39 protein-coding genes and 2 pseudogenes (1 of these 41 running past the window's edge) are annotated in these 57671 nt (G+C 69.7%); 30 read left to right on the top strand and 11 right to left on the bottom strand.

Translation table 11 applies throughout. The features are described from left to right. The 11 genes from dop to A5691_RS21695 form a co-directional block, all read left to right on the top strand. Window positions 1-779 carry the 3' portion of a pup deamidase/depupylase gene (gene dop, locus A5691_RS21745; protein WP_067887532.1) on the top strand. It extends 730 nt beyond the left edge of the window, so only the last 779 of its 1509 coding nucleotides appear in the window; its start codon lies beyond the left edge, outside the window; its stop codon occupies window positions 777-779. A gap of 116 nt (window positions 780-895) precedes the next feature. After that, entirely contained in the window at window positions 896-1090 is a 195-nt protein-coding gene (locus A5691_RS21740) for a ubiquitin-like protein Pup (protein WP_067753803.1), read from the top strand. Further along, complete coding sequence (prcB, locus tag A5691_RS21735) at window positions 1087-1965, top strand: proteasome subunit beta (protein WP_067753800.1); 879 nt, start codon at window positions 1087-1089, stop codon at window positions 1963-1965. Before A5691_RS21740 ends, prcB begins: the two co-directional genes overlap by 4 nt. Further along, window positions 1962-2735 (top strand): proteasome subunit alpha, encoded by a 774-nt coding sequence (gene prcA, locus A5691_RS21730; RefSeq protein WP_067753797.1) that lies wholly within the window; start codon window positions 1962-1964, stop codon window positions 2733-2735. Before prcB ends, prcA begins: the two co-directional genes overlap by 4 nt. A gap of 179 nt (window positions 2736-2914) precedes the next feature. Next, window positions 2915-4273 (top strand): Pup--protein ligase, encoded by a 1359-nt coding sequence (pafA, locus tag A5691_RS21725; RefSeq protein ID WP_156675628.1) that lies wholly within the window; start codon window positions 2915-2917, stop codon window positions 4271-4273. Between the two features lie 188 nt (window positions 4274-4461). Continuing rightward, on the top strand, window positions 4462-5457 hold the full coding sequence (locus A5691_RS21720) for a YafY family protein (RefSeq protein ID WP_068017090.1): 996 nt from the start codon (window positions 4462-4464) through the stop codon (window positions 5455-5457). Then, a complete protein-coding gene (locus tag A5691_RS21715) occupies window positions 5454-6425 on the top strand; it encodes a YafY family protein (protein WP_068017087.1) in 972 nt (323 codons plus the stop codon). The genes A5691_RS21720 and A5691_RS21715 overlap by 4 nt, the downstream gene beginning before the upstream one ends. Window positions 6426-6497: 72 nt before the next feature. Further along, window positions 6498-6785 (top strand): Sec-independent protein translocase subunit TatA, encoded by a 288-nt coding sequence (gene tatA / locus A5691_RS21710; protein ID WP_067754997.1) that lies wholly within the window; start codon window positions 6498-6500, stop codon window positions 6783-6785. A gap of 45 nt (window positions 6786-6830) precedes the next feature. After that, entirely contained in the window at window positions 6831-7799 is a 969-nt protein-coding gene (gene tatC, locus A5691_RS21705) for a twin-arginine translocase subunit TatC (RefSeq protein WP_156675627.1), read from the top strand. Next, entirely contained in the window at window positions 7789-10593 is a 2805-nt protein-coding gene (locus A5691_RS21700) for an RNA helicase (RefSeq protein WP_068017108.1), read from the top strand. Before tatC ends, A5691_RS21700 begins: the two co-directional genes overlap by 11 nt. Before the next feature lie 81 nt (window positions 10594-10674). Next, window positions 10675-11415: a DUF4333 domain-containing protein gene (locus A5691_RS21695; RefSeq protein WP_067755000.1), complete on the top strand. Its 741-nt coding sequence runs from the start codon at window positions 10675-10677 to the stop codon at window positions 11413-11415. Between the two features lie 4 nt (window positions 11416-11419). On the opposite strand, the gene A5691_RS21690 is transcribed toward A5691_RS21695, so the two are convergent. Continuing rightward, a complete protein-coding gene (locus A5691_RS21690) occupies window positions 11420-12400 on the bottom strand; it encodes a 5'-3' exonuclease (protein ID WP_067755004.1) in 981 nt (326 codons plus the stop codon). A gap of 102 nt (window positions 12401-12502) precedes the next feature. On the opposite strand from A5691_RS21690, the gene A5691_RS21685 reads away from it, so the two are divergent. The 4 genes from A5691_RS21685 to A5691_RS28810 all read left to right on the top strand — a co-directional run bounded on the left by A5691_RS21685 (window position 12503) and on the right by A5691_RS28810 (window position 18879). Further along, the gene (locus A5691_RS21685) at window positions 12503-13630 is read left to right on the top strand and encodes a Xaa-Pro peptidase family protein (RefSeq protein ID WP_068017084.1); all 1128 of its coding nucleotides are present in this window, start codon (window positions 12503-12505) and stop codon (window positions 13628-13630) included. Window positions 13631-13665: 35 nt separating this feature from the next. Continuing rightward, window positions 13666-15933 carry an alpha/beta hydrolase-fold protein gene (locus A5691_RS21680; RefSeq protein WP_068017081.1) on the top strand — a complete coding sequence of 756 codons (2268 nt, stop codon included), beginning with the start codon at window positions 13666-13668 and terminating at the stop codon, window positions 15931-15933. Window positions 15934-16021: 88 nt separating this feature from the next. Further along, on the top strand, window positions 16022-18619 hold the full coding sequence (locus A5691_RS21675) for a hypothetical protein (protein ID WP_068017078.1): 2598 nt from the start codon (window positions 16022-16024) through the stop codon (window positions 18617-18619). After that, on the top strand, window positions 18616-18879 hold the full coding sequence (locus A5691_RS28810) for a hypothetical protein (protein WP_082950447.1): 264 nt from the start codon (window positions 18616-18618) through the stop codon (window positions 18877-18879). Before A5691_RS21675 ends, A5691_RS28810 begins: the two co-directional genes overlap by 4 nt. A gap of 79 nt (window positions 18880-18958) precedes the next feature. On the opposite strand, the gene A5691_RS21665 is transcribed toward A5691_RS28810, so the two are convergent. Beyond that, complete coding sequence (locus tag A5691_RS21665; protein WP_068017075.1) at window positions 18959-19372, bottom strand: F420-dependent biliverdin reductase; 414 nt, start codon at window positions 19370-19372, stop codon at window positions 18959-18961. Between the two features lie 35 nt (window positions 19373-19407). On the opposite strand from A5691_RS21665, the gene A5691_RS21660 reads away from it, so the two are divergent. Genes A5691_RS21660 through A5691_RS21645 form a run of 4 tightly spaced genes read left to right on the top strand, consistent with a single transcriptional unit; the run spans window position 19408 to window position 22803 of the window. After that, complete coding sequence (locus A5691_RS21660; RefSeq protein ID WP_067890445.1) at window positions 19408-20157, top strand: SDR family NAD(P)-dependent oxidoreductase; 750 nt, start codon at window positions 19408-19410, stop codon at window positions 20155-20157. After that, complete coding sequence (locus A5691_RS21655; RefSeq protein ID WP_067890449.1) at window positions 20154-21326, top strand: bifunctional cobalt-precorrin-7 (C(5))-methyltransferase/cobalt-precorrin-6B (C(15))-methyltransferase; 1173 nt, start codon at window positions 20154-20156, stop codon at window positions 21324-21326. The genes A5691_RS21660 and A5691_RS21655 overlap by 4 nt, the downstream gene beginning before the upstream one ends. Further along, entirely contained in the window at window positions 21323-22078 is a 756-nt protein-coding gene (gene cobM, locus A5691_RS21650) for a precorrin-4 C(11)-methyltransferase (RefSeq protein ID WP_067890476.1), read from the top strand. The genes A5691_RS21655 and cobM overlap by 4 nt, the downstream gene beginning before the upstream one ends. Continuing rightward, on the top strand, window positions 22078-22803 hold the full coding sequence (locus A5691_RS21645; protein ID WP_067755047.1) for a cobalt-precorrin-6A reductase: 726 nt from the start codon (window positions 22078-22080) through the stop codon (window positions 22801-22803). The genes cobM and A5691_RS21645 overlap by 1 nt, the downstream gene beginning before the upstream one ends. Here A5691_RS21645 and sigC read toward each other — a convergent pair. Then, window positions 22800-23357 carry an RNA polymerase sigma factor SigC gene (sigC, locus tag A5691_RS28805; RefSeq protein ID WP_231969178.1) on the bottom strand — a complete coding sequence of 186 codons (558 nt, stop codon included), beginning with the start codon at window positions 23355-23357 and terminating at the stop codon, window positions 22800-22802. The two genes, A5691_RS21645 and sigC, sit on opposite strands and share 4 nt — an antisense overlap. 147 nt (window positions 23358-23504) lie before the next feature. Further along, window positions 23505-24155: pseudogene (locus A5691_RS28800) on the bottom strand (DUF2275 domain-containing protein); the annotation flags it as partial. A gap of 149 nt (window positions 24156-24304) precedes the next feature. Here A5691_RS28800 and A5691_RS21635 point away from each other — a divergent pair. After that, window positions 24305-25885, top strand: a complete 1581-nt coding sequence (locus tag A5691_RS21635; protein ID WP_068017072.1) for a PPE family protein — start codon at window positions 24305-24307, stop codon at window positions 25883-25885. On the opposite strand, the gene A5691_RS21630 is transcribed toward A5691_RS21635, so the two are convergent. From A5691_RS21630 to cobG, 3 genes are read right to left on the bottom strand one after another with little or no spacing between them, the layout of a single operon-like run. Further along, window positions 25882-27363, bottom strand: a complete 1482-nt coding sequence (locus A5691_RS21630; RefSeq protein WP_067760907.1) for a precorrin-2 C(20)-methyltransferase — start codon at window positions 27361-27363, stop codon at window positions 25882-25884. The genes A5691_RS21635 and A5691_RS21630 overlap by 4 nt on opposite strands. Beyond that, window positions 27360-27986 (bottom strand): precorrin-8X methylmutase, encoded by a 627-nt coding sequence (locus tag A5691_RS21625; RefSeq protein ID WP_067782262.1) that lies wholly within the window; start codon window positions 27984-27986, stop codon window positions 27360-27362. The genes A5691_RS21630 and A5691_RS21625 overlap by 4 nt, the downstream gene beginning before the upstream one ends. A gap of 9 nt (window positions 27987-27995) precedes the next feature. After that, a complete protein-coding gene (gene cobG / locus A5691_RS21620) occupies window positions 27996-29144 on the bottom strand; it encodes a precorrin-3B synthase (protein WP_067782265.1) in 1149 nt (382 codons plus the stop codon). Window positions 29145-29211: 67 nt separating this feature from the next. Here cobG and A5691_RS21615 point away from each other — a divergent pair, with 67 nt between their 5' ends. The 4 genes from A5691_RS21615 to A5691_RS21600 all read left to right on the top strand — a co-directional run bounded on the left by A5691_RS21615 (window position 29212) and on the right by A5691_RS21600 (window position 34804). After that, a complete protein-coding gene (locus tag A5691_RS21615) occupies window positions 29212-29880 on the top strand; it encodes an alpha/beta hydrolase (RefSeq protein WP_067782268.1) in 669 nt (222 codons plus the stop codon). Window positions 29881-29883: 3 nt separating this feature from the next. Beyond that, the gene (gene cobN, locus A5691_RS21610; RefSeq protein ID WP_067782271.1) at window positions 29884-33459 is read left to right on the top strand and encodes a cobaltochelatase subunit CobN; all 3576 of its coding nucleotides are present in this window, start codon (window positions 29884-29886) and stop codon (window positions 33457-33459) included. Between the two features lie 98 nt (window positions 33460-33557). After that, window positions 33558-33944 carry a PPOX class F420-dependent oxidoreductase gene (locus A5691_RS21605; protein WP_068017069.1) on the top strand — a complete coding sequence of 129 codons (387 nt, stop codon included), beginning with the start codon at window positions 33558-33560 and terminating at the stop codon, window positions 33942-33944. 5 nt (window positions 33945-33949) lie between these two features. After that, on the top strand, window positions 33950-34804 hold the full coding sequence (locus tag A5691_RS21600; RefSeq protein ID WP_068017067.1) for a type 1 glutamine amidotransferase domain-containing protein: 855 nt from the start codon (window positions 33950-33952) through the stop codon (window positions 34802-34804). Between the two features lie 5 nt (window positions 34805-34809). Here the strand turns inward: A5691_RS21600 and A5691_RS21595 are convergent, their stop codons facing one another. Further along, a complete protein-coding gene (locus A5691_RS21595; RefSeq protein WP_067760893.1) occupies window positions 34810-35517 on the bottom strand; it encodes a dienelactone hydrolase family protein in 708 nt (235 codons plus the stop codon). Window positions 35518-35590: 73 nt separating this feature from the next. Here A5691_RS21595 and A5691_RS21590 point away from each other — a divergent pair, with 73 nt between their 5' ends. From A5691_RS21590 to lnt, 3 genes and pseudogenes are all read left to right on the top strand, one after another. Then, entirely contained in the window at window positions 35591-36127 is a 537-nt protein-coding gene (locus tag A5691_RS21590) for an FxsA family protein (protein WP_067890464.1), read from the top strand. A gap of 106 nt (window positions 36128-36233) precedes the next feature. After that, window positions 36234-37766 carry an amidohydrolase gene (locus A5691_RS21585; protein WP_156675630.1) on the top strand — a complete coding sequence of 511 codons (1533 nt, stop codon included), beginning with the start codon at window positions 36234-36236 and terminating at the stop codon, window positions 37764-37766. Window positions 37767-38034: 268 nt separating this feature from the next. Then, a pseudogene (gene lnt, locus A5691_RS21580) lies at window positions 38035-40619 on the top strand (apolipoprotein N-acyltransferase). Between the two features lie 12 nt (window positions 40620-40631). Here lnt and A5691_RS21570 read toward each other — a convergent pair. After that, window positions 40632-40967, bottom strand: coding sequence for an RNA polymerase-binding protein RbpA (locus tag A5691_RS21570; RefSeq protein ID WP_067760885.1), 336 nt, complete (start codon window positions 40965-40967; stop codon window positions 40632-40634). Between the two features lie 169 nt (window positions 40968-41136). On the opposite strand from A5691_RS21570, the gene A5691_RS21565 reads away from it, so the two are divergent. From A5691_RS21565 to A5691_RS21555, 3 genes are all read left to right on the top strand, one after another. Further along, on the top strand, window positions 41137-41496 hold the full coding sequence (locus tag A5691_RS21565) for a hypothetical protein (RefSeq protein WP_082950444.1): 360 nt from the start codon (window positions 41137-41139) through the stop codon (window positions 41494-41496). A 338-nt stretch (window positions 41497-41834) separates the two neighbouring features. Continuing rightward, window positions 41835-54350 (top strand): type I polyketide synthase, encoded by a 12516-nt coding sequence (locus A5691_RS21560; RefSeq protein WP_068266788.1) that lies wholly within the window; start codon window positions 41835-41837, stop codon window positions 54348-54350. 25 nt (window positions 54351-54375) lie between these two features. After that, window positions 54376-56973, top strand: coding sequence for a sugar epimerase family protein (locus tag A5691_RS21555; RefSeq protein ID WP_067891005.1), 2598 nt, complete (start codon window positions 54376-54378; stop codon window positions 56971-56973). Here A5691_RS21555 and A5691_RS28155 read toward each other — a convergent pair. Together A5691_RS28155 and A5691_RS21550 are read right to left on the bottom strand one after the other, a co-directional pair. Then, on the bottom strand, window positions 56970-57137 hold the full coding sequence (locus tag A5691_RS28155) for a hypothetical protein (RefSeq protein ID WP_156670268.1): 168 nt from the start codon (window positions 57135-57137) through the stop codon (window positions 56970-56972). The genes A5691_RS21555 and A5691_RS28155 overlap by 4 nt on opposite strands. Further along, a complete protein-coding gene (locus A5691_RS21550; protein WP_067891002.1) occupies window positions 57134-57559 on the bottom strand; it encodes a hypothetical protein in 426 nt (141 codons plus the stop codon). Before A5691_RS21550 ends, A5691_RS28155 begins: the two co-directional genes overlap by 4 nt. Between the last annotated feature and the right edge of the window lie 112 nt (window positions 57560-57671).

The following is a 57671-nucleotide window of genomic DNA, read 5'->3' as shown; positions in this document are numbered from 1 at the left end:
TCATCGGCGACGCCAACCTCGCCGAGACGTCGACCTACCTCAAGCTGGGCACGACGGCGCTGGTGCTGGACTTGATCGAGGTCGGCCCGGAACACGGGATCGACCTGAGCGACCTGGTGCTGGCCCGGCCGGTGCACGCGGTCCATGCGATCAGCCGCGATCCGTCGCTGCGGGTCGCCGTGGCCCTTGCCGACGGGCGGGAATTGACCGGCCTTGCGTTGCAACGGATTTACCTGGATCGGGTGGCGAAGCTCGTCGACAGCCGCGACCCCGATCCCCGCGCGGCCGACATCGTGGAGACCTGGGCGCAGGTGCTCGACCAACTCGAGCGGGACCCGATGGAGTGCGCCGAGCTGCTCGACTGGCCCGCCAAGCTGCGCCTGCTCGAGGGTTTCCGTCAGCGAGAGAACCTGAGCTGGTCGGCGCCAAGGCTGCACCTCGTCGACCTGCAATATTCCGACGTCCGGCTGGACAAGGGCCTGTACAACCGGCTCGTCGCCCGCGGCTCGATGAAGCGGTTGGTCACCGAGCACCAGGTGCTGGAGGCGGTGGACAACCCGCCGACCGACACGCGCGCGTACTTCCGCGGTGAGTGCCTGCGCAGGTTCGGTGCCGACATCGCCGCGGCCAGCTGGGACTCGGTCATCTTCGACCTCGGCGGTGACTCGTTGGTGCGCATACCGACGCTGGAGCCGCTGCGGGGCAGCAAGGCGCACGTCGGGGCGCTGCTGGACTCGGTGGATAGCGCCGCCGAACTGGTCGAACAACTCACCAGCTAAGCCGGTTAAACCGGGGAACGTCGGGGTTGACCGGTAGGGTAGAGATACCAGCGAGCAGTGTGGCTTAAAAGGCAAGCGAGCCGCTGAACAAGTTCAGATGAAGCAGGAGGCCGGCGATGGCTCAAGAGCAGACCAAGCGTGGCGGTGGTGGTGGCGACGACGACGATCTCGCCGACAGCACGGCCGCGGGCCAGGAGCGCCGCGAGAAGCTAGCCGAGGACACCGACGATCTGCTCGACGAGATCGACGACGTGCTCGAAGAGAACGCCGAAGATTTCGTCCGGGCATACGTCCAAAAGGGCGGACAGTGACCTGGCCCTTCTCCGATCGCCTGTCCACTAACTCCGCATTCCCGGGAACCCCCGCCGTAGACCTGTCGTCGTTTGCTGACTTCCTGCGCCGCCAAGCGCCGGAGCTGCTGCCGGCGAGCCTCGGTGGCGGTGCCCACGCCGATGGGGTGGGCTCGCAGCTGCCGCACGGCACCACCATCGTCGCCCTGAAGTTTCCCGGTGGCGTCGTCATCGCCGGGGACCGTCGCTCGACCCAGGGCAACATGATCGCCGGGCGCGACGTGAAAAAGGTCTATGTGACCGACGACTACACGGCGACCGGCATCGCGGGCACCGCGGCCATCGCCGTGGAGTTCGCCCGCCTCTACGCCGTCGAACTCGAGCACTACGAGAAGCTCGAAGGCGTGCCGCTCACGTTTGCCGGCAAGGTGAACCGACTGGCGATCATGGTGCGCGGAAACCTGGCCGCGGCGATGCAGGGCCTGGTGGCTCTGCCGCTGCTGGCGGGGTACGACATCGACGCGCCCGACCCCGAAGGCGCCGGCCGGATCGTCTCGTTCGACGCCGCCGGCGGCTGGAACCTGGAGGAAGAGGGTTATCAGTCGGTGGGGTCGGGCTCGATCTTCGCCAAGTCCTCCATAAAGAAGTTGTATTCGCGGGTCGTCGATGCCGATTCGGCGGTGCGGGTGGCCGTCGAGGCGCTCTACGACGCCGCCGATGACGACTCCGCCACCGGCGGGCCTGACTTGGTTCGGGGCATCTACCCGACGGCGGTCACCATCGGCGCCGAGGGGGCGGCCGAGGTGCCCGAGAGCCGGATCGCCGAGCTCGCCCGCGAGGTGATCGAAAGCCGCTCACGCGCAGACACTTTCGGCCCCGACGGTGGTGAGAAGTGAGCTTCCCGTATTTCATATCGCCCGAGCAGGCGATGCGCGAGCGCAGCGAGCTCGCGCGCAAAGGCATCGCGCGCGGCAAGAGCGTGGTGGCGCTGGTCTACGCCGGTGGTGTGCTGTTCGTGGCGGAGAACCCGTCGCGGTCCCTGCAGAAGATCAGTGAGCTCTACGATCGCGTCGGCTTCGCGGCCGCCGGCAAGTTCAACGAATTCGACAACCTGCGCCGCGGCGGAATCCAGTTCGCCGACACCCGGGGCTACGCCTACGACCGCCGCGACGTCACGGGACGCCAGCTGGCCAACGTCTACGCGCAGACCCTGGGCACCATTTTCACCGAGCAGGCTAAGCCGTACGAGGTGGAATTGTGCGTCGCCGAGGTGGCGCACTACGGCGAGACGAAACCGCCTGAGCTGTATCGCATCACCTACGACGGGTCGATCGCCGACGAGCCGCACTTCGTGGTGATGGGCGGCACCACCGAGCCGATCACGACCGCGCTCAAGGAGTCCTACGCGGAGAACGCCGACTTGCGCGAGGCGACCAAAATCGCCGTGAAGGCGCTGCGGGCCGGCAGCACCGACGGTTCAGGCGGGGACCAGCCCTCCCCGGACGTGGGCAGCCTGGAGGTCGCCATCCTGGACGTCAACCGGCCACGCCGGGCGTTCCGGCGCATCAACCGGGCCACGTTGGAAGGTCTGCTGCAAGAGGGCGATTCGAGGCAGTCGGAAACCAACGGCGAAGCGCCGGAATCCAACGGCGACGCCGCCGGCTGACTCGGGCCCGCCGCGTGCGGTGTTCGCTACGGGCTGAACACCGCGCCCGCGGGTGTCCGAGTTGTCGACGTCCCGTTGCGGTCCCCAGGCGGTGCCCTGGCGGGCTTCGCGAAACTCGTCCGGATCCGTAGGCGCGGCTTCCGCACCGTCCCGGTCAGACAACCAGTACGCTCGATTACGTGCAGCGACGAATTATGGGCATCGAGACCGAGTTCGGTGTCACCTGCACGTTCCACGGCCATCGCCGGCTGTCGCCGGACGAGGTCGCCCGATACCTGTTCCGGCGCGTCGTGTCGTGGGGGCGCAGCTCGAACGTTTTTCTTCGCAACGGCGCCCGCCTGTACCTCGACGTGGGCAGCCACCCCGAGTACGCGACGGCCGAGTGCGACAGCCTGGTGCAGCTGGTCACCCACGACCGGGCCGGCGAATGGGTGCTGGAAGACCTGCTGATCGACGCCGAGCAGCGGCTGGCCGACGAGGGCATCGGTGGCGACATCTACCTGTTCAAGAACAACACCGACTCGGCGGGCAACTCGTATGGCTGCCACGAGAACTACCTGATCGTGCGGGCCGGCGAGTTCTCCCGGATCTCCGATGTGCTGCTGCCGTTCCTGGTCACGCGCCAGCTGATCTGCGGGGCCGGCAAGGTGCTGCAGACCCCGAAGGCGGCGACGTTCTGCCTGTCGCAACGCGCCGAGCACATCTGGGAGGGCGTCTCCTCGGCTACCACCCGCAGCCGTCCGATCATCAACACCCGAGACGAGCCGCACGCTGACGCCGAGAAGTACCGGCGGCTGCACGTGATCGTCGGCGACTCCAACATGTGCGAGACCACCACCATGCTCAAGGTGGGCACCGCCGCGCTGGTGCTGGAGATGATCGAGGCCGGCGTCCCCTTCCGTGACTTCTCGCTGGACAACCCGATCCGCGCCATCCGCGAGGTCAGCCACGACATCACCGGGCGGCGGCCCGTGCGGCTGGCCGGCGGCCGGCAGGCCAGCGCCCTGGACATCCAGCGCGAGTACTACAGCCGCGCCGTCGAACACCTGCAGACCCGCGAGCCCAACGCCCAGATCGAGCAGGTCGTCGACCTGTGGGGGCGTCAGCTAGACGCCGTCGAGAGCCAGGACTTCGCCAAGGTGGACACCGAGATCGACTGGGTGATCAAGCGCAAGCTGTTCCAGCGCTACCAGGACCGCTACAGCATGGAGCTGTCCGACCCCAAGATCGCCCAGCTGGACCTGGCCTATCACGACATCAAGCGTGGGCGCGGCGTGTTCGACCTGCTGCAGCGCAAGGGCCTGGCGGCGCGCGTCACCACCGACGAGGAGATAGCGGAGGCCGTCGACCACCCGCCGCAGACCACCCGGGCGCGGCTGCGCGGCGAATTCATCAGCGCCGCTCAGGCTGCGGGCCGCGACTTCACCGTCGACTGGGTGCACCTCAAGCTCAACGACCAGGCCCAGCGGACCGTGTTGTGCAAGGACCCCTTCCGGGCGGTCGACGAGCGGGTCAAGCGGCTGATCGCCAGCATGTAGTTTCTGGTCACAGCTGCCACACCCGTCGCTCGTACCCACCGATGCGCGCCACGACTGATATCGCGGGCGCTATCAAATCCGTCGAGCCGGTGGTCCCGGCGAACTAGTGACTGATGTGCCAATTGTGAAAACTGCGACTCGCAGGCCGGTGCAGGCGCACCACGGGCGACGGTTATAACCTGGTGCGAATGGCGACCTCGAAAGTCGAGCGGTTGGTCAATCTCGTCATCGCCCTGCTGTCCACCCGCGGCTACATCAGCGCGGAGAAGATCAGGTCCAGCGTGGCCGGTTACGCGGACAGCCCGAGCGCCGAGGCCTTCTCCCGCATGTTCGAGCGGGACAAGAACGAGCTGCGCGACCTGGGCATCCCGCTCGAGGTGGGCAGGGCGTCGGCCATGGAGCCCACCGAGGGGTACCGGATCAACCGGGACGCCTACGCGCTGCCGGCGGTCGAGCTGACTCCCGACGAGGCGGCCGCGGTAGCCGTCGCGACCCAATTGTGGGAGTCGCCCGAATTGATCACCGCCACCCAGGGTGCGCTGCTCAAGCTGCGCGCCGCGGGCGTGGACGTCGACCCCGATGCGCCGGTGGCGATCGCCTCACCGGCCGGGGTGCCCGGGCTGCGCGGTTCGGAAGAGGTTCTCGGAATCCTGCTGTCGGCCATCGATTCCCGGCAGGCGGTGCAGTTCCCGCACCGGCCCTCGCGCGCCGAGCCGTACAGCGTGCGCACCGTGGAGCCGTGGGGCGTCGTCACCCAGAAGGGCCGCTGGTACCTGGTGGGTCATGATCGCGACCGCGACGCCACCCGGACCTTCCGGCTGTCGCGGATCGGCGCCGAGGTCCGGCCGATCGGCCCGGCCGGGGCGGTGGTGGTGCCCGCGGATGTGGATTTGCGCCATATCGTGGCCCGGACGATCGCCGAGACGCCGACCGGTGGGCAGGCGCGGGTATGGGTCGCCGACGGGCGGGCCACCGCGCTGCGGCGCGCTGGGCGGTCCACCGGCGCGCGGCAACTGGGCGGCCGCGACGGGGAGGTGATCGAACTGGACATCGGGTCCAGCGACCGGCTGGCGGGCGACATCGCCGGCTATGGGGCCGACGCGGTCGTGCTCGAACCGCAGCAGCTGCGCGACGACGTCCTGGCGCGGCTTGGCTCCCACCTGGACGGCGGGGGGCCGTCGTGACCGCCATATCCACACGCCTGGTCCGGCTGCTCAACATGGTGCCGTACTTCCAGGCCAACCCGCGGGTCACCCGCGCCAAGGCCGCCGCCGACCTCGGGGTGTCCGCCAAGCAGCTGGAAGAGGACCTCAACCAGCTCTGGATGTGCGGGCTGCCCGGCTACTACCCGGGAGACCTGATCGACTTCCAATTCGCCGGCGACACCATCGAGGTCACCTTCTCCGCGGGCATCGACCGGCCCCTCAAACTCACCTCGCCCGAGGCCACCGGTCTGCTCGTGGCCCTGCGCGCGCTCGCCGACATTCCGGGCGTCGTGGATCCGGAGGCGGCGCGCAGCGCGATCGCCAAGATCGAGGCCGCGGCGGGTGCCGTCGGGCAGGACGCCACCGGGTCGGCGGCAGCGGTCGACGAGCAGGCACCCGCGGAGAGCCACGCCGCGGCCGCGGTGCGCACCGCGGTGCAGTCCAAACACGCGCTGGCCATCGACTATTACTCCGCGTCGCACGACACCCTGACCAGCCGGATCGTCGACCCCATCCGCGTGCTGCTGATCGGCGGCCACAGCTACCTGGAGGCCTGGTCACGCGAGGCCGAAGGGGTGCGGCTGTTCCGCTTCGACCGCATCGTCGACGCCACCGAGTTGGACGAGCCGGCGGCCCCGCCCGAACTGGCGCTACAGGCGCCGCCGGACACCTCCCTGTTCGACGGCGACCCGTCGCTGCCGTCGGCCAGGCTGCGGATCGCGCCGTCGGCGTCGTGGATGTTCGAGTACTACCCGATGCGCGACGTGCGGGAGCTGCCGGACGGGTCCTGCGAGGCGGTGATGACCTACGCCTCCGAGGACTGGATGACCCGCCTCGTGCTGGGCTTCGGGTCGGCCGTGCGGGTGCTTGAACCGGAGTCGCTGGCGGTACGTGTCCGGGATGCGGCGGCGGCGGCCCTCGAGTCCTACCGGGCGCTTGCCCCCTGAGGCCACGGCGCGGGCGGTCCGGTGTATCGCCGCGCTGCGGTAGCATCGGGTAGACGTCTGGAGGTAATCAAAGTGGGCAGTCTTAGTCCGTGGCACTGGGCGATCCTCGCCGTGGTGGTGATCCTGCTCTTCGGTGCCAAGAAGCTCCCCGATGCAGCACGTTCGCTGGGCAAGTCGATGCGCATCTTCAAGTCTGAGCTGCGCGAAATGCAGACCGAGAACAAAGCGGAGTCGTCGGCTTTGGAGACCAACAGCGCGACCAACAGCGCCCCCTCCGCGGCGAACCCCACTCCCGTGCAGTCGCAGCGTGTCGACGCTCCGGCGGCCGAGCAGGGGCACACCGAAGCACGCCCGGCGTAGCCCGCCGTCATCGTCGCGGGGCCCGAGCGCTACTGAACGAGCGTCGTGAAAGTTTTCAAGGTTTCAGCGCGCACTGCCGGCGTGCTGAAGCGTCTCAATCCGCGTAACAGGCGCAGCCGCACCAACCCCGACGCGACGATGTCGCTCGTCGATCACCTGACCGAGCTGCGCACCCGGTTGCTGCTGTCGCTGGCCGCCATCTTGATCACCACGATCTTCGGGTTCTTCTGGTATTCGCACTCGATCTTCGGGCTGGAAAGCCTCGGCGAGTGGCTGCGCCACCCGTACTGTTCCCTGCCTCAGTCGGCGCGCGCCAGCATCAGCGCCGACGGTCAATGCCGGCTGCTGGCCACGGCGCCGTTCGACCAGTTCATGTTGCGGCTCAAGGTCGGGCTGACCGCCGGGGTCGTGCTGGCCTGCCCGGTGTGGTTCTACGAACTCTGGGCGTTCATCACGCCGGGGCTGTACCAAAAGGAGCGCCGCTTCGCGGTCGGATTCGTGATCCCCGCGGCGGCGCTGTTCGTCACGGGCGCGATCCTGGCCTACTTCGTGCTGTCCAAAGCGCTGGGCTTCCTGCTGACGGTCGGCAGCGACGTGCAGGTGACCGCGCTGTCCGGGGACCGGTACTTCGGGTTTCTGATCAACCTGCTGGTGGTGTTCGGGGTCAGCTTCGAGTTCCCGTTGCTCATCGTGATGCTCAACATGACGGGCGTGCTGACCTACGAGCGGCTCAAGTCCTGGCGGCGCGGCCTGATCTTCGGGATGTTCGTGTTCGCCGCGGTTTTCACGCCCGGGTCCGATCCGTTCTCGATGACCGCGTTGGGCGTGGCGCTGTCGGTGCTGCTGGAGTTCGCCATCCAGATCGCCCGCCTGCATGACAGGCGGAAGGCAAAGCGCGAAGCGCAGACCGCGATCCCGGACGACGAGGCCTCGGTCATCGAGGCGCCCGCACCGATACACGAGCCGGCGCGGGAGCCGTCGTTCACCGCCGGCCAGCATGACGATGTCACCTAAACCGTCGGTGCCGAAGGACGCAACGGAGCTCGTCGAGCTGACCCGGTTCACCGCCGAATTGCCCTTCGCGCTCGACGGTTTCCAGCAGCGCGCATGCGCGGCGCTGGAACGAGGCCACGGCGTGCTGGTGTGCGCCCCGACCGGCGCCGGCAAGACGGTGGTGGGGGAGTTCGCCGTGCACCTGGCGCTGGCCGCCGGCGGCAAGTGCTTCTACACCACGCCACTCAAGGCGCTGAGCAACCAGAAGCACACCGATCTGATCGCGCGCTACGGCCGCGACCGGATCGGCCTGCTGACCGGTGATATGTCGGTGAACGCCGACGCCCCCGTGGTGGTGATGACCACCGAGGTGCTGCGCAACATGCTTTACGCCGATTCGCCTGCGCTGCAAGGGCTTTCCTACGTCGTGATGGATGAGGTGCATTTCCTGGCCGACCGGATGCGCGGCCCGGTGTGGGAGGAAGTGATCCTGCACCTGCCCGACGAGGTGCGGGTGGTCAGCCTGTCGGCGACGGTGAGCAACGCCGAGGAATTCGGCGGCTGGATCCAGACGGTGCGGGGCGATACCACCGTGGTGGTCGACGAGCACCGGCCGGTGCCGTTGTGGCAGCACGTGTTGGTGGGCAAGCGGCTCTTCGACCTTTTCGACTACCGCAGCTCGGAAGCCGGCGGGCAGCCGGTCGCCGGCCACGAGGCGCGCGTCAGCCCGGACCTGGTGCGCCACATCGCGCATCGCCGGGAGGCCGACCGGATGTCGGACTGGCAGCCGCGGCGCGGGCGCGGTGGACGCGGCGCGCCCGGCCGGCCGCGGTTCTACCGGCCACCGGGGCGGGCGGACGTGATCGCGACGCTGGACTCCGAGGGGCTGCTGCCGGCGATCACGTTCGTGTTCTCTCGAGCCGGCTGCGACGCCGCCGTCCAGCAGTGTCTGCGCTCGCCGCTCCGGTTGACCACCGAGGAGGAACGGGCGCAGGTCGCCGAGGTGATCGACCACCGCTGCGGCGATCTCGCCGACGCCGACCTGGCGGTGCTCGGTTACTACGAGTGGCGGGAGGGGCTGCTGCGCGGCCTGGCGGCCCACCACGCCGGGATGCTGCCGGTGTTCCGGCACACCGTCGAGGAGCTGTTCACCGCCGGTCTGGTCAAGGCGGTGTTTGCGACCGAGACGCTGGCGCTCGGCATCAACATGCCCGCCCGCACGGTGGTGCTCGAGCGGCTGGTCAAGTTCAACGGCGAGCAGCACATGCCGCTGACACCGGGGGAGTACACGCAGCTGACGGGCCGCGCCGGGCGGCGCGGCATCGACGTCGAGGGTCACGCGGTGGTCCTGTGGAATCCCACGGACGAGAACACCGAGCCGTCCGCCGTGGCGGGCCTCGCCTCCACCCGCACCTTCCCGCTGCGCAGCTCGTTCGCCCCGTCGTACAACATGACGATCAACCTGGTGCAGCAGATGGGGCCCGAGCAGGCGCACCGGCTGCTGGAGCAGTCGTTCGCCCAGTATCAGGCCGACCGCTCCGTCGTCGGCCTGGTCCGCGGAATCGAGCGCGGCAACGCGATGCTCGCCGAGATCGCCGCCGAGCTGGGCGGCCCGCAGGCCCCGATCCTCGACTACGCGCGGCTGCGCGCTCGCATTTCGGAGATGGAGCGCGCGCAGTCCCGCGCGTCGCGTCTGCAGCGCCGTCAGGCGGCCAGCGACGCCCTGGCCGCACTGCGGCGCGGCGACATCATCAACATCACCCATGGCAGGCGCGGCGGGCTGGCGGTGGTGCTGGAATCGGCCCGCGACGGCGATGACCCGCGCCCGTTGGTGCTCACGGAAAACCGCTGGGCGGGAAGGATTTCCACGGCCGACTACTCGGGCGCGTCGGCTCCGGTCGGCTCGATGCCATTGCCCAAGCGGGTCGAGCACCGCCAGCCGCGGGTCCGGCGTGACCTGGCGTCAGCGCTGCGGTCGGCGGCGGCCGGGCTGGCCGTTCCGGCCAGGCGCCGCGGCGGCCGTGGCGACCACGACGGGGCGTTCCACGACCCGGAGCTGGCCTCGTTGCGGGAGGAGCTGCGCCGGCACCCGTCGCACAACAGCGCCGGGCTGGAGTCGCGAGTCCGGCAGGCCGAGCGGTATCTGCGCATCGAACGGGACAACGCGCAGCTGGAGAAAAAGGTTGCCGCCGCGACCAATTCGCTGGCGCGGACCTTCGACCGGATCGTCGGCCTGCTCACCGAGCGCGGCTTCATCCAGGGCCCGGAGACCGATCCCCACGTCACCGACGACGGCCGGCTGCTGGCCCGCATCTACAGCGAGAGCGATCTGCTGGTCGCCGAGTGCCTGCGGACCGGCGCGTGGGCCGATCTGAAACCGCCCGAGTTGGCGGCGGTGGTCTCGGCGGTCCTGTACGAGAGCCGCGGTGGTGAAGGCCCGCGCGCGGCGTTCGCCGCCGAGGCGCCCACTCAGCGGGTGCGACAGGCGTTGCAGCAAACGTCGCGGCTGTCGTACGCGTTGCGCTCCGACGAGCAGACCCATCGGATCGCGCCGAGCCGGGAACCCGACGACGGCTTCGTCAACGTCATCTATCGCTGGGCCAAGACCGGTGACCTGGCCGCGGCCCTGGCGGCCGTCGACCCGGCCGGCGCCGGCTCGCCGCTGCTGGCGGGTGATTTCGTCCGCTGGTGCCGCCAGGTGCTGGATCTGTTGGACCAGGTCCGCAACGCCGCCCCCGATCCCGAGTTGCGGGCCACGGCCAAGCGCGCCATCAATGACGTTCGGCGCGGCGTCGTCGCTGTTGACGCCGGGTAGGCTGTGCCGAAGCTACCGTAGATCCAATCAATCACAACGCCGAGAGTGCGTGCCAAGACACTAAGGGGCTGAGGAGAGACGATGAGCGGACCGCAGGGACCGGAGCAGCAGTGGCAACCGCCCGGCCAAGGTAGCGATCAGTCGTCCGAACCGACCCAGGTCGGTTCGCCGTGGCAGCAGCAGCCGGGCCAGGAGGCGACGTGGCAGGCCCCGGCATACACGCCGCCCGCCGAGTACCCGCAGTACCAGCAGCCGGCCGAACAGGCGTATCCGCAGCAATACCCCCAGCAGCCCGGCTACGCGCAGCCCGGCCAGTACGCGCAGCCCGGCCAGTACGGCCAGCCGGGTCAGTACGGCCAGCCGGGTCAGTACGGGCAGCCGGGCCAGTATGGCCAGCCCGGCCAGTATGGCCAGCCCGGGCAGTACGGGCAGCCGGGCCAGTACCCGCAGCAGTACGCGCCATATGAGCAGCAGCCGCCCAAGAAGCGGTCGGTCGCCGTGATCGCCGGCGTGGGCGGGGTGATCGCCTTCCTGCTCATCGCCGTCGTGCTGGTGCTCGGCTTCTGGCAGCCCGGGTTCTTCGTCACCACCAAGCTGGACGTGAATAAGGCGCAGGCGGGTGTGCAGCAGGTCCTTTCCGACGAAACCAACGGTTACGGCGCCAAGAACGTCCAAAACGTCAAGTGCAACCACGGCCAGAACCCGACCGTCAAAAAGGGCGCCACGTTCGACTGCGACGTCAGCATCGACGGAGCCCCCAAGCACGTGACGGTGACCTTCCAGGACAACAAGGGCACCTACGAAGTGGGCCGCCCGCAGTAGTCGGTCAGTCCGGCAGCGCGTCGAGCGCTTTCTGCAACCGCCCTATCGACGACCCGACGCCCAGTCGGGTCGCCAGCTCCGCGGTGCGGTGCGGGTCGTCGGCCGCCAGCGGCAGGGCGTCGGTCGGGGTCGACAGGCTGACGGGTGCGTCGGTGGCCACCCGGACCACTTGTTCCGCGGCGTCGATGTAGTCCGTCGCGCCCAGCAGTTTCGAGCGCAGACCCTTGGCCATCTTCGATTTCGGATCGTGGGCGGCCGCCAGGATCTGTTCGAGCGAGCCGTGCTGGGCCAGCAGGGTCGCGGCCGTCTTCTCCCCGACACCCGGGACGCCCGGCAGGCCATCGGAGGGATCGCCGCGCATCAGCGCGAACTCGGCGTAGGCGGCGCCGGCCCGGTGTTCGGGCACGCCGTAGTGTTCGGCGACCTCCGCCGGACCGAACAGGGTGGCCTTGGTCAGCCCCCGGCCCAGGTAGAGGACTCGGACGGGCACCGGATCGTCGGACACCACCTGCAGCAGGTCGCGGTCGCCGCTGACCACCACCACGGGGTCGTGGCGTTCGCGGGCGGCCAGCGTGCCGAGCACATCGTCGGCCTCGAAACCTTCGGCGCCTGCCGTCGGGATGCCGAAGGCGTCCAGCAACTCCATGATCATGTCGATCTGCGGCGTCAGATCGTCGGGGACCTCCTCGACGTCGGGTTCGCCCTCGGGCTCGGCTTCCGCGACTCGATGCGCCTTGTAGGACGGGACGAGGTCCACCCGGAATTGCGGCCGCCAATCCAGGTCCAGGCAGACCACCAGCCGGCTGGGACGCTGCTGGCTGATCACGACGGCCATCGAGTCGATGAATCCGCGGACGGCGTTGACCGGCCGGCCGTCGGGGGAGGTGATCGACGACGGCACCCCGAAATACGACCGGAACCACATGCTGGCCCCGTCGAGCAGCAATAGCGGCGGTTCGCCGGTCGTACGTGGGGCCGATGGCATGCGGGTTATCGTCTCACGCTGCCGGGCGTCGGCTTCTCGTCGACCACCCAACGTAATCGGCGCACCAAGTCGGCGTTCGTCGGACCGGTTAGCCTGGCTGCCATGGAATCTCATCGGTTCGACACCGGGGTGTATGCCCACCGGCTGGCGGCGGCGGCCGCCGCGACCGCCGACGCGGGGTTGTCCGGCCTGGTGATCACTCCCGGGTACGACCTGCGCTACCTGGTGGGGTCGCGCGCCCAGACGCTCGAGCGGTTCACCGCGCTGGTGCTGCCGGCGTCCGGGGACCCGACGGTAGTGGTGCCGCGGCTGGAGCTGGCGTCGCTCAAGGGGTCGGCGATCGCGGAACTGGGTCTGGCGGTGCGGGATTGGGTCGACGGGGACGACCCCTACCAATTGGTGGGCGCCGCGTTGGGGGGTGCTCCCGCCGCGACCGCCGTCACCGACTCCATGCCGGCGCTGCACCTGCTGCCGCTGGCCGGTGTCCTGGGGGTATTGCCGATCCTGGCCACCGGCGTGATGCGGACGCTGCGGATGGTCAAGGAGGAATGCGAGATCGATGCGCTGCGCAAAGCCGGCGCGGCCATCGACCGCGTGCACGCTAGGGTGCCGGAGTTTCTGGTCCCCGGCCGCACCGAGGCCGACGTGGCCGCCGACATCGCGGAAGCGATTGTCGCCGAGGGCCATTCGGAGGTGGCGTTCATCATCGTCGGCTCCGGTCCGCACGGCGCGGACCCCCACCATGGCTACTCGGACCGCGAACTGCAGGTGGGTGACATCGTCGTCGTCGATATCGGCGGCGCCTACGAGCCGGGTTATCATTCCGACTCGACCCGCACCTACAGCATCGGTGAGCCAAATCCTGAAGTAGCACAACATTATTCGGTGCTGCATCGGGCACAACTGGCGGCCGTGGATGCGGTGCGCCCGGGCGTGACGGCCGAACAGGTCGACGCGGCGGCGCGCGATGTGCTTGCTGCCGCCGGACTCGGGGAGGTGTTCGTGCACCGCACCGGCCACGGCATCGGGTTATCGGTGCACGAGGAGCCCTACATCGTCGCGGGCAACAACCTGCCGCTGGCCGCGGGCATGGCCTTCTCGATCGAGCCCGGGATCTATTTTCCGGGCCGGTGGGGCGCCCGCATCGAGGACATCGTCGTCGTGACCGAAGACGGCGCCCTGCCCGTCAACAACCGGCCGCACGAGCTCATCGTGGTGCCGGTGCCGTAGCAGCCGAGGCGCACCGGCGCGTACGTTGGGGCTTGATGTCACTTCTGGATTTGACTCTCCTCCCGATCCGCATCGCACGCCACATCGCCGACACGCTGGTCCATCCCGCCGCGACGGCACCGGCACCAGCAGCTGAGCTCGTCGTGGTCGACGGCATGCCCGAGGGGGTGCCGCCGGCGGCGCTGCGCCCAGAGCCGCAACTACCGGTGCCGTCGGGATGGCCGTTCGGGGAAGAGTTTCCGCGCACGTGCGGCGCGGGCCGGTTGGCCGGCGGTGCCCTGTTCTGGACCGACTTTCTGTACGACGACCACGGGGCGACCGGCCTGCCGATCGGTGACCTGAAAGTGCAGGCGCCGCCGCGCGGCACCTACATCTATCCCGACGGCCCGGCGGCCCGCAACGGCGCCGACATTTTCCGGGTGGCGGTCGGGCTCACCGCGACCCACACGTGGTGGCGGATCGACTGGAACACACTGGTGGACGCGTCGGTCCCCATCGCCCTGTTCACTTTCGACACCGGTCCCGCCCGCAGCGCGCCGGAGCAGTGGCCCGCGGGGGCCGGGGTGCGCTCGCCCGGAATCGACATGGCCCTGCTGGTTTCCGGTAGCGGAGCCGCGCTGATCGACCTCACCACCCAGTCCACGACGCCCGTGCAACACAGCGTCGACATGGGGTCCCGATCGTTCCTCGCGCAGCTGCCGCGGACCCTGCTCGAGCCGGCCGGAAGCTGGACGGTGCGGCTGGCAGCGGGGTTGGCCAACGCGGCGGGCGACGGGTTCGCCGACGTGCCGGCCGAGCACGGCGCGCTGCCCGGGCAACCCAACGTCTACAACGTGGCCTTCCGCACCACCGAGCAGGAGGCGCCGCACCTGAACTTCTGGTCGGACGCCGCCCAGGCCGACGCGCTGACCCATGGCGACGTGTCGAAGTTCGCCCTGACCGTGGACTGGGATCGGTTGGCAGCCGGCGAGACCGAGCCCGAGCCGGTGATCACCGGGCCGTCGACCCGGTGGTACGTGTCCTCGATCGAGCTGGGTCAGGGCTTGGAACAAGGGTGGGCCGCCGACGACATCTTGAGCACCAAGCCGCAATTCCTCGGTCGGGTGCAGCCGTATTCGGTGTGCCTGCCTTCGACTTTCAAGCCCGGACGGATGCTGCCGTTGACCCTGCTGCTGCATTCGCTGGCGCTGGGGCAGAGCCAATTCGCCGCGATCGACCCCCGCCTGCTGCACGAGGTGTGCGAGGGGCGCGACTCGGTGGTGATCACGCCGCTGGCCCGTGGCCCGTCGACGTGGTACTTCGACACCGGAGAACTGGATGTCTGGGAAGTGTGGGCGCGCGTCGCCGAACAACTGGGCACCGATCCCAATCGCACGGTGATCTCCGGCTACTCGATGGGCGGCTACGCGGCTTACAAGCTGGGATTGACCTACCCGCAGGTGTTTTCGCAGGCGGTGGTGCTCGCGGGGCCGCCGACGTGCGGGGTGCGGCTACTTCCCGACGTCGACATCCCGGCCGACCTCGACCCGGACTCGCCCTGTGCCCGCGAGGGCGACACGTGGAAGCTGCTGGTCAACGCACGCTGGCTGCCCTATGTGATCGCGCACGGGTTGGTCGACGAGCTGGTGCCGTTCCCGTCGGCCGCCGAGCAGGCCCTCGAACTCGATCGGCTGGGCTACCGACATCGCTTCACGGTGTATCCGCTCGAGGATCACCTCGCCTGGGTGTTGCAGGACAAGTTCGAAGACCCGATCGCCCACATGGAAACCGGCCTGCGCCAGGCCGATCCGGGGCACATCACGTTCGCCTGGCACCCGCAATTGGTGCGCGACGACCTGGGCATCGGGCCGCATCGGGTCTGGTGGTTGTCCGGCCTGGCCGCGGACCCTGCGGTGACGGCGCGGCGCGGGGCCATCGCCGAAGTCGACGCGCGTTCGTATGCGCGCCCTGACCCGACACACACCGTTCGGCACCATCGCGGGTTCGTGCTGAACTTCGACCCGACCCCGGGCGTGTACAGCGAATTGGACTGGCGGGTAGGCCCGCCCGTGAGTCCGCTGCCGTATCTCACGCTGCGGCTCACTGGCGTCGCCGCAATCACGGTGGATGTGCGGCGCGCTGGCCTGGCCACGTTGCCGGCGTCGACCATCATGATGGCCACCGATACCGCCGCGCGGATCACGCTGAGCGGCCTGCCCGCCGGGGTCAGCGTTCACCTCGACGGCCAACCGGCCGAACCGACCGTGGCGGTGCCGGTGGGACGGCACCGCATCACGCTGGCCGCGCGGGCTGTTGATAAATGAGTTGCGGCTTTGCAGAGATCCTCGCTAGCTTTTCCAAGCCATCATTGGGTGAATAGCGGCCGCGCGCGGTTCCGGCGAGAATTCGCGCGTGGCTCCGTTGGTGGTTGATCCCGAGGCGATGTTCGTCGCGGGGAGCGCCGTGGATGCTGTCGGCGAGGGCTTGGCGGCAGCATTGGGACCGCTCACCGCGGGCTTCGGGATCAACAGCGGCCAGGATGCGGCCGGGTTAATGTTCGGGTTGGGGTATCGGAATGCGGCCCAGTCGCTGCTGAACGGGGCGGCGGCCGGCATCTTCGCGTGCAGGTACCTGGGGGCCAAGGTGCAGCTGTGCGCGTCCAATTACTCGCGGGCCGAGGCGGCATCCAATGTCCGAGGGAGCGGCCACATGCTGCCGACGCCCGCGCAACCGCAGGACTTCCCGCCTCCGGGCCGCCCCGGGACCGTGGGCGCCGGGGTCGCTCAACCGCTGCTGTGGGCCGTGGTGGAGGCGCTGGTCGACGACGTCTGGCCCAACGGCAACGGGGTCGGAATGCACGCGGCTGCCGGATGTTGGCGAGGCTTCGGCGATGCACTTCGTGCGGTGGGGCACGGGCTTGACGGTCCGAAGTCGGTGGTCGCCGGGCAGCAGGTCCCCGAAGCTCAATTGGTGCAGCAGGTGTTGTCCGAACTGGGCAGCAAATTGGAGAAGCTGGCCGGTCGGTGCGACGACCTGGCAAAGGCTCTGGACGAATTCGCGAACGTTGTGGAGAACGCACAGAACAAGATTCGGGATCTCTTGGGCCGCCTGGCAGGCCTGACCAACCTTGCCCATGACGTGATGTTGATTTTCGAAGGCGATGCGGCCGATGAGCTGGAGAAGATCGTGCGAGACATCAACGACGTCCTGGACAACATGAAGCGGGAAGCGCAGGCCCGCGAGCACGTCATCAAAACGGGGATGCAGATCATCGACGGTCTGGTCGGCGACCTGAAAACCTACGTGCGCGGGCAGCTGGTCGAATTTCTGGGCGAGACCGTCGGCAAGTTCGTGGCGGATGACTTCGCCCTCACCGCGGATGCCGGTGAGGGAATCTTCAAGAGCGCAGTCGGCATTGCCGAATTGCAGGACCAGCTTGACCCGAGCCGGTTCGCCTTCGATCCCAAAGGCGTTGCGGCCAGTTGGGCGGCACTGGATCAGAGTGCGTTCAAATCCATTCCTGTGTATGCGCTTTTCGACCCGAAGGGCGCCGCGAAGAACGACTTAGGAGTCTTGAAAGGTCTTACCCACTGGGATGATCTGACCTCTGGTCGGCCCGGGCTGGGGATCGGGGAAGGCATCTTCGACGGCATGACATTCCTGCTGGGCGGCGGTTTGGCGAAGGCGGGATCGGAAGGTGCGGAGGCGGCGGGTGCTGAAGCCACCGAGGAGGCTACCGAGGGCGAGAAGGCGGCCCAAGGCGCCGCAGGCGCGGCCGGCGAATTGAACGGGGTTGGCGGCACGCTCGCTGATATCGCGACGAACGGCGCCGACCTCACGAAGGGCCTTCAGAATCTCGGCGAAGATCTGCCTAAGGGAGATCCGCTCCCTGGCGGCAGCGCGGTGGCTCTGCCGCCAGGGAAGTTGCCCGAGGTGCCGGTCGAGTCGGCGCCCCACCCGCCGGTTCAACCTCACGGCCCGGCAGATCCGGCGACGGTGCCTCCCGAATCACCCCGAGGGGCCGGCGAGCGACCCGCCCCCGAACCGGTGGGGGGTTCGCACGAGCCGGCTCCGGGTGGAGGTCCACGTGAGCCGGTTACGGCTCCTGGTGCCACTGCGCAGGCTGGGCACGCGGTGGGCGATCGCATGGCATCCGCCGTGCTGCGGCTGGTCGACCATTCGCCGACGCAGCTTCCGGTGTCGCCCGCAAGACCGCCCTTCGAGCCGGCATCCGCCGCGCATTCACCGCGACCAGCTCCGTCCGCGCCGTCCAGCGCGCCGCCCGCCGGGCCGCATTTTGCGTCCCCGAGCGGCCACCCGGCCGAGATGCCCGCACCTGGCGGAGGGCATGTGCCTAATGACGGGCTGCCTCCCGGCGAGCATCCGCATCGAAAGCCGCCGCACGAGGGGAAGCCCGATGAGCACGATGACGGTAAGTCGGGTGACGATCGGAATGGTAGGTCTGACGGGGACGATGGCAAGGATCACGCGAGCAACGAAGACGCCTCATCCGATGGAATCAGCGCAGAAAAGCGGAGTGAGATCATCGCGATGCCGAAAGGCAGTCGACCTGATCCTTCCGAATATTTATCGCCGGACTATATAAAGAACCATCTGCAAAAATTTAGCGATGGTGCTACCCGTTTCATGCCGGCAAGTAACCTCGAGAAATATGGCATTGCTCAGAGAGACGGAACATCGTTCGTAATGCCGCGGAATGAAGCTGATGCAATGCTCGAGGCTTCGGGTGGAAACCTAAGAAGCATGGAAAACGAACTCGGCTTACCCGAAGGCTTCCTTGATTCTAACAACCTTGTCAGGATCGATATCGCAGACCCCGGGGAGTACCACTTAAGAATGCCTTCCGGTAATGAGGCCGGTGCAAATGAACAATGGATTCCAGGTGGTGTCCTCCCCGATGGCGCGTCTGAGGCTGTCATAGACGGTGGAGAAATACCGCCTGATGACTATACTGTAACGAACATCTTCGACCAGAAAGAGATCAGATGACGTTTGACGACACCTATTTCTCTCGAGAAGATAGGTACTCGCTCGGCGTAGAGTCGGAGTCGGGCAGGTATTATGCTTCACTACCGGTAAGCAATGGCGTCGTAGATTATGAAGAATACTACGAACTCACCCCTGATGAATACGATCACTTGCTGCACGATAGGAATGCTGCAATAGAGTTCATCGAAGCATGCCGTAGGCGAGCGCACGATGACCTTCTCATCCAGAAGCCCGGCAGAAACCGAGGAACCCCGGTCTAAAAGAAATGCACGAACAAAGACCTCGTTAAGGGCCGCCGGAAGGGTGCCGCCGGTCTCAGGCAAACCCGGGCAATCAGCCCTACGTCTCGCCCCGATCCAGCAAGCCCGACGACCCGAGCACCCGCTCCACGTACACCTCGATGACCACCCGCCGCGGGTTGGGCCGTGGGGTGCGGTAGCGCTGGGCGTAGCGGAGTTCGGCATCGCGGACGGCGTCGGCATCGCTGTTGACCTTGGACCGGCCCTCCAGCGACAACCACCGCGCGCCGTCGACCTGACTGAGCACCGCCACCCCGCCGCGGTCGGCGTTCACCGCCTTCTGCGAGCCGCCGGTGGTGATCACCCGGGCGATGTGCGTCTTCGGGTCGAAGGTGAACCCCACCGCCACGACATGCGGCGAATTGTCGGCTCGCAGCGTGGTCAGCATGGCCAGATGCCGTTCGGACAGGAACGCCAGCGCATCGTCGGTGAGCCGGGTAGTGGTATTCGCCATCACCGCCCACGCTAGCGCAGGACATAATCGCAGCCGTGGGCGACACGGGCGCGGGACCAGTACTAGTCCTGGGCGGGCGCAGCGAGATCGGCATCGAGCTGGCCCGCCTCCTGGCGCCCGGGGCGACGGTGGTGCTGGCGGCGCGCAAGGCCGACCAACTCGACGACCAGGTCGCCACGCTCAAAGCCGCCGGTGCCAAGACGGTGCACACCAGAGAATTCGACGCCGACGACCTGGATTCCCACGGCGCCCTGGTCGCCGCGGTCATCGCCGACCACGGATCCATCGCCACCGCGATACTGGCCTTCGGAATCCTCGGCGACCAAGCCCTCGCCGAGACGGACGCCGCCCACGCGGTCGCCGTCGTGCACACCGACTACGTCGCCCAGGTCAGCATGCTCACCCACCTGGCGGCCGCGATGCGCGAGGCCGGCACAGGCCGACTGGTCGTGTTTTCCTCGATCGCGGGCGCTCGCGTGCGTCGCGCCAACTACGTCTACGGCTCGGCCAAGGCCGGCCTGGACGGCTTCGCCAGCGGCTTGGCCGACGCCCTGCACGGCACCGGCGTCAAACTGCTGATCGCCCGCCCGGGTTTCGTGATCGGGCGCATGACGCAGGGCATGGATCCCGCGCCGCTGTCCAGCACACCCACCCAGGTGGCCAAAGCGACCGCGCGCGCGCTGGCCAAGGGCCGACGCACCGTGTGGATCCCCTGGGCGCTGGGGCCGGCTGCCGCCGTGATGCGGCTGCTGCCGCAGTTCGTCTGGCGCAGGATGCCGCGATGATCATCGTGGTGGGCATCGGCGCCGACGGCATGGCCGGGCTCGCTCAGACGTCTCGCGATGAATTGCGAAGGGCGACAATAATCTACGGATCGAAAAGGCAACTCGACCTGCTCGACGAAACGCTAACCGCACCCCGCCGGCAGTGGCCCTCGCCGATGTTGCCCGCGCTGCAGACGCTGCTCGACGACCACACCGCGGACGTGCATGTGGTGGCCAGCGGCGACCCGCTCCTGCACGGCATCGGCGGAACGTTGATCCGGCTCCACGGCCCCGGGCGAGTCCGGGTGCTGCCGCACGTGTCCTCGGTGACGCTGGCGTGCGCCCGAATGGGCTGGAACCGCCACGACACGGAGGTGATCAGCCTGGTCACCGCGCAACCGCACACCGCGGTCCGCCGCGGCGGCCAAGCCGTCGTGCTTTCGAAAAACGCCACCACACCGAGAGAACTCGCCGCTCTCCTCGACGCGCACGGCCGCGGCGACTCCGAGTTCACCGTTCTGGAAAACCTCGGCGGCCCAACCGAACAGCGTCGTGACGGCACCGCAAGCCACTGGGCCGCTGAGCCACCCGATGACGTCGACGACCTCAACGTCATCGCCATCCGATACCTGCCCGACGAACGGACGTCGTCGCCGCCCGACGAAGCGTTCGCCCACGACGGGCAGATCACCAAACACGGAATCCGCGCGGTGACACTCGCGGCACTGGCCCCGCGCCCGGGTGAACGCCTCTGGGACGTCGGCGCGGGCTCCGGCAGCATCAGCGTCGAATGGTGCCTTATCGGAAAAGGTTGCAGCGCGGTGGCTTTCGAGCGGGACGAACGACGTCGCGACAACATCGCAGCCAACGCCGCAGCATTCGGCGCCCCCATCGACGTGCGCGGCGAGGCCCCGGGCGCGTTCGGCGGCACCGAGCCGCCGTCGGCGATCTTTATCGGCGGCGGCCTCACCCAGCCCGGCCTGCTCGATGCCTGCCTCGGCGCGCTGGCGGCCAGCGGGCGCCTCGTCGTCAACGCCGTCACCGCGGAATCCGAAGCCGTTGTAGTGCAGGCTTATTCGCGCTTAGGAGGCCAACTGCGACGCTTCCAGCACTATCACGGCGAGCCGCTCGGCGGCTTCACCGGATGGCGGCCGCAGATGCCGGTCACCCAGTGGACGATGACGAAATGACGGTCTATTTCATCGGAGCGGGTCCGGGCGCCGCCGACCTGATCACCGTCCGCGGCCAGCGACTGCTCGAGTCCTGCCCGGTATGCCTGTACGCGGGGTCGATCATGCCCGACGATCTGCTGGCGCTCTGCCCGCCCGACGCGAAGATCGTCGACACCGGACCGCTGACGCTGGAGCAGATCATCACCGAACTCGCCGACGCCGACGCGGCCGGTCACGACGTGGCCCGGCTGCATTCGGGTGACCCGTCCCTCTACAGCGCGCTGGCCGAACAATGCCGACGGCTCGACGCGCGGGGCATCGACTACCAAATCGTGCCCGGCGTACCGGCTTTCGCCGCGGCTGCGGCCGCGCTGAAGCGGGAGCTCACCGTCCCCGGCGTCGCCCAGACGGTGACGCTGAGCCGGGTCGCCACCCTGTCGACCGCAATGCCGGCCGGTGAGGACCTGGCCAGCCTCGCCCGTTCGGGCGCGACCCTGGTCCTGCACCTCGCGGCGGCCCAGATCGACGCCATCGTCCCGCAACTTCTCGACGGCGGCTATCGACCCGAAACACCGGCCGCGGTCGTGGCTTTCGCGAGCTGGCCGCAAGAGGTGGTGCTGCGCGGCACGCTCGCCGACCTCGCCGACCAGATGCACCGGGCCGGCATCACCAAGACCGCGGTGATCGTCGTCGGCGACGTGCTGGCCGCCGAGGGGTTCACCGACAGCTACCTGTATTCGACCGGGCGGACGCGGGGGAGCCGGCACTGATGCGAGTGCTGCTGCTCGGCGGCACGGCCGAAGGTCGCGCGCTGGCGAAGGCGCTCCACCCGGACATCGACATCGTCAGCTCCCTGGCAGGGCGGGTACCCGACCCCGCGTTGCCGGTCGGTCCCGTCCGCATCGGCGGCTTCGGGGGCGTCGAGGGGCTTCGGCGCTGGCTGCTCGACGAGCGTATCGACGCGGTGGTCGATGCGACCCACCCCTTCGCGGCGGCCATGACGGCGCACGCGGCGCAAGCGTGCGGTGAACTGTCGATGCCGCACCTGGTGCTGGCCCGTCCGGCGTGGGAGCCCGGCTCCGCGATCGTGGTGGAATCCGACTTGCGGGCGGCGGAAACCGTTGCGCAAGAGCGATTTTTGCGGGTATTTCTCACCACCGGGCGTTCGGGGACCAGGGCCTTCGCCGGCAGCGACGCGTGGTTTCTGATCCGCGCGGTCACCGAACCCGACCCCTCCTCGCTGCCGCGCCGCCACCAGCTGGTCCTGTCCCGCGGGCCGTATCGATACGACGGCGAGGTCGCGCTGATGCGGGAACACCACATCGACGCCCTGGTCACCAAGAACAGCGGTGGGGCGATGACGCGGGCGAAGCTGGATGCGGCCGTGGCGCTGGGCATTCCGGTGGTGATGGTCGCGCGGCCGCCGCTGCCGCCCGGGGTGACGGCGGTGGCCAGCGTCGACGAGGCCGTCGAATGGGTGACGCGGCTGAATTAGCCCGTCAGGTCGTCGCGCTCGACGTCTGCGGCCAGCAGCGCGTCACGGGCGCGCGCGACGCGGGACCTGATGGTGCCCACCGGGCAGCCGCACACCGCCGCCGCGTCGGCGTAGGGCAAACCCAACAACTGGGTGAGCAACAAGGCTTCTCGTTGCTCGGCGGTGAGTCCCGCGATCATCGTGGTGACCTCGACCAGGTCTTCGAATCCGCGGGCGTGGCGATCGCCGCGCATCACGTGTTCCGGATCGGCGCCCGGGGCGGAGCGCGGCCGCGACTGGACGTGGCGGATGTGGTCGGCCACCACGCGTCGTGCGATGGAAAGCAGCCAGGTCCGGGCGCTCGAACGCCCGGAGAACCGTTCGATCGCCCCGATCGCGCGCAGGAACGTCTCTTGAGTCAGGTCGTCGGCGCTGCCCGCGTCCGACAGATAGGTGACGAACCGCCACACGTCCTGCTGGGTGGCCTTGATGAACGCCTCGAGCGCCCGGTCGTTCCCACGCGCGGCGGCCAACGCGAGCTCGGTAACGGCCTCGTCATCGCTGGACGCGATCATGGCGAACCACCTTTGTTTCGCGGGCTCAGTGAGTCTACGACGGCCTGTCGTAGCGGCTGCGGCGGGGTCGGCGGCGGACCGGTTGATGGGCCACAGGTGAGCGCGGCGCCTGACTGCGGGGGACTCGGCTGGCCAGGCCGCGCCGTCCGCAGCATCGGACGCGCCCATCCGGTCCGATCGCACCCGTTCCCGCGCCACCAGCAACGCGAACGCGAGGCCCAGCAGCAGGGGCATGTGGCTGGCGATGCGCGTCGCAGTGACCTCGCCGGCGAACGCGTCGACAATCACGTAACCCAGCAGCGCGACCGAATAGACGCCCGTAATCGCCGCCACCCCAATCGCGGTGACCGGCCAGACGCCGGCGGCCACCATCGCCAGACCCAACGCCAGCAACCAGGCGGTGGACTCGTGCATCAGATGCTCGCCGGACATCGCGCCGTGCATGTGGCTGGACACCATGCCGAAATCGACACCGCTGATCTGCGCGGCGGCGATCGCCACCTGGAACAGCCCGACCGCGATCAGTCCCCACCGCCGGTAGTGCGAACGCAGCCAACGCATCCTGCGCTGGTGGCCGGAGGACTCTTCGCCAATGTTCGCCATGATTCGCGACACCAGGTCGGGCCCGTCGACCGGCTCGACTGACGCCAGCCGGCGGGTCTGCGCGGCGGCGCCGATGAGCCAGGAGCGGCAGCGCCGGCACGATTCGAGATGGGCATCGACCTGCCGCGCGAGCGCCTGGGGACGCTCGCCGTCCAGTCGGGCCGAAAGCGCCTCACGCGCCGCGTCACACCGCATCCCTGCATCGTTGCGCATGCCCGGGCCGGGCGCAAAGAGCCCCCGAAATCAGCCGGCGGGAACTAATCCGTCCGGCGAACCGACCACTGGACGTCAACAGCCCCGACATTCGAAGAGGTATTCGTGTTCCTGCCCGAAAACCCCCGACGGTGACCGCCCCGATCTGGATCGCCTTCCCGCCCGAGGTGCACTCGACGCTGCTCAGCAGCGGGCCCGGAGCCGGGCCGATGCTCGCCGCCGCCGCTACATGGTCGTCGATGAGCAGCCAATACGCCGAAGCCGCAGAGGAACTCACCGGGCTCCTGGGCGCCGTGCAGGGCGGCGCGTGGGAGGGGCCCACCGCCGAGCAGTACGTCGCGGCCCACGCCCCGTACCTGGCGTGGCTGCTGGAGGGCTCCGCCAAGAGCGCGACGGCCGCGGCGCTGCACGAGACGGCGGCCGGGGCTTACACCGCGGCACTGGTTGCCATGCCGACGATGCCCGAGCTCGCCGCCAACCACGCGACGCACGCGGCGCTGGTGGCGACGAATTTCTTCGGCATCAACACCATTCCCATCGCCGTCAACGAGGCCGACTACGCGCGCATGTGGGTGCAAGCCGCCACGACGATGACCACCTACCAAGTGGCCGCCGAATCCGCGCTCGCGGCGGTCCCCACCACCACGCCCGCGCCCATGATCGTGGCCCCGGCCGCGGAGGCGAGCGTCGCAAGCGCGCAGGCCGCCGACACTCCGCAACCGGCGCGGACCTACCCGTCCTGGCAGGACCAGCTCACCGCGTGGCTGCAGCAGTACACGAAGAACTTCGCGTGGCCGGTCTCCAAAGACCTCAACCCCGGTGGCTGGCCGTTTCCGCCGGTGCCGTTCGTCAACGGCCTCGCCTCGTTCTTCGGTCAATTGGGACTCTCGCCGGCGCTTTCCAGCGCCCTGGGCTGGGCGATCTTTCACACGCTGATGATCTTCTGGCCCTTCATGCAGGCCGCCATCCAGATGGCGGTGGTTTTGGCGCCGATGGTGGTGTCCGTGCTGGGCGCCGCAGCGGCCGGGGGAGCAGCGGCCGCGGTCACCGCGGTCAGCGTCGCGGCCCCGCTGTCGGCCGCCGCGCCGCTGCCGGCGCCCGCGGCCGCGCCGGCGCCGATGGCGACCGCGCCGGCGCCGGCGATCGGCACCGCTCCGGCGAGCGTGAGCAACGCCCCGACCATGTCCAGCGCCCCCGCATCGACGGTGGCCGCACCGGCCGGTGGCGGACCGTTCGGCGGCGGGCCGGGCGCCGGCTTCAGTCCCACGGCCACGGACGGCATCGGAGCGGGCATGTCCGACGCCCTGTACGCCGTGGGACTGTCCGGGCTGGCGGCCCGCGGCAGCGCCAGCGGCCGGTCACGTCGCAAATCGGAGGAACCGGCGCCCGACGACGTCGACGCCCCCGCCGCGGCCGCCGCGGCCGCCGCGGCCAAGAAGAAGGCGCGGGCCCGCCGGCGCCGCCCCGGAACGGCCACCGACCGCGCGTACCGCTACGAATTCATGGACCTCGACCAGGAGTCGGGGGCCGGCGACGAGGACCCGGACGCCGTGCGCGCCTCGGACCAGGGCGGGGGACCGCTCGGATTCGCCGGTGCCGCAGCGAGATCCGGTCTCGCGCAGCCGACCGGGTTGGCGACGCTGACCCGCGACGGGTTCGGTGACGGGCCGACCGTGCCGATGATGCCCAGCAGCTGGCGCAGCGACGATTAACCGAGCGGGTAGCGCCGGGGTGTGAACACCCGGTCGCCGGAATCGCTTGCATGCCATTGCGTTTGCGACGATCCGACGATCAGCAGGCAACGCATGTCCACCTGCGCGGGGTCTAGATCGGCCAGCCGCACCACGCGGACGTCCTCGTCGGGCCCGGAAACGCTGCGGCCGACCACCACCGGCGTCCCGGGCTCGCGGTGTTCCAGCAGCAGGTCGCGCATCGCGCCGACTTGCCACGTTCGCGACTTGGACGCCGGGTTGTAGATGGCCAGCACCAGGTCGGCGGCGGCCGCCGCGGCCAGCCGCTCGGCGATGATCTCCCACGGTTTGAGCCGGTCGGACAGCGAGATCACCGCGTAGTCGTGGCCCAGCGGAGCGCCGACCCGGCTGGCGACGGCCTGGGCCGCCGTCATCGCCGGAATCACCCGGATCGCCACTCCCGGCCACTCTTTGGCCTCTTCCAGCACCGCGGTCGCCATCGCGAACACCCCGGGGTCCCCCGAGGACACCACCGCGACGGCACGGCCCTGCTCTGCCAACGCGCAGGCCAGTCGGGCGCGCGCGGGCTCGTCTGTGTTGTCGCTGGGGTGCCGGCGTTGGCCGTCGCGCACCGGGACGCGATCCAGGTAACCGGCGTAACCGATCAGGTCGGTGGCGCCGGCCAGCTCACGCCGGCTCTGCGGGGTCATCCAGTCGCTGCCGCCGGGACCCAGGCCGACCACCGCGACCGTGCCGGCCGCCGCTGGCTGCCGTCCGCGGCGCCCACCCGGCAGCATCGCCAGCGAGAAGTAGGGCACGCCGGCCTCGTCGACGTCGGCGGCGGGCAGGATTCGCTGCCCGGCGGTGCTGGCCCGCTCGACGTAGAACGCGTCGTCGAGTTGCCCGGACGCCGAAAGCGCTTCGCGCACAGCGCGATACGAGCGACCAAGTTTCAGCACCACCGCGGCGTCCGCGTCGGCCAGGCGGCGGGTGAGCTCGGCGACCGGCAGGGTGCCCGGCAGCACCGAGAGCACCTCGTCGCCGGCCACCAACGGCGTCGCGATGGCCGCCGACGCGGCGCTCACCGACGTAACCCCCGGCACGATGACGGCGTTGAACCGCTGCGTCAGCCGGGTGTGCAGGTGCATGTAGGAGCTGTAGAACAGCGGGTCGCCCTCGGCGAGCAGCGCCACATCGCGGCCCGCGTCGAGATGAGCGGCGATGCGCGCGCTGGCTTCCACGTAGAAGTCCTCGAGGGCCCCGGCGTAGCCGCCGGGGTGGTCGGTCACCTCGGTGGTCACCGGATAGATCAGGTGCTCCTCGATCTGCCCGGCCCGCAGGTACGGTTCGGCGATCCCGCGCGCGATGCTGCGGCCGTGCCGGGCGCTGTGGTAGGCCACCACGTCGGCCTCGCCGATCACCCGCGCCGCCTTGACGGTCACCAGCTCCGGGTCGCCGGGTCCCAGCCCGACACCCCAGAGAGTGCCCCGCGTGGTCATTCGCGGTCGCTCGCGATCGCATTGACCGCGGCGGCGGCCATGGCGCTGCCACCGCGGCGGCCCCGCACCACCAGATACGACATCCCGCGCGGACGGTCGATGAGCTCCTGTTTGGACTGGGCCGACCCGACGAATCCGACCGGCCCGCCCAGGACTCCGGCCGGCGGGGAAACCCCTTCGTCGACCAGCTCGAGCAACCGGAACAGGGCGGTGGGCGCGTTGCCGATGGCCAGCACGGCGCCGGGCAGCCGATCGGCCCACAGCTCCACCCCGGCCGCCGATCGGGTGGTGTGCCTGCGCGAGGCCAGGTCCGCGGCGCGCGGGTCGGCCACCAGCGACACCACCTCGTTGCCGGCCGGCAGCCGCGCGCCGGTGATCCCGGCGGCCACCATCGACGAATCGCAGAGCACCGGCGCGCCGCCGCGCAGGGCGGCGCCGACGCGCGCGGCGACGTCGTCGGTGTAGGCGACGTGCTCGGCGACGTCGACCTGCCCGCAGGTGTGGATCAAGCGCACCACCACCCGCGCGATGTCGTCCGGGAAGCGGGCCAGGTCGGCTTCGGCCCGAATGGCCGCGAACGACTGCCGATAGATCTCAGCTGCGTCGCGGATGTAGTCGAGCACCCGCTTACCCTAAGGTCCTGGCGGCGACCCGCTTCGCCCGGCTTCGCCGCGCTTGCGGTCACCGCGTAGCTGGCGGTATCCATCGCCAGTCGCCAGCAGCACCTCGCCGGTCAGCGGGCTGCCGCACGCGCGGTCGCAGCCGACGAAATGGCGATGCACTCCCGCATCCCCGCCCAGCGCCGCGGCCGCGTCGGCCCGGACATCGGCCAGCGAATGCGCGCATCCGGGGCTGCCGGTGCAGGCGCTGACGTTCAGCCAGGGGGAGTTCTCGTCGAACACCAGACCCAGCGGGGCCAGCACCCGCAGCGCGACGTCGGCGACGCCCTCGTCGAGATCGCACACCAGCACCGAGCGCCAGGGTGTGATCACCAGCGGCGTCTCGATCGCCGCCAGGAATTCCGCGACCCGCGCGGACAGCACCCCGAGCGGCACCGCGGCGCCGAGCGCCACCCGGCCATCATCCTGGTTGATCCAGCCCACCGGCGGCCTGGTGACCGCGGGAAAGGCGACGGCGCCCAGTTCCGCGCCGGGCAACAGGCTTTCGACGTCGTCCAATTCCTTGACACGCCAAGCGCTTCCACGTGTCGCCGCGAAACGTGTCGCGATCATGACCAGCGTCTCGATCACCTCGCCGGCCGTCAGCCGGACGCCGGTGTCGCGTCCGGCGAGCAACAACGCCCAGCCATCGGGAAGCGCGTGCACACCGACGTCGGCGCACAGGCCGGAAACGTCGGCGCGCCCGTCGTCGAGGCCGAACCAGAATCGCCCGCCCAGCTCGACCAGGCTCGGCTCGGCGCGGATCGCCTCGTCCAGCTCGACGACCCACGGACGCACGTCGACAGTCCCGCCGGCCCGGCCGGATAGCGGCGAAGCGACGATGTTGCGTACCCGCTCGTGGGTCGCCGAGGGCAACAGCCCCGCGTCGGCGATGGCCTCGGCCGCCGCCGTCACATCGGTGATCCCGCGCAGCTGCACGTTGCCGCGCGCGGTGAGCTCGAGCGTCGCCGAACCGAATTCGGTGGCCACCCGTGCCAGCGCGGCGAGCTGAGCGGCCGTCAGCATGCCGCCGGGCAGCCGGACCCGCGCCAGGGCGCCGTCGGCGGCCCGGTGCACCTGCAGCGCACCCGGGCATGCGTCGGTGTCGCGGGATCTGGGCACGCGTCCACGGTACGGGCCTGGTCCGCCTCACGATTGGGGTCTCGGGATCCGGGGCACCCTCGTCCGCATGCAGACGGTCGAATACGCCCCGGGCCGCTTGGCTGATGTCTACGGCGACTCCACTCGCCCCACGGTCCTGTTATGGCACGGCATGCAGACCGACGCGCGCGCGGCCTTCGGTCCGCTCGCCCGCCTGCTCGCCGAACGTGGCGCGGCGGCGGTCGCACCGGACTGGAACTCCCACGCCGACGACGGCGGGCGCGCAGACCTGCTGCGGTCGCTCGACTTCGCCCGGGAACGTGCCGCCGACCCCGACGGCATCGTGCTGGTCGGGTGGTCCATGGGTGGGTGCGCAGCGGCGGGCCTGACGCTTCGCGGCGACGTCCCCTTGGCGCACACCGTCTGCCTCGCCGGGGCTTTCATGGTGCCCGACCCGCTCACCGGCCGGGTGCCGACCGAGGCGTTGACGCCGGAGGGCGGCGGCACACCGTTGACGTTGCTGCACGGCCTGGCCGACGATGTCGTCCCGGTGACGGCCAGCAGGGACTTCGCCGCCGCCTTGCGACGGGCCGGCTGGCCGGTGGAGTTGGTGGAGCTGGCGGCCGACCACGGGTCCATCGCGGGCGCCGACTACGACGCCGCCGCGGATCGCTACGAGCCGGGCAAGAGCGACGAGGCGCTGCGGGTCGCCGGAGAGGTCGCCGCCCGGATCGCGGCGACCCTACGGTACGAATGAGGGGTGGCTGAGCCGACCATCCTTTTGCTGTCGACGTCCGACACGGACCTGATCAGCGCCCGCGCCAGCGGAAGAAATTATCGGTGGGCCAACCCTTCGCGCCTGGATGAAAGCGAACTGCCGGAACTGCTCGCCGGCGCGTCGATCGTGGTGGTTCGCATCCTCGGCGGTTACCGCGCCTGGCAGAGCGGGATCGACAGCGTGGTCGCCAGCGGCGTGCCCACCGTGTTGGTCAGCGGTGAGCAGGCCGCCGACGCCGAGCTGACCGGGCTGTCCACGCTCGCCGCCGGCATCGCGGTGCAGGCGCACATCTATCTGGCGCACGGCGGCGTCGAGAACCTCCGCCAGCTGCACGCCTTCCTGTCCGACACCGTGCTGATGACGGGGTTCGGGTTCAGCCCGCCCGTCGTGACACCGACCTGGGGCGAGCTGGAGCGGTCACACCCCGGCGAGTCCGACGGCCCCACGATCGCCGTCCTGTACTACCGCGCGCAGCAGCTGGCCGGCAACACCGACTACGTCGAGGCGCTGTGCCGGGCCATCGAGGACGCCGGCGCGCGGCCGCTGCCGGTCTACTGTGCGTCGCTGCGGACCGCCGAACCCGAACTGCTGCAACGGCTGGGGGACGCCGACGCCATGGTGGTCACCGTCCTGGCTGCCGGGGGACTGAAGCCGGCCACGGCGTCCGCCGGTGGCGACGACGACAGCTGGAACGTCGAACACCTTGCGGCCCTGGACATTCCGATCCTGCAGGGACTGTGCCTAACCAGCTCTCGGGCCCAGTGGAGCGAAAACGACGACGGGCTGAGCCCGCTCGATGTGGCCACCCAGGTGGCGGTGCCCGAGTTCGACGGCCGCATCATCACGGTCCCGTTCTCCTTCAAGGAGATCGACGACGACGGCCTGATCTCCTACGTTGCCGACCCGGAGCGGTGCGCACGGGTCGCGGGGCTGGCAGTCCGGCACGCGCGGCTGCGCCACGTCGCCCCGGCCGACAAACGGGTAGCCCTGGTGTTCTCGGCCTATCCGACCAAGCACGCGCGGATCGGGAACGCGGTGGGGCTGGACACGCCCGCCAGCGCGGTCGCGCTGCTGCGCGCGATGCGCGAGCGCGGGTACCAGGTGGGCGAAATCCCCGGCGTCGACGCCGACGACGGCGACGCCCTGATCCACGCCTTGATCGAACGGGGGGGTCAGGACCCCGACTGGCTCACCGACGGGCAATTGGCGGGCAACCCGATCCGCCTGTCCGCCAAGGACTATCGGGACTGGTTCGCCACCCTGCCCGCCGATCTGACCGACGCGGTGACACGGCATTGGGGCCCGCCGCCCGGGGACCTCTTCGTCGATCGCACACGAGACCCCGACGGTGAAATCGTCATCGCCGCAATGCAAGCCGGCAACCTGGTGCTGATGGTGCAGCCGCCCCGCGGTTTCGGCGAGAACCCGGTGGCGATTTACCACGACCCCGACCTACCACCCAGCCACCACTACCTGGCCGCCTACCACTGGCTCGACGCCGGGTTCGGTTCGCACGCCGTGGTGCACCTGGGCAAGCACGGCAACCTGGAATGGCTGCCCGGCAAGACGTTGGGCATGTCGGCCGCCTGCGGATCCGACGCCGCGCTGGGCAACCTGCCCCTGATTTACCCCTTCCTGGTGAACGATCCGGGTGAGGGCACCCAGGCCAAGCGGCGGGCGCACGCGGTCCTGGTCGACCATCTCATTCCGCCGATGGCGCGCGCCGAAACCTACGGCGACATCGCCCGGCTGGAGCAATTGCTCGACGAGCACGCGAACGTCGCCGCGCTCGACCCCGGCAAGCTGCCCGCCATCCGCCAACAGATCTGGACCCTGATCCGGGCCGCCAAGATGGACCACGATCTCGGGCTGACTGAGCGGCCCCCCGAGGATTCGTTCGACGACATGCTGCTGCATGTCGACGGCTGGCTCTGCGAGATCAAGGACGTGCAGATCCGTGACGGACTGCATGTACTGGGCCAAAAGCCTTCGGGGGAAACCGAACTCGACCTTGTGCTGGCGATCCTGCGCGCCCGCCAGCTGTTCGGGGGAGAGCAGGCCATCCCGGGATTGCGGCAGGCGCTGGGCCTTGCGGAGGACGGTACCGACGAACGCGCATCGGTCGACTCGGCCGAGGCAGCGGCCCGCGGACTCATCGCGGCGCTGCAGGCCAGCGGCTGGGAGCCCGACGCCGCCGACCGCATCACCGACAACCGCGAGATCGCGGCGGTGCTCCGGTTCGCCGCCACCGAGGTGGTGCCCCGCCTGGCCGGCACCGCGGCCGAGATCGACCAGGTGCTCGACGCGTTGGACGGCCACTTCATCCCGGCCGGCCCGTCGGGCTCACCACTGCGCGGTCTGGTCAACGTGCTGCCCACCGGCCGCAACTTCTACTCCGTCGACCCCAAGGCGGTGCCCTCGCGGCTGGCCTGGGAGGCCGGCGTGGCGCTGGCGGATTCGCTGCTGACCCGCTACCGCGACGACCATGGGCAATGGCCGCAGTCGGTGGGGCTCTCGGTGTGGGGCACCTCGGCGATGCGCACCGCAGGCGACGACATCGCCGAAGTGCTTGCGCTGCTGGGAGTTCGGCCGGTTTGGGATGACGCGTCGCGGCGCGTCGTCGACCTCACCGCCATACCGCTCGCCGAGCTGGGCCGTCCGCGCATCGACGTGACCGTGCGGATCTCGGGGTTCTTCCGCGACGCCTTCCCGCACGTGGTGACGATGCTCGACGACGCGGTGCGGCTGGTCGCCGGGCTCGACGAGCCGGCCGACGACAACTACGTGCGGGCGCACGCGCAGGCCGACCTGGCGCAGCACGGCAACCAGCGCCGCTCCACGACAAGGATTTTCGGCTCCAAGCCGGGAACTTACGGCGCCGGGTTGCTACAGCTGATCGACAGCCGCAACTGGCGCGACGACGCCGACCTGGCGCAGGTGTACACCGCGTGGGGTGGCTTCGCCTACGGCCGCGACCTGGACGGCCGAGAGGCGGTCGACGACATGAATCGTCAGTACCGGCGGATCGCGGTGGCCGCCAAGAACACCGACACCAGGGAACACGACATCGCCGACTCGGACGACTATTTCCAATACCACGGCGGGATGGTGGCCACGGTGCGGGCGTTGACCGGGCAGGCGCCGGCCGCCTACATCGGTGACAACACCCGGCCCGACGCGATTCGGACGCGGACGCTGTCCGAGGAGACGACGCGGGTGTTTCGCGCCCGAGTGGTCAATCCGCGCTGGATGGCGGCGATGCGCCGGCACGGCTACAAGGGTGCGTTCGAGATGGCGGCGACGGTGGATTACCTGTTCGGCTATGACGCGACCGCGGGCGTGATGGCGGACTGGATGTACGAGCAGCTCACCCAGAGCTACGTGCTGGATCCCGAGAACCGGAAGTTCATGGCGGAGTCCAATCCCTGGGCGCTGCACGGCATGGCCGAACGACTGCTGGAGGCCGCCGGCCGCGGCATGTGGGAACAGCCGCAACCGGAGACCCTCGACGGCCTGCGCCAGGCGCTGTTGGAAACCGAGGGGGACCTGGAGGGCTGACCCCTGACGCGAGTGTGCGGCTAGCCGCACACTCGGCAGCGAACGTGCGGCTGCCCGCACACTCGGCACGGGCGGGCTACGGGGCGTAGGTTGACACCGTGACACCCACCTTCGCCGATCTCGCCAAGGCGCAATACATCCTGCTGACCACGTTCACCAAGGACGGCAAGCCCAAGCCGACGCCGATCTGGGCCGCCGCCGACCAGGATCGGCTGCTGGTCATTACCCAGGAAAAGTCGTGGAAGGTCAAGCGGATCCGCAACACTCCGCGGGTCACGCTGGCCACTTGTACCATGCAGGGCAAACCGACCAGCGAGGAAGTCGAAGGCACCGCCGCCATCCTCGACAAGTCGCAGACCGCCGCCGTGTACGACGCCATCGGCAAGCGCTACGGCATCCTCGGTAAGGTCTTCAACCTCTTCAGCAAGCTGCGCGGCGGCATGGAGAACAACGTCGGCCTCGAACTCAGGGTGTCCCCGACGTAAGGGCCATGGGCACCGTTCTCGTCCCGATCCCGGACCGCGACTTCGACCCGACCGAGGTCGCGGTCAGTTGGCGCGTCCTGACCGACGACGGGCATCGGGTGGTGTTCGCCACCGAGAGCGGAACGCCCGGCGCGGCGGACGACATCATGGTGAGCGGCCGTGGCCTGGACCTCTGGTCCGCCCTGCCGGTGCTGGGGGCCATTCCCGTCATCGGTCTGATGCTGCGGGCGAACAAGGACGGGCGCAACGCCTATCGGGACATGTTGGCGTCAAACGAGTTTCAGCGCCCGGTCGCGTGGGCCCAGGCCACCCTCGACGGCATCGACGCGCTGCTGCTGCCCGGCGGGCATCGGGCCCGCGGAATGCGCAGCTACGTCGACAGCCACATCCTGCATCGGCTTGTGGTGGACGCCTTCAAACGCGGCATGGTCGTCGGCGCCATCTGTCACGGCGTGCTGCTCGCGGCGCGCAGCGTCGACCCCGAGACGGGCCGCTCGGTGCTCTACGGGCACCAGACCACGGCCCTGACGTGGGCGATGGAGCGCCTGGCGTGGCGGTTGACGCGTGTCACCCGGTTCTGGGACCGAGACTACTACCGCACCTACACCGAGGAACCCGGCCAGGCGGAAGGGTACATGTCGGTGCAGGCGGAAGTGACTCGTGCGCTTGAAGATCCGACGGACTTTCGCGACGTGGTGCGCGGTTCACCGGACTGGCGGCGCAAGACCTCCGGCATGGCGCGCGACACCGCGACCGACCCGCGGCCCGCGTTCGTCGTCGACGACGGCAACTACGTGTCCGCGCGCTGGCCCGGAGACACGCACACGTTCGCGACGGTCTTGTCGCGAAAGCTCAACTGACGCAGCTACGTCGTCGCGCCCGCCGCCAAGTGCTCGCCGAAGAACGCGAACACCCGGCGCCAAGCGTCCTCCGTGGCCGCCTCGTCGTAGCCGAAACCGGTGATCCGCAGCAGTGGCTGGGCCGGCAGGTCGTTGGCAAAGCTATGCCCCACACCGGGATAGACCTTCACATCGGCAGTGATGTTCTTCCTGGCGATGGTCTCGCGCAGCTTCTCGGGCGCGCCCCGTCCCAGCGGGTCCTTGGCGCCGAAACTGGCCACGATCGGGCACGCCCCGTCCAGCGTCTTGTCGAGGTTGCGGGGCAGGGGAGCGCCGTAGAACGGGGCGGAAGCGCCGAAACCCTTGGGAGACATGACCAATGCGAACTGGCCGCCCATGCAGAACCCCGCGATGCCGACCTGGCCGGAACATTCCGGCATGGCTTTCAGGTGATCGCGCGCCGCCAGGATGTCCGATAGGGCGCGGCCGCGCTGCGTCTGCAGCTCCTTCATCACCCGGGTGATGCAGCGCATCCGGCCGCCCCGCGCGTACATGTTGGGGGTGATCGCCACATAGCCGGCCTGGGCGATGCGCTTGTTCGTCGACTCCTTATCCCTGCCGTATCCGAACGCGTCATGAATCACGACGACGCCCGGCCACGGGCCCTGACCCGAGGGAAGGTCCAGCAGCGCGTCGATCGGTCCGTCGGGCGTGTCGATCTCAATCGTGGTCATAGCGTCATCTAACTGCAATCGCCCCGGACACCACCATGGGAACTTCGACGCGGTCGGCGTACGTTGCCCTGACATGCTGTCACGGCTGTTTCTCGGCTACGCCGTCGTCGAGCTGGCGGCGATCATCGCCCTGGTCTCGACGATCGGGTGGGGTTGGACGCTGCTGGCATTGGCGGGCACCTTCCTGCTCGGATGGGGCCTCCTGGTGCCGATGATGGGCTCGCACCTGCTGCGCCAGGTCGGCGACCTCCGCTCCGGTCTCGCAGAGCCCCGCACCGCGGTGCGGGACGGGACGCTGGTCTCGCTGGCCACCCTGCTGGTCTTGGTACCCGGCCTCGTGACAACGGCGCTGGGGCTGTTGCTGATGGTGCGACCCGTACGGTCGGCCGTCGGGCCCGGTTTGGCCGCGATCGCGATGCGCGGACTGCGGCGGCGCATGCCGCTGCTCGCCGACACGACTCTGTTCGGCGCCGGCGCGCGTCAGACCGGCGGCCCCGCGCAAGACGGCTACATCGACGGCGAGGTCGTCGACGTCCGGGACTACCGCCCGCCCGCCCTCGAGAACGAGCCGGTCCGCGGCGGATTCCCGGGCCGGCCCGCCTGGGACTGATCGCCCCGCCCCGAAGCCCACGTAGTTTTGCCCTGTGAGCCACACGCCCACCACGCTGTTGGTCAATGGCCGGGTGCACAGCCCGAGCCATCCGGACGCCACCGCCATGGCGGTGCGAGGCGACGTCATCGCCTGGCTGGGCAGCGACGACGTCGGCCGCAGCCTGTTTCCCGACGCTGACATCGACGACGTGGACGGCGGTTTTCTGGCGCCGGGATTCGTGGACAGCCACATCCACCTCACCGCCACCGGCCTGACGCTCAGCGGCCTCGACCTGCGCGCGGCCGGCTCGAGAGAGCAGTGCCTCCAGCTGGTGGCCGATTACGCGGCGGCCCACCCGGGCCTTCCCGTCTGGGGCCACGGGTGGGACGAATCGTCGTGGCCCGAGAACAGCGCGCCAACCACCGCCGACCTCGACGCCGTCCTGGGTGACCGGCCCGCCTACCTGTCCAGAGTCGACGTCCACTCCGCGCTGGCCTCGACAGCGCTGCGCCAGCGCATCGCGGACCTGCCGGCGGCCGGCGGCTTCCATCCCGACCGGCCGCTCACCGCCGACGCGCACCATCTGGTCCGCGCCGCCGCCCGCGACATGCTCACGCCCGAGCAGCTCGCCGAAGCCCGCACGGCCGCCCTGCGGGCCGCCGCGGCGGCAGGCATCGTCGCGGTGCACGAATGCGCCGGACCCGAGATCGGCGGCCTCGACGACTGGCTGCGGCTGCGGTCGCTCGATCAGGGCGTCGAGGTGACCGGCTACTGGGGTGAGGCCGTGAGCACCCCGGCACGGGCGCGCGCGCTCATCGAGGAGACCGGAGCCCGCGGGCTGGCCGGCGACCTGTTCGTCGACGGCGCGCTCGGGTCCCGCACCGCCTGGCTGCACGAGCCCTACGCCGACGCCGCGGACCGGTTCGGCACCTGCTACCTCGACCCCGACCTCGTCGAGGCGCACCTGCGCGCGTGCACCGAGGCCGAGGTGACCGCCGGCTTCCATGTCATCGGCGATGCCGCGGTGTCGGCGGTGGTGACGGCCCTCGAACGGGTCGTCGCCGACCTCGGGGCGGTGGCCGTCGCCCGGTGCGGGCACCGGTTGGAGCACCTTGAAATGGTCACCGCCGAGCAGGCCGGCCGCCTCGGGCAATGGGGCGTGATCGCCAGCGTGCAGCCCAACTTCGACGCGCTGTGGGGCGGCGCCGACGGCATGTACGCGCGGCGTCTCGGCGCCGAACGAGGCCGTCGGCTCAATCCGTTTGCGCTGTTAGCATCGCAAGGCGTGCCCCTCGCGCTTGGTTCCGATGCGCCGGTCACGGGCCTCGACCCGTGGGCGAGCGTGCGCGCGGCGGTCAACCACCACACGCCGGGCAGCGGGGTCTCCGCGCGGGCGGCGTTCGCCGCCGCGACCCGCGGCGGCTGGCGCGCCGCCGGCATCGACGACGGCAGGACGGGAACCCTGGTGCCGGGCGCGCCGGCCTCCTACGCCGTCTGGGACGCCGCGGCCCTGGAGGTCCACGCGCCCCGCGACGCCGTTCAGCGCTGGTCGACGGACCCGCGCGCCCGGGTCCCGGCCTTGCCGCGCCTGGGCCCGACCGACGCCTTGCCGCGGTGCCGGCGAACGGTGCATCGGGGCGCTGTCATCCATGGCTAGGGAATGGTTCGGCCGGAAAGACCGCCCCGGCCCAGCCGACGAGCCCGACCCGGCGGCCGGCGACCTGGCGGTCCCCCCGGACACCGACCCGATCGGCGACGAAGCCGAATCGGATCGCGACGACGATCCCGCCGACATCGCCCCGGAGTCCGGGGCCGGTGACGCCGCCGCGGAACCGGGCGCCGTGCCGCTCACGCACCGACTGCGGCCGGCGCTCGCGGCGCTGGGGGCGGGAACGCTCGCGCGGCTGCCCGGCGTCCGGGCGGCCATGCTGCCGCGGCTGACCCGGTTGCCGTGCGCCATCGGGGGCGGCGTTCTGCTGTTCACCAGCTTCCCGTCGCTGAATTGGTGGTGGGCCGCGGTCGTTGCGGCCTCGCTGCTGGCCTGGGTGCTCAAGCATCCGGCAACAACTCCGGCCGGTGGTCTGGGCTACGGGTTCCTGTTCGGGCTGGCGTTCTATCTTCCGCTGCTGCCCTGGGTCAGCACGCTCGTCGGCGCCGTGCCCTGGATGGTGCTGGCGATGACGTGTGCGCTGTTTCCCGCGCTATTCGGCCTGTGCGCCGTGCTCGTGCGCGGGCTGCCGGGCTGGCCCGTCTGGTTCGCGCTGGTGTGGGCGGCCCAGGAATGGTTGAAATCGATCGTCCCGTTCGGCGGCTTCCCATGGGGAGTGGTGGCATTCGGACAAGCGCAGGGCCCGTTCCTGCCGTTGGCCAAGCTAGGGGGGCCCGCGCTGCTCTCGTTGGCGATCGTGCTGATCGGGTTCAGCGCGACCGCGATCGAACTGGAAATCGTCAAGTGGTGGCGCACCGGCAACCGGGCGCACCGCGGTGCCGGCGAAGAGGAGGCGGCCAACGCCGATGCGGCACCGCCTGCGGTGGTGCTGCCCGGCGTCTGCATCTGCCTGGTGCTCTTCGCATCCGTCGTCGTCTGGCCGCAGGTTCGGCACGCCGGCACCGGGTCGGGCGGCGAGCCCTCGGTCACCGTCGCCCTGGTGCAGGGCAACGTGCCGCGACTCGGGCTCGACTTCAACGCGCAACGCCGGGCGGTCCTCGACAACCACGTCCGCGAGACGCTGCGGCTGGCGGAGGATGTGCGCGCGGGGCAGGCGCCACAACCCCAGTTCGTCATCTGGCCGGAGGACTCCTCCGACATCGACCCCCTGGCCAACGTCGACGCCGCGCTGGAAATCTCACAGGCGGCGACCGCGATCGGCGCGCCGATCCTGATCGGCACGGTCTCGGAGCTGCCCGGCAGCCCACCGGAGAACCCCCAATACACCAACACGATGATCGTGTGGAATCCGTCGACGGGGCCCGCCGATCGGCACGACAAAGAGATCGTGCAGCCGTTCGGCGAATACCTGCCGATGCCGTGGCTGTTCAAGCACCTATCCGGCTACGCCAACCGAGCCGGGAACATGGTGCCCCGCCCGGGCAGCGACGTCGTGCACATCGCCGGGGTGCCGATCGGGGTGGCCACCTGCTGGGAAGTGATCTTCGACCGCGTCCCGCGCAAAGCCGTCCTGAATGGCGCCCAATTGTTGGCCGTGCCGAGCAACAACGCCACCTTCAACAAGACGATGAGCGAACAACAGCTGGGCTTCGCCAAGGTGCGGGCCGTCGAGCACGATCGCTATGTGCTGGTCGCGGGCACCACCGGGATCAGCGCCGTGATCGCCCCCGACGGCGCCGAGCTGGTGCGCACCGACTTCTTCCAGCCCGATTACCTGGACATACAGGTGCGCCTGAAGACGAAACTGACGCCGGCGACCCGCTGGGGTCCCATCCTGCAATGGCTCCTGGTCGCGGTGGCCGCGGGGGCGATCCTGGCCGGGATACGGCAGAATGGTTGGTTCGCGCGTCCGGTTCGTCGGAGGTCCGAGGCCCCGAACGAATCCCCAGACACCGGTGCGCCCTCGGGTGAAGCCCCGCTTGACGAGGACAGTCCGCCCGCCGAGGGCGGGGACCAGGCGCCGCCGGGCGACGGCGGTGACTACACTCCGCTCCACGAGGGCGGCCGACGACCGTCGCGTAATTTCGGGCGACACAGAGGAGCTACATGACCACCGGCCAGCCGGCGCCCCGCGGCCCGGGGAATCGTCCCAGCGAGCGTGTCCTGGTGATCATCCCCACCTACAACGAGCGGGAGAACCTGCCGGTCATCCACCGGCGGCTGAAGGACGCGTGCCCCCACGTCCACCTGCTGATCGTCGACGACAGCAGCCCGGACGGCACCGGCGAGCTCGCCGAGGAGCTGGCGGCCGCCGACGCGGGCCGCACCCACGTGATGCACCGCACCGCCAAGGACGGCCTGGGCGCGGCGTACCTGGCGGGCTTCGCGTGGGGTCTGAGCCGCGACTACTCGGTGCTGGTCGAGATGGATGCCGACGGCAGCCACGCGCCCGAGCAGCTTCACCGTCTGCTGGACGCGGTCGACGCCGGAGCCGACCTGGCCATCGGATCCCGCTACGTCGAGGGCGGGTCGGTGCGGAACTGGCCATGGCGGCGCTGGGCGCTGTCCTGGACGGCCAACACCTACGCGCGGCTCGCGCTGGGGATCGGTGTCCACGACATCACCGCCGGCTACCGCGCCTACCGGCGGGAAGTCCTCGAGGCGATCGGTCTCGAGGCGGTGGACTCCAAGGGCTACTGCTTCCAGATCGACCTGACCTGGCGCACCGTGTGCAGCGGGTTCGTCATCGTCGAGGTGCCGATCACCTTCACCGAGCGCGAACTCGGCGTCTCCAAGATGAGCGGATCGAACATCCGCGAGGCGCTGATGAAGGTCACCCGATGGGGCATCGAGGGCCGCAAGACCCGCGCCGGCACCCAGCGCGCCGACAACCGCAGCTAAAGCGGTCTGAGGTCAGCCGCGGCGGCGTGTCCGGATGATTTCGAGCCGCTCCTTGAGCAGCTCTTCGAGCTCTTCGACGCTGCGCCGCTCCAGCAACATGTCCCAGTGCGTGCGCGGGGGCTTCACCTTCTTCGGCTCGGGCAGGTCGCCCTCGATCAGGGTGCCTTCCAAGCCGTTGCGGCACAGCCACGTGCCGGGAATTTCAGCGTCGTCGGCGAAAGGGACCTCGAACTCTTCGCCGTTCTCGGTGCGGTACTTCGCGAGCTGACGTGGGGCGAGGTCGTGATTGCGGTCGGTCTCGTAGCTCACGGCTCCGAGGCGACTGCCTCTAAGGACGCGATCAGCCATGTTGCTACTCCTCTAGGTCTACTGAACTTCGGGCTGCTGTAATGCAATTCTGTCCGCTTGGCAAACGTTGCGGCGGTCTGCGTAGTTCCCCGGTCGGGTGGCCGGCGTACGCGACGCGACCTTCAATGATACCGGGATCGCCGCGCAATCCCGACTAAAGTCGGCAGGCGTGAGCCGCCGTCCCCGCCCGCAGCCGTGCCGTTGGTGCGGTCGAGACGTGTCCGACGCCGGGATGGGACGCCGCCGCCAGTACTGCCGCCAGTCGTGCCGGCAGCGGGCGTACGAACAACGCGCCTCGTTGACCCGGGGCGGTGCCGGCGCCTCGCTGGCCTTGCCTCCCGACGCGGTGGTCCTTTCGGCCGACGACGCCGCCGACCTGTCCGACCGGGTCTACCAGGTGCGGTGCGCGGCGGAGGATGTCGCCACCGCCCTCGACGAGGGAGCGCAGGCGACCGAACTGCGCGAACTGTGCGACCTGCTGATCAGGGCCGCCCGGGCGGCCGACGGCTGGCGCCGGGTGGGCGTCTGAGCCGTCCTGACCACTGCCGATGCATAGCCGGGTAGAGTCGCGCCATGGACGGCGCGTCAGTTGTATCCCGGCGTACCGGGGTCGTGAGATGCCCCGGCACCCGCGGGCGCAACGGCGCGTTCCGGATCCCCTTGGACAAGGCGTGCCTCACGCCGATGCCGGTTCTCCCGTAGCAGTCGGGAGCATCGGGCGTTTTGAAATACCGTCAGAGTTGGCCATACTCACCAGCGACATTCTTGGGCCGGAGAGCGGCACGGCATCGCATCGTGCAGCAAATTCCGTGACTCGGCGAGAGTCGCATCGGGGCAGCTGACGGCCAAGTTAGGCGAGAGGTAGTGATGGTGGATCAACTCCAGCATGCGACCGAAGCGCTGCGCAAAGCGCTGGTCCAGGTCGAGCGCCTGAAACGCACCAACCGTGCGCTGCTGGAGCGGTCGAGCGAGCCGATCGCGATCGTCGGTATGTCCTGCCGCTTCCCCGGCGGAGTCGAGACACCAGAAGACCTGTGGCAGATGGTGGCCGACGGCCGCGATGTGATCACCGATTTCCCCAACGATCGCGGCTGGGACCTGGCGAGCCTGTACGACCCGGACCCCGACGCCCGCCACAAGACCTACGCGCGGACCGGCGGTTTCGTGGACGGTGTCGCCGACTTCGATCCGGCCTTTTTCGGCATCGCTCCGAGCGAGGCACTCGCGATGGACCCGCAACATCGGATGCTGCTGGAACTGTCTTGGGAGGCCTTGGAACGGGGCGGCATCGACCCGAGCGGGCTGCGGGGCAGCGCGACCGGGGTGTTCGCCGGGCTTATCGTCCAGGGCTACGGCATGCTCGCCGAGGAGATCGAGGGCTACCGCCTGACCGGCATGACCTCCAGCGTCGCCTCCGGTCGGGTGTCGTATGTGCTGGGACTCGAGGGCCCGGCGGTGTCGGTGGACACGGCGTGTTCGTCGTCGTTGGTCGCGTTGCACATGGCGGTTCAGTCGTTGCGCTCGGGGGAGTGCGATCTGGCGCTGGCCGGGGGCGCGACCGTCAACGCCACCCCGACGGTCTTCGTCGAGTTCAGCCGCCACCGAGGGCTGGCCCCCGACGGCCGGTCCAAGGCGTACGCCGGGGCTGCCGACGGAGTCGGCTGGTCGGAGGGCGGGGCGATGCTCGTCGTCGAGCGGCTCTCGGATGCCAGGCGGTTGGGCCATCCGGTGCTGGCGCTGGTGCGCGGCTCGGCGGTCAATCAGGACGGCGCATCGAACGGGCTGACCGCGCCCAACGGCCCCTCGCAGCAGCGGGTGGTGCGGGCGGCGCTGGCCAATGCCGGCCTGTCGACGGCAGACGTCGACGTGGTGGAAGGCCACGGAACAGGCACCACGCTGGGCGACCCCATCGAGGCCCAGGCGTTGTTGGCGACGTACGGCCAGGACCGGCCCGAGCCCCTGTGGCTGGGCTCGATCAAGTCGAACATGGGCCATACCCAGGCCGCCGCGGGCGTGGCGGGCGTGATCAAGATGGTCCAGGCCATGCGTCACGAAATGCTGCCGGCGACACTGCATGTGGACGTGCCCAGCCCGCACGTCGATTGGTCGGCGGGATCGGTCTCGTTGCTGACCGAGGCGCGGCCCTGGCCCGCGAATCGCCACGTACAACGGGCCGGGGTGTCGTCGTTCGGGATCAGCGGCACCAACGCACACGTGATCATCGAGGCGGTCCCGGCGCCCGAGCCGCTGACCGACCGCCCGAAGCCCGCGACGGTGCCGTGGGCGTTGTCGGCAAAGTCACTGTCGGCGTTGAGGTCTCAGGCCGCCCGGTTGGCCGGGCACCTGCGCGGCCACGACGAGATCGACGTCGCCGACGTGGCCTGGTCGTTGGCCGGCCGCGCCACCTTCGAGCACCGGGCCGTCGTCGTCGGTGCCGATCGGGATCGATTGCTGGCCGGGCTCGACGAGTTGGCCGCCTCAGATATTCAGGACCCGGCCGGTTCGGTCATCCAGGGCAGCGCGCCACCCGCGGGCAAGAACGTCTTCGTGTTCCCCGGCCAAGGCTCGCAATGGCTGGGTATGGGGATCGAATTGCTCGACACCGCACCGGTATTCGCGCACCAGATCGACGCGTGCGCGGAAGTCTTCGCGGAATTCGTCGACTGGTCGCTGATCGACGTGCTGCGCGGCAACGCGGACGCCCCGGGCTTGGACCGGGTGGACGTCGTGCAGCCGGTGCTGTTCGCGGTGATGGTGTCGCTGGCCGAACTGTGGAAGTCGGTCGGCGTCAGCCCCGACGCGGTGATCGGCCATTCGCAGGGAGAGATCGCCGCCGCGTTCGTCGCCGGCGCGCTGTCGCTGCGCGACGCCGCTCAGGTGGTCACGCTGCGCAGCAAGTTGTTGCGGTCGATGGCCCACTCCGGAGGCATGCTGTCCATCGCGTGCAGCACCGAACGCGCACGGGAGTTGTTGGCGCCCTACGGCAACCGTGTCAGCATCGCCGCCGTCAACGGCCCCTCGGCGGTGGTCGTGTCGGGCGAAGTGGCCGCGCTCGACGAACTCGCCGGTTTCTGCGTGGACCTGGAGCTGCGCACCCGCCGGATCGACGTGGACTACGCGTCGCACTCGGTCGAGGTCGAGGCCATTCGCGACGAGCTGGCCGAGGCCCTGGCCGGCATCGAGCCCCGTTCCTCGCGTGTCGCCTTCTTCTCCACCGTGACCGGAAGCCGTTTGGACACAGCCGGTTTGGACGCGGCCTACTGGTACCGCAACATTCGGCAGACCGTGCAGTTCGACCAGGCGGTGCGCGCCGCCTGCGAGCACGGGTACCGCACGTTCATCGAATCCAGCCCGCACCCCGCGCTGATCGCCGGGATCGAAGGCAGCGCCAACGACTGCCTGAAAAACTCGGCCGGCGACCCCGAGGCCATCGTGGTTCCCACCCTGGGCCGCGATGACGGCGGCCTCGAGCGCTTCCTCACGTCGGCCGCCGCAGCATTCGCGGCCGGTGTGAGCGTGAACTGGCGTGGCGTCTTGTCCGGGGCGGGCTTCGTGGAACTGCCCACCTACGCCTTTGACCGGCGCAGGTTTTGGCTGTCCGGCGAGGGCATCGGGGCCGACGCCGCCGGGCTGGGGCTCGGGACCAGCGAGCACGCATTGCTCAGCGCTGTCGTCGAACTGCCGGCCTCGGACGGGGTGCTGCTGACCGGCCGGCTGTCGCCCGGCCTGCAGGGCTGGCTGGCCGATCACGCCGTCTCCGGTGCCGCGGTGTTCCCCGGCGCGGGTTTCGTCGAGTTGGCGATCCGGGCCGGCGACGAAGTCGGCTGCTCGGTGGTCGACGAACTCACATTGCAGGCGCCCCTGATGTTGCCCGCGGCCAGTTCCGTTGCCGTGCAGGTCGTTGTCGGTCCCAGCGAAGAATCGGGGCGCCGCGCCGTCTCGGTGTTCTCCCGCGCCGACGCCGGTTCGGCGTGGGTGTGTCACGCGGAGGGTGTGCTGAGTTCGCGGTCCATCGAGCCCCGCGCCGATCTGTCGGTGTGGCCGCCCGCGGGCGCGGTTGCCGTGGAGGTCGCCGACGGCTACGACCAGCTCGCGGCGCACGGCTACGGGTACGGCCCGGCGTTTCGTGGTTTGACCGCGGCCTGGGTCCGCGGCGACGAGGTGTTCGCCGAAGTGCGCCTGCCGGACGCGGCCGGGGGCGTCAGCGGTTTCGGGATGCACCCGGCGCTGCTCGACGCGGCGATGCACGCGGTCGTCATGGCACACCACGCGGCGGGCCGGCCCGTCGAACTAATGCTGCCGTTCTCGTGGCAGGACGTGTCGTTGCATGCCGCGGGCGCGACCGCGGTCCGCGTGCGGATCGCACCGACCGACAATGGCCCGCAGGCGGGTGCCGGCACCGCCGCCATCTCGATCGAGCTGGCCGACGGGCTGGGCCTGCCGGTGCTGTCGGTGGGGACAATGGTCGCCCGGCCGGTGAGCGAGCGGCAGCTGCGCGCGGCGGTGTCGAGCTCCGGCCCGGAGCGATTGTTCGACGTCGCCTGGTCGCCGGCCTCCGCAACGGCCGTCACGGACCAGGCGCCGCCGCACGAGATTCTGGAATCCCTTGCCGGTGAACAAGATCCGGTCACCGCAACCTACGAGCGCACCCACCGGGCGCTGGCCGCCGCGCAGGCATGGCTGACCGAGCGCGACTCCGGCGTGCTGATCGTGGCCACCCGGGGGGCGGTCGGACTGCCGGGCGAGGACATCAGCGACCTGCCCGGCGCGGCCGTATGGGGGCTGGTGCGTTCGGCGCAGACGGAGCACCCCGGCCGCATCGTCCTGGTGGATTCCGATGTGCCGCTCGATGATCGGGCGGTCGCGTCGGCGCTCGCGACCGGCGAACCCCAGGTCTTGCTGCGCAACGGCCAGGTCTACACCGCGCGGGTTCGGCCCAGCCGCGCGGTCGACGACCTTTTGGTGCCTCCGGGCGACGGTCCCTGGCGACTGGGCATCGGCACCGCCGGCACCTTTGAAAACCTGCGGCTGGAGCCGGTTCCCAACGCCGACGCGCCGCTGGAGCCGGGTCAGGTGCGGGTGGCGCTGCGCGCGATCGCGGCCAACTTCCGCGACATCATGATCACCCTGGGCATGTTCACCCATGACGCGTTGCTCGGTGGTGAAGGCGCCGGCGTGGTCGTCGAAGTCGGTCCCGGGGTCAACGAATTCGCCGTCGGCGACTCGGTCTACGGATTTTTCCCCGACGGTAGCGGCACGCTGGTCCCGGGCGATGTCCGCCTGCTGCAGCCGATGCCGGCGGACTGGTCCTACGCCGAGGCCGCCGCGATCTCGGCGGTCTTCACCACCGCCTACATGGCCTTCGTGCACCTGGCCGACGTCAAGCCGGGCCAGCGGGTGCTGGTGCACGCGGCGGCCGGCGGTGTCGGCATGGCCGCGGTCCAGCTCGGCCGCTACCTGGGTCTCGAGATCTTCGCGACTGCCAGCCGCGGTAAATGGGACACGTTGCGGGCCATGGGCTTCGACGACGACCACATCTCGGATTCCCGCAGCCTGGAGTTCGAGGAGAAGTTCCGGGCCGTGACCGCCGGTCGCGGGGTGGATGTGGTGCTCGATTCGCTGGCGGGCGACTTCGTGGACGCCTCCCTGCGCCTGGTGGCTCCCGGCGGCGTGTTCTTGGAGATGGGCAAGACCGACATCCGCGACCCCGGCGTGATCGCCCAGCAATACCCCGGCGTGCGCTACCGCGCCTTCGACCTCTTCGAGCCCGGCCGTCCCCGGATGCACCAGTGGATGAACGAGTTGGCCGGGCTCTTCGAAGCCGGTGTGCTACGGCCGTTGCCGGTGACCACCTTCGACATCCGGCGCGGTCGCGCGGCGTTGCGGTACCTGAGCCAGGCCCGCCACATCGGCAAGGTCGTCATGACCCTTCCGGGTGCCCTGGCGACCGGCACGGTGCTCATCACCGGTGGAACCGGGATGGCGGGTTCGACGCTGGCCCGCCACCTCGTCGCGCACCACGGTGTGCGGAACATGGTGTTGCTCAGCCGCACCGGTCCCGACGCGCCCGGGGCAGCCGAGCTGATCGCCGAATTGGAGCAAGCCGGCGCCCGGGTGCGCGCCGTCGCGTGCGATGCCGCCGACCGGGCGGCATTGGCCTCGGTGCTCGCCGACATCCCGGCGGAGCATCCGCTGAGCGGGGTGATCCATGCAGCGGGCGTGCTCGACGACGCGGTCGTCACATCCTTGACCGCTGAGCGAGTGGACGCGGTGTTGCGCGCCAAGGTAGATGCGGCCTGGAATCTGCACGAGCTCACCCGCGACCTCGATCTCGCTGCGTTCGTGATGTTTTCGTCGATGGCCGGGCTGGTGGGGTCGTCGGGCCAGGCCAACTACGCGGCGGCCAACTCGTTCCTCGACGGGCTGGCCGCGCACCGCCGGGCTCTCGGGTTGCCCGCGATCTCGCTGGGCTGGGGACTGTGGGATCAGGCCAGCGCCATGACCGGTGGGCTGGACGCCGCCGACATCGCCCGGCTCGGTCGCGACGGGATCCTGGCTCTGTCGTCGGACGAGGCGATGGAATTGTTCGACGCCGCCCTGATCGTCGACGAGCCGTTCCTCGCGCCCGCCCGCATCGACCTGAACGCGCTGCGCGCCCACGCCACCGCAGTGCCACCCATGTTCGCCGACCTGGTCAACGCGCCCGCGCGGCGTCAGGTCGACGACTCACTGGCCGCCGCCAAATCGAAATCGGCCTTGGCGCATCGGCTGCACGGCCTGACCGAACCCGAACAGCACGCCGTGCTGCTGGACCTGGTCCGCGCGCACATCGCCACCGTGTTGGGCAACACCACACCGGAGGCGATCGACCCGGACAAGGCGTTCCAGGACTTGGGCTTCGACTCGCTGACCGCGGTCGAAATGCGCAACCGGCTGAAAACCGCGACCGGGCTTGCCCTTTCACCCACCCTCATCTTCGACTACCCGACACCGAACGGCCTCGCGGGTTACATTCGGGGCGAACTCGCGGGAGTGCCGCAGGAAGTCGCGCCCGCCCCGGCCGTCCGTGCCGTCGGCGACGACCCGATCGTGATCGTCGGCATGGCGTGCCGGTATCCGGGCGGGGTCACTTCCCCCGACGATCTGTGGCGGATGCTCGTCGAGCAGCGTGACGTGCTCTCGGACTTCCCCACCGACCGCGGCTGGGACCTGGCCGGCATCTACAACCCGGACCCCGACGTCCCTGGCACGTGTTACACCCGCACCGGCGGGTTCGTCGAGGGCGTCGCGGACTTCGACCCCGCCTTCTTCGGTATCGCGCCCAGCGAGGCGCTGGCGATGGACCCGCAGCAGCGGATGTTCCTCGAGCTGTCCTGGGAAGCCTTGGAGCGGGCCGGAATCGAACCCGGCGCGTTGCGGGGCAGCGCGACCGGCGTCTTCGCCGGGGTCTACACGCAGGGCTATGGCATGGGCGCCGCCCCGGCCGCGGAGGGCTTCCGCCTGACCGGGCAGTCGTCGAGCGTGGCGTCGGGCCGGGTGTCGTACGCCCTGGGCCTGGAGGGCCCGGCGGTGTCGGTGGACACGGCGTGTTCCTCGTCGCTGGTGGCGCTGCACATGGCGGCGCAGTCCCTGCGCTCGGGCGAATGCGACCTGGCGCTCGCCGGCGGCGTCACCGTGAACGCCACACCCGACATCTTCGTGGAATTCAGCCGCATGCGCGGGCTTTCCGCCGACGGCCGATGCAAGGCGTACGCCGGGGCCGCCGACGGCACCGGATTCTCCGAGGGCGGCGGCATGCTGGTGGTCGAGCGGTTGTCGGATGCGCAGCGGCTCGGGCACCCGGTGCTGGCGGTGGTCCGCGGTTCGGCGATCAACCAGGACGGCGCCTCCAACGGCCTCACCGCGCCCAACGGCCCGTCCCAGCAGCGGGTGGTGCGCGCCGCGCTGGCCAACGCCGGCCTGTCCGCGGCCGACGTCGACGTCGTCGAAGGCCACGGCACGGGGACCACGTTGGGCGATCCCATTGAGGCCCAGGCGTTGTTGGCCACTTACGGGCAGGGCCGTGCCGAACCGCTCCTGCTTGGCTCGATCAAGTCGAACATCGGTCACACGCAGGCCGCCGCCGGCGTGGCCGGCGTGATCAAGATGGTGCTGGCGATGCGCCACGACCTGCTGCCGGCGACGCTGCACGTCGACGAACCCAGCCCGCACGTCGACTGGTCGATGGGTTCGGTGGCGCTGCTGACCGAGTCGCAGCCCTGGACGGCCGATCATCCGCGGCGGGCCGGCGTGTCGTCATTCGGCATCAGCGGCACCAACGCGCACGTGATCATCGAGTCCGCGCCCGTCGGCGCCGCGCCGGTTGCCGAACGCGCCACGGCGCCGCTCGTTCCGTGGGTGGTATCCGCGAAGTCGTTGTCGGCGTTGGGTTCCCAGGCCGCACGGCTGGCCGAGCACGTACGCCAGCGCGGCGACCTCGACGCCGGTGATGTGGCGTGGTCGTTGGCTGGCCGGTCGAACTTCGAGCATCGCGCCGTCGTTGTGGGTGGTGATCGCGAGCTGTTGCTGGCCGGCCTCGATGAGTTGGCCGCCGGTGAACTCGGAGCGGTCGTCCAGGGCACGGTCACGCCCGGCGGCAAGACCGTCTTCGTCTTCCCCGGCCAGGGCGCCCAAATTCTCGGCATGGGCATGGGTTTGCACGCCGCCTACCCGGTGTTCGCCGAGGCGTTCAACACCGTCGTGGCCGAGTTGGACCGGCATTTGCTGCGGCCGTTGCGCGAAGTCATGTGGGGCCACGACGAAAATCTCTTGAACACCACCGAATTCGCCCAGCCGGCGTTGTTCGCGGTGGAAGTCGCCCTGTTCCGGTTGCTCGAATCCTGGGGCATCCATCCCGACTTCGTGCTGGGCCACTCGATTGGTGAGCTGTCGGCCGCGCACGTCGCCGGCGTCTTGTCGCTGGAAAACGCGGCGGTGCTGGTCGCCGCTCGCGGCCGTTTCATGCAGGCCCTGCCCGAGGGTGGGGCGATGATCGCCGTGCAGGCCACCGAGGATGAGGTGCGACCGCTGCTGGTGCCCGGGGTCGGCATCGCCGCGGTCAACGGGCCGATGTCGGTGGTCATTTCGGGGGTCGAGGACAAGGTGTCCGCGATTGCGGGCCAACTCCGGGCCGACGGGCGCCGTGTCCACCAGTTGGCGGTGTCCCACGCGTTCCACTCGCCGTTGATGGATCCGATGGTCGACGAATTCGGCACGGTCGCCGCCGGTCTCGCAATCGGCAGCCCGACGATACCGATCGTGTCGAACCTCACCGGACAGCTGGCGGCCGACGACTTCGCTTCGGCGGCCTATTGGAAACGGCACATCCGCGAAGCCGTGCGGTTCGCCGACAGCGTGCGCTTCGTGCATTCGGCCGGCGCAAACCGCTTCCTCGAGGTCGGTCCCAGCAGCGGGTTGACGGCATCGATCGAAGAATCGCTTCCCGACGCTCCGGTGATCACCATGTCGGCGCTACGCAAAGACCGCCCGGAGCCGCTGGCCCTGACCAACGCGGTCGCGCAGGGATTCGTCGCCGGGATGGACGTGGACTGGCGCCGCGCCATCGGCAAAGCCAATTTCGTGGAATTGCCCACCTACGCGTTCGAGCGCCGGCGGTTCTGGCTCTCCGGCGCCGGAGCCACGGTCGACGCCGCGGGTTTGGGGCTCGCGCCCGGCGAGCACGCCCTGCTCGGTGCGGTGGTGGAACTGCCGGCGTCCGGCGGGGTGGTACTGACGGGCCGGTTGTCGCCCAGTGCGCAGGGCTGGCTGGCGGATCACGCCGTCGGCGGCGTGGTGCTGTTCCCCGGCGCTGGATTCGTGGAGCTCGCGATCCGCGCCGGCGACGAGGTGGGCTGCGGCGTTGTCGACGAGCTGAATCTGGCGGCGCCGCTGGTGTTGCCGGGCTCCGGATCGGTCGCGGTGCAGGTCGTCGTCGGCGGCGCTGACGAATCGGGTGCCCGTGCGGTGTCGGTCTTTTCGCGCGCTGACGTGGGTTCGGGCTGGTCGTTGCACGCCGAGGGCGTCCTGCGTGCGGGCGAGGTGCAGCCGAGCGCGGACCTGTCGGTGTGGCCACCGATGGGTGCCACCGCGGTCGACGTCGGCGACGGCTATGAGCGCCTCGCCGAGCGCGGATACGGCTACGGCCCCGCGTTCCGCGGCCTGACCTCGATGTGGCGTCGCGGCGACGAAGTCTTCGCGGAAGTGACCCTGCCCGCGGACACGGGGGTTTCGGCGGCCGGGTTCGGCGTCCACCCGGTTATGCTCGACGCGGCCCTGCACGCGGTGATCTTGGCGTCCGACGGCGACGAACTCCCCGAAGGTTCGATGTTGGTGCCATTCTCCTGGCAGCGGGTCTCGCTGCACGCCGCGGGCGCGACGGCGGTGCGCGCACGGATCGTGCCGGTGAGTGATTCGGCGGTGTCGATCGAACTTGCCGACGGGTTGGGGCTGCCGGTGCTCTCGGTGGCGTCGATGGTGGCCCGGCCGGTGACCGACCAGCAGCTGCTGGCGGCGGTCTCGAGTTCGGGACCCGACCGGCTCTTCGAGGTCATCTGGTCGGCCCAGCGGTCGACGTCGGTGCAGCCTGTGACGGTATCACTCTGGGGCGCAACGGAATCAGATGGTCCCGAGACGCAGCCGTCGGCGGTCGTCTTCGAATCGGCGCCGGTGGTCGACGATGTCGTGGCCGATGTCTACGCGGCCACGCGCGCGGTCCTGCCGGTGCTGCAGTCCTGGCTGGCCCGCGACGGCGCGGGCACCCTGGTCGTGGCGACCCGCGGCGCGATGGCGTTGCCGGGGGAGGACGTCACCGATCTTGCGGGCGCGGCGGTGTGGGGACTGGTGCGCTCGGCGCAAACCGAACACCCCGGTCGCATCGTGCTCGTCGACACCGATGCCCGGTTGGACGACGAGTCCGTCGGAGCGGCGTTGTCGGTCGGCGAGCCGCAGGTATTGCTGCGCGACGGGGCGGTGTACACCGCGCGGGTGCATGGCACTCGCGCAGTCGGCGGCCTGCTGGTGCCCCCGGCCGACGGGCCGTGGCGACTCGGCATGAGCAGTTACGGCACGTTCGAGAATCTGCGGCTGGAACGGATCCCGGACGCCGACGCCCCGCTGGCGCCCGGGCAGGTTCGGGTCGCCCTGTCGGCCCTGGCCGCCAACTTCCGCGACGTGATGATCGCGCTGGGGCTCTACCCGGACCCGGATGCCGTCATGGGCATCGAGGCCTCTGGTGTGGTCATCGAAACTGGGCCGGGCAGCGGGCGTTTCGCGGTCGGCGACCGGGTGATGGGTCTGTTCCCCGATGGCACCGGCACGATCGGCAGGACCGACCAGCGCCTGCTCGCCAAGATGCCGGCCGGGTGGTCGCACACCGCGGCCGCCACCACCACGGTGGTATTCGCCACCGCCTTCTACGCGCTGGTGGACCTGGCCGCCGCCAAACGGGGCCAGCGGGTGCTGGTGCACGCCGCCGCCGGTGGGGTGGGAATGGCCGCGGTGCAGCTGGCCCGCCACCTGGGCCTCGAAGTCTTCGCGACCGCCAGCCGGGGCAAGTGGGACACCCTGCGCGCCATGGGCTTTGACGAGGACCACATCTCGGACTCCCGCAGCCTGGACTTCGAGGAGAAGTTCCGGGCGGTCACCGGCGGGCGCGGCATGGACCTGGTGCTGGACTCGCTGTCCGGCGACTTCGTCGACGCCTCCCTGCGACTCGTCGCCCCCGGCGGCGCGTTCCTGGAGATGGGCAAGACCGACATGCGCGACCCCGAGGCGGTGGCCCAGGCACACGCCGGTGTGCGCTATCGCGCCTTCGACCTGTTCGAGGCCGGGCCGGACCGCATCGCGCAGATACTCGACGAACTGACCGCGATGTTCGGTGATGACGTGCTGCGGCCGTTGCCGGTAACCAGGTTTGACGTACGACGCGCACCGGCGGCATTGCGGTATTTGAGCCAGGCCCGCCACGTGGGCAAGGTCGTCATGACCATGCCGGACGCCTGGGCGGCGGGCACCGTCATGATCACCGGTGCCACCGGGATGGCGGGTTCGGCCCTGGCCCGCCACGTGGTCAGGCGCCACGACGCGCGGAACCTGGTGCTGGTCAGCCGGCGTGGTCTCGACGCGCCGGGCGCCGCCGAACTGGTGACGGAACTCAACGCCGCCGGTGCGCAGGTGCAGGTGGTGGCCTGTGACGCCGCCGACCGCGAGGCGCTGGCCAAGGTGATCGCCGACATTCCGGTGCACCGGCCGCTGTCGGGTGTGATCCACGCGGCCGGTGTACTCGACGACGCGGTGATCTCGTCGCTCACCCCGGAGCGGGTGGCGTCGGTGTTGCGGGCCAAGGTCGATGCCGCATGGAACCTGCACGAGCTGACCCGCGACCTGGATGTGTCTGCGTTCGTGATGTTTTCGTCGATGGCGGGTTTGGCGGGAGCGTCGGGTCAGGCCAACTACGCGGCGGCCAACTCGTTCCTGGATGGACTGGCCGTGCACCGGCGCAACCATGGCCTGCCGGCGATGTCGCTGGCGTGGGGGTTGTGGGATCAGGCCAGCGCCATGACCGGCGCGCTCGGTGCGGCCGACCGTGCCCGGTTCGGCCGCGACGGAATCGTCGCGATGTCGTCCGATGAGGCACTGGAATTGATGGACACCGCGCTCATCGTCGACGAGCCGTTCCTGTTGCCCGCCCACATCGACCTCGCCGCGTTGCGGGTCAAGTTCGATAGCGGGACGCTGCCGCCGATGTTCGTCGATCTGATCAACGCGCCGACCCGGCGTCAGGTCGACGATTCGCTGGCCGCGGCGAAGTCGAAATCCGCTCTGCTGCAGCGCCTCGAAGGGCTTCCGGAGGACGAGCAGCAGGCGGTTCTGCTGGACTTGGTGCGGGCCAACATCGCCACCGTGCTCGGCAACTCCAGCCCGGAGTCGATCGACCCCGACCGCGCATTCCAGGAATTGGGTTTCGACTCGCTGACCGCGGTCGAAATGCGCAACCGGCTGAAATCCGCTACCGGCCTGGCGTTGTCACCCACGCTGATCTTCGATTACCCGAACTCCGCCGCCCTGGCCGGTTACATGCACCGCGAACTTGTCGGCGCGGCCGAGCAGCAGACGCCCGCCGCCGCGCCGGGTGAGGCCGAGATCCAGCGCGCCGTGGGTTCGATTCCGGTCAAGCGCCTGCGGCAGGCCGGGGTGCTGGAGCTGTTGCTCGCGTTGGCGAACGAGGCCGACGGCGGTCGGGGGGACGGACAGTCGCCGGCCGCCGCGGCGACCTCGGAGAAGGACATCGCGGACATGGATCTCGAGGATCTCGTCAACGCGGCGCTGATGGACGACGACGAGTAGCCATGGGTCTGCGCAAGGGCAATCAGTGAGAGTCGCGATCACCGGGGCCAGCGGTGTGCTCGGCCGCGGCCTCACCGCCCGCTTGCTCAGCCAGGGCCACGATGTCACCGGGATAGCCCGGCACCGGACCGAAAGCTGGCCCAGTGCGGCCGAATTCGTCGTGGCCGACATCCGGGACACCGACACGGTCACCCGCGCCTTGGCCGGCGCGGACGTTGTCGTCCACTGCGCGTGGGCAACGAGTCCCGGACACGACGACCGAATCAGCCGGCAGGTCAACATCGACGGCACCCGCAATGTGCTGGCGGCGATGGCCGAGACCCGGGCCAGAAGGATCGTCTTCGCATCGTCGGCCCATGTTTACGGCGGCGGGGACGCACCGAAGACCGAGCACGACGAGAGAACGCCGATCGGCGACGACGGCCGGCACAAGGCAATGGTCGAGCAGATGCTCGAGGATTCGGACCTGGAGTGGGTCGCGATCCGCTCCGCGCTGATCCTCGGCCGAAGCGTGGACAACTGGGTGCGCCGGCTGCTGGCGCTGCCGGTATTCCCGGATGGATCGGCCGACCGCCTGATGCAGGTGGTCCACCCCGACGACGCCCTTCGGTTATTTCACCGGGCGATCGTCGACGACGAAATCGGCAGCGGTCCAGTCAATCTCGCCGCTCCGGGCGAGCTGACGTTCCGCCGGATCGCCGCTGCGCTCGGACGCCCCGTCATGCGGTTGGGCTTCGAACTGGCCGAGTTGGAACTGGTGCACGGCGCCGCGTTCATGGATACCGCGCGGCTGCGTGAGCAGTGGGGGTTCCGGCCGGCCTGGAACTCCAGTGAATGTGTCGAAGATTTCTCGCTCGCGGTGCGCGGCCGCGTCACGGTGGGCAAGCGGGTGGTGTCACTACCGTGGCGGATGGCCACCATCGGCGACCTTCCGTCCGTCGATGCGCCGACTGAGGACGGGGTGAAGCCCGATTGGGCCGGTCCCGCCGGTGACAACGGGGAATTCGATACCCCGATCGATCCGCGCTTTCCGACGTTTCTGGCCACCAACCTGTCGGAGGCGCTGCCCGGCCCGTTCTCGCCCGCTTCGGCCTCGGCGACCGTGCGCGGGTTGCGCGCCGGCGGCGTGGCAATCGCCGAGCGGCTGCGCCCCGGCGGCGTCGTCCAGCGCGAAATCGCCACGCGAACCGTCGCCGTCTTCGCCCACCGGCTCTACGGGGCCATCACGTCGGCGCATTACATGGCCGAAACCGTACCGTTTGCCAAGCCCACGACCATCGTCAGCAACAGCGGATTCTTCGGACCCAGCATGGCATCGTTGCCGATCTTCGGTGCGGAGCGTGCGCGCTCGGATATCGGCCGGATCCGCAAGCAACTGAGGACCATTCGCAACATCGGGGTCTTCGGCGTCAACCTCATCGGCCTGTCGGCGGGCTCGTCGAAGGACACCCACGAGTTCGTCGCCGACGTCGATCGGCTGGAACGTCTGGCCGACGACGTCGCCCGCCTGGACGATCGTCGGCTGCTGAGTCTGATCACGTTGGCGCGCGACGAGGTGGTGCACGGCTGGGTGCTGGCGTCGGCGTCGTTCATGCTGTGCGCGGCGTTCAACGTCCTGCTGCGCGGTTTGTGTGGACGAGATACCGCCGCGCCGGCGGGCCCCGAATTGGTCAGTGCGCGATCGGTCGAGGCAATGCAGCGGTTGGCGGTCGCCGCACAGCGCGATCCGAAAGTGACAGCGTTGCTCGCCGAACCGGGGGAGCGGCTGGACAAACTCGCCGTCGAGGCGCCGGAGTTTCACGCCGCCGTAGCGGCCGAGCTGGCGCTGATCGGGCATCGCGGGCCCGCCGAACTCGAGATGCTCTCGATCAGCTACTCGGATGATCCCGAGTTGCTCGTCCGGATGGTGACGAAAGCGATGAGCGCCCCTCCGGCACCTCAGCCGCAGCGTCCTCGTATTCCACTGCACGCCAAGCCCGTTGCGCAGCTGGCAGCACACCAGCTGCGCGACCGCGAAGTCCGTCGCGATAAAGTGGTGCGAGCCAACTGGGTGCTACGAAACCTGATGCGCGAGTACGGCCGGAGGTTGGTCGAGGCCGGAATTTTCGACATCGCCGATGATGTGTTCTACCTGCTCGTCGACGAGCTCGATGCGCTTCCCGCGGATGTCGGGGCGCTGGTGGCCCGGCGCCGTGCCGAACAACGCCGGCTGGCCGCCGTGGTTCCGCCGACGGTGTTCAGCGGGAGCTGGCAGCCAACCACGACGACGCCTGCGGCTCTCGCCAGCGGAGAAACTCTGCGCGGGGTCGGCGTGTGCGGGGGGAAGGTTCGCGGCCGGGTGCGTATCGTGCGGCCCGAAACGATCGACGACCTGCAGCCCGGCGAAATCCTCGTCGCGGAGGTCACCGACGTCGGCTACACCGCGGCTTTCTGCTACGCCGCCGCAGTGGTGACCGAACTCGGCGGCCCGATGTCACACGCCGCGGTGGTGGCCCGCGAATTCGGCTTCCCCTGTGTGGTGGACGTTGAGGGAGCCACCAAGTCGTTGCCGCCCGGCGCCCTCGTCGAGGTCGACGGCGTGACCGGCGAAATACGGGTGCTCGCACTGGCCCCGGGAAGTTAGGACTCGGCTGAGTCGGCTAAGGCATCGAATTCGATGTCGAGATCGAGCGGCCCGCTCAGCCCGAGCATCGGCTTCCAACGGGACTCCGTGACGCGGCGCGGGTTGGGCTTGCGCCGGTCGATTTTGAGGGCGCCCGTCGTCCACTGGACGACGCGATGGGTCACGGGTGCGGCGCCGTGTGCTGTTGGGCGGCGTGGCGCGCGAGCCGGTCGTTGTGGATCTTGACCAGTTCGCGGAACCCGAGCCGGTGGTACTTCGGTATCGGCTGGATGCCCCACACGTCCTGCGCGGTGGCCTTGCCTTCGGCGCCCTCCGGCGGCCCGAACGGCGGGTAGGGGTACTTGCACTCCAAAGCGTCGTTGGAGTATCGAATCTTGAGCAGTTCGCTGCAGATCTGCGTGAGGCTCAGCGTGGGGTAGCCGTAGTAGACCGCCATGAACGGCAGCGTGAACGCGCCTTCGATGACGAGCGCCACCAGGCATACCAGGACGGCCCGTTTGATCCATTTGTGCATGCGCGCGTAGTACGGCGTGGTCCCCGGCTCGAGATCCGTTGCCGGTTCCCGTTCTTCGGATGTGGCGGTCATGACGGCGCTCCTTGAGCTAGTCGGTGAAGATTTCTCGGTTGACGGTGTGCAGGTAGGGGATGGCGAGGAACGGGGTGATGTAGAAGATGTCGTAGAGCCACCAGCCGACGAC

Source organism: Mycobacterium sp. E183, assembly GCF_001667735.1.
Lineage (GTDB): Bacteria > Actinomycetota > Actinomycetes > Mycobacteriales > Mycobacteriaceae > Mycobacterium.
This window is presented reverse-complemented; position numbering and strand designations above follow the sequence as displayed.

What these genes read in the sequence shown, in the direction of transcription:
- A5691_RS21740 (WP_067753803.1), top strand. Translation starts at nt 896, where the DNA reads ATGGCTCAAGAGCAGACCAAGCGTGGCGGTGGTGGTGGCGACGACGAC.
- A5691_RS21720 (WP_068017090.1), top strand. Translation starts at nt 4,462, where the DNA reads ATGGCGACCTCGAAAGTCGAGCGGTTGGTCAATCTCGTCATCGCCCTG.
- A5691_RS21700 (WP_068017108.1), top strand. Translation starts at nt 7,789, where the DNA reads ATGTCACCTAAACCGTCGGTGCCGAAGGACGCAACGGAGCTCGTCGAG.
- A5691_RS21695 (WP_067755000.1), top strand. Translation starts at nt 10,675, where the DNA reads ATGAGCGGACCGCAGGGACCGGAGCAGCAGTGGCAACCGCCCGGCCAA.
- A5691_RS21690 (WP_067755004.1), bottom strand. Translation starts at nt 12,400, where the DNA reads ATGCCATCGGCCCCACGTACGACCGGCGAACCGCCGCTATTGCTGCTC.
- A5691_RS21685 (WP_068017084.1), top strand. Translation starts at nt 12,503, where the DNA reads ATGGAATCTCATCGGTTCGACACCGGGGTGTATGCCCACCGGCTGGCG.
- A5691_RS21680 (WP_068017081.1), top strand. Translation starts at nt 13,666, where the DNA reads ATGTCACTTCTGGATTTGACTCTCCTCCCGATCCGCATCGCACGCCAC.
- A5691_RS28810 (WP_082950447.1), top strand. Translation starts at nt 18,616, where the DNA reads ATGACGTTTGACGACACCTATTTCTCTCGAGAAGATAGGTACTCGCTC.
- A5691_RS21665 (WP_068017075.1), bottom strand. Translation starts at nt 19,372, where the DNA reads ATGGCGAATACCACTACCCGGCTCACCGACGATGCGCTGGCGTTCCTG.
- A5691_RS21655 (WP_067890449.1), top strand. Translation starts at nt 20,154, where the DNA reads ATGATCATCGTGGTGGGCATCGGCGCCGACGGCATGGCCGGGCTCGCT.
- cobM (WP_067890476.1), top strand. Translation starts at nt 21,323, where the DNA reads ATGACGGTCTATTTCATCGGAGCGGGTCCGGGCGCCGCCGACCTGATC.
- A5691_RS21645 (WP_067755047.1), top strand. Translation starts at nt 22,078, where the DNA reads ATGCGAGTGCTGCTGCTCGGCGGCACGGCCGAAGGTCGCGCGCTGGCG.
- sigC (WP_231969178.1), bottom strand. Translation starts at nt 23,357, where the DNA reads ATGATCGCGTCCAGCGATGACGAGGCCGTTACCGAGCTCGCGTTGGCC.
- A5691_RS21630 (WP_067760907.1), bottom strand. Translation starts at nt 27,363, where the DNA reads ATGACCACGCGGGGCACTCTCTGGGGTGTCGGGCTGGGACCCGGCGAC.
- A5691_RS21615 (WP_067782268.1), top strand. Translation starts at nt 29,212, where the DNA reads ATGCAGACGGTCGAATACGCCCCGGGCCGCTTGGCTGATGTCTACGGC.
- A5691_RS21600 (WP_068017067.1), top strand. Translation starts at nt 33,950, where the DNA reads ATGGGCACCGTTCTCGTCCCGATCCCGGACCGCGACTTCGACCCGACC.
- A5691_RS21595 (WP_067760893.1), bottom strand. Translation starts at nt 35,517, where the DNA reads ATGACCACGATTGAGATCGACACGCCCGACGGACCGATCGACGCGCTG.
- A5691_RS21590 (WP_067890464.1), top strand. Translation starts at nt 35,591, where the DNA reads ATGCTGTCACGGCTGTTTCTCGGCTACGCCGTCGTCGAGCTGGCGGCG.
- A5691_RS21585 (WP_156675630.1), top strand. Translation starts at nt 36,234, where the DNA reads ATGGCGGTGCGAGGCGACGTCATCGCCTGGCTGGGCAGCGACGACGTC.
- A5691_RS21570 (WP_067760885.1), bottom strand. Translation starts at nt 40,967, where the DNA reads ATGGCTGATCGCGTCCTTAGAGGCAGTCGCCTCGGAGCCGTGAGCTAC.
- A5691_RS21560 (WP_068266788.1), top strand. Translation starts at nt 41,835, where the DNA reads ATGGTGGATCAACTCCAGCATGCGACCGAAGCGCTGCGCAAAGCGCTG.
- A5691_RS21550 (WP_067891002.1), bottom strand. Translation starts at nt 57,559, where the DNA reads ATGACCGCCACATCCGAAGAACGGGAACCGGCAACGGATCTCGAGCCG.